53 protein-coding genes and 1 pseudogene (1 of these 54 cut by a window edge) are annotated in these 51,798 nt (G+C 56.1%); 32 read left to right on the forward strand and 22 right to left on the reverse strand.

Annotated elements, in window-relative coordinates:
* The 4 genes from feoB to greB all read right to left on the reverse strand — a co-directional run.
* On the reverse strand, window positions 1–91 hold the 5' portion of the coding sequence (gene feoB, locus ACWYRJ_RS03060; protein WP_455507396.1) for a Fe(2+) transporter permease subunit FeoB. Its footprint begins 2,228 nt before the window's first position; the window shows 91 of its 2,319 coding nt (coding positions 1–91); its start codon is at window positions 89–91; its stop codon lies beyond the left edge, outside the window.
* Between the two features lie 30 nt (window positions 92–121).
* Window positions 122–349 (reverse strand): ferrous iron transporter A, encoded by a 228-nt coding sequence (gene feoA, locus ACWYRJ_RS03065; RefSeq protein WP_008503050.1) that lies wholly within the window; start codon window positions 347–349, stop codon window positions 122–124.
* Window positions 350–685: 336 nt separating this feature from the next.
* Window positions 686–3,016 (reverse strand): Tex family protein, encoded by a 2,331-nt coding sequence (locus tag ACWYRJ_RS03070; protein WP_455507397.1) that lies wholly within the window; start codon window positions 3,014–3,016, stop codon window positions 686–688.
* Window positions 3,017–3,104: 88 nt separating this feature from the next.
* Entirely contained in the window at window positions 3,105–3,578 is a 474-nt protein-coding gene (gene greB / locus ACWYRJ_RS03075) for a transcription elongation factor GreB (protein ID WP_111963763.1), read from the reverse strand.
* A gap of 232 nt (window positions 3,579–3,810) precedes the next feature.
* Between greB and ompR the strand changes: the two genes are divergently transcribed.
* Window positions 3,811–4,530: an osmolarity response regulator transcription factor OmpR gene (gene ompR / locus ACWYRJ_RS03080; protein WP_455507398.1), complete on the forward strand. Its 720-nt coding sequence runs from the start codon at window positions 3,811–3,813 to the stop codon at window positions 4,528–4,530.
* The gene (gene envZ / locus ACWYRJ_RS03085; RefSeq protein WP_023309494.1) at window positions 4,527–5,873 is read left to right on the forward strand and encodes a two-component system sensor histidine kinase EnvZ; all 1,347 of its coding nucleotides are present in this window, start codon (window positions 4,527–4,529) and stop codon (window positions 5,871–5,873) included. Before ompR ends, envZ begins: the two co-directional genes overlap by 4 nt.
* Before the next feature lie 66 nt (window positions 5,874–5,939).
* On the opposite strand, the gene pckA is transcribed toward envZ, so the two are convergent.
* From pckA to ACWYRJ_RS03110, 5 genes are all read right to left on the reverse strand, one after another.
* Window positions 5,940–7,559: a phosphoenolpyruvate carboxykinase (ATP) gene (gene pckA / locus ACWYRJ_RS03090; protein WP_455507399.1), complete on the reverse strand. Its 1,620-nt coding sequence runs from the start codon at window positions 7,557–7,559 to the stop codon at window positions 5,940–5,942.
* A gap of 360 nt (window positions 7,560–7,919) precedes the next feature.
* On the reverse strand, window positions 7,920–8,804 hold the full coding sequence (gene hslO / locus ACWYRJ_RS03095; RefSeq protein ID WP_161495995.1) for an Hsp33 family molecular chaperone HslO: 885 nt from the start codon (window positions 8,802–8,804) through the stop codon (window positions 7,920–7,922).
* Window positions 8,805–8,821: 17 nt separating this feature from the next.
* Window positions 8,822–9,223: a ribosome-associated heat shock protein Hsp15 gene (gene hslR / locus ACWYRJ_RS03100; RefSeq protein WP_149367150.1), complete on the reverse strand. Its 402-nt coding sequence runs from the start codon at window positions 9,221–9,223 to the stop codon at window positions 8,822–8,824.
* Window positions 9,220–9,903, reverse strand: a complete 684-nt coding sequence (gene yrfG, locus ACWYRJ_RS03105) for a GMP/IMP nucleotidase (protein WP_032641117.1) — start codon at window positions 9,901–9,903, stop codon at window positions 9,220–9,222. The genes hslR and yrfG overlap by 4 nt, the downstream gene beginning before the upstream one ends.
* Window positions 9,904–9,969: 66 nt before the next feature.
* Window positions 9,970–12,105 carry an intracellular growth attenuator family protein gene (locus tag ACWYRJ_RS03110; protein WP_223580644.1) on the reverse strand — a complete coding sequence of 712 codons (2,136 nt, stop codon included), beginning with the start codon at window positions 12,103–12,105 and terminating at the stop codon, window positions 9,970–9,972.
* Window positions 12,106–12,429: 324 nt separating this feature from the next.
* On the opposite strand from ACWYRJ_RS03110, the gene nudE reads away from it, so the two are divergent.
* Complete coding sequence (gene nudE, locus ACWYRJ_RS03115) at window positions 12,430–12,990, forward strand: ADP compounds hydrolase NudE (protein WP_008503041.1); 561 nt, start codon at window positions 12,430–12,432, stop codon at window positions 12,988–12,990.
* A gap of 88 nt (window positions 12,991–13,078) precedes the next feature.
* Here nudE and mrcA read toward each other — a convergent pair whose 3' ends face one another.
* Window positions 13,079–15,631 carry a peptidoglycan glycosyltransferase/peptidoglycan DD-transpeptidase MrcA gene (gene mrcA / locus ACWYRJ_RS03120; RefSeq protein WP_455507400.1) on the reverse strand — a complete coding sequence of 851 codons (2,553 nt, stop codon included), beginning with the start codon at window positions 15,629–15,631 and terminating at the stop codon, window positions 13,079–13,081.
* A gap of 120 nt (window positions 15,632–15,751) precedes the next feature.
* On the opposite strand from mrcA, the gene pilM reads away from it, so the two are divergent.
* From pilM to trpS, 12 genes are all read left to right on the forward strand, one after another.
* Entirely contained in the window at window positions 15,752–16,528 is a 777-nt protein-coding gene (gene pilM, locus ACWYRJ_RS03125; RefSeq protein ID WP_223580640.1) for a pilus assembly protein PilM, read from the forward strand.
* On the forward strand, window positions 16,525–17,019 hold the full coding sequence (locus tag ACWYRJ_RS03130; protein WP_111963768.1) for a PilN domain-containing protein: 495 nt from the start codon (window positions 16,525–16,527) through the stop codon (window positions 17,017–17,019). The genes pilM and ACWYRJ_RS03130 overlap by 4 nt, the downstream gene beginning before the upstream one ends.
* Window positions 17,020–17,022: 3 nt before the next feature.
* On the forward strand, window positions 17,023–17,478 hold the full coding sequence (locus ACWYRJ_RS03135; RefSeq protein ID WP_223580638.1) for a HofO family protein: 456 nt from the start codon (window positions 17,023–17,025) through the stop codon (window positions 17,476–17,478).
* Window positions 17,468–17,872: a HofP DNA utilization family protein gene (locus tag ACWYRJ_RS03140; RefSeq protein ID WP_149367144.1), complete on the forward strand. Its 405-nt coding sequence runs from the start codon at window positions 17,468–17,470 to the stop codon at window positions 17,870–17,872. Before ACWYRJ_RS03135 ends, ACWYRJ_RS03140 begins: the two co-directional genes overlap by 11 nt.
* Window positions 17,784–19,022: a DNA uptake porin HofQ gene (gene hofQ / locus ACWYRJ_RS03145; protein WP_111963771.1), complete on the forward strand. Its 1,239-nt coding sequence runs from the start codon at window positions 17,784–17,786 to the stop codon at window positions 19,020–19,022. Before ACWYRJ_RS03140 ends, hofQ begins: the two co-directional genes overlap by 89 nt.
* A gap of 286 nt (window positions 19,023–19,308) precedes the next feature.
* Window positions 19,309–19,830 (forward strand): shikimate kinase AroK, encoded by a 522-nt coding sequence (gene aroK / locus ACWYRJ_RS03150; protein WP_003861630.1) that lies wholly within the window; start codon window positions 19,309–19,311, stop codon window positions 19,828–19,830.
* 57 nt (window positions 19,831–19,887) lie between these two features.
* Window positions 19,888–20,976 (forward strand): 3-dehydroquinate synthase, encoded by a 1,089-nt coding sequence (gene aroB / locus ACWYRJ_RS03155; protein ID WP_111963772.1) that lies wholly within the window; start codon window positions 19,888–19,890, stop codon window positions 20,974–20,976.
* 92 nt (window positions 20,977–21,068) lie between these two features.
* A complete protein-coding gene (gene damX, locus ACWYRJ_RS03160) occupies window positions 21,069–22,388 on the forward strand; it encodes a cell division protein DamX (protein ID WP_249576292.1) in 1,320 nt (439 codons plus the stop codon).
* Window positions 22,389–22,455: 67 nt separating this feature from the next.
* Window positions 22,456–23,268: an adenine-specific DNA-methyltransferase gene (gene dam, locus ACWYRJ_RS03165; protein ID WP_111963774.1), complete on the forward strand. Its 813-nt coding sequence runs from the start codon at window positions 22,456–22,458 to the stop codon at window positions 23,266–23,268.
* A gap of 41 nt (window positions 23,269–23,309) precedes the next feature.
* Complete coding sequence (rpe, locus tag ACWYRJ_RS03170; RefSeq protein ID WP_024907923.1) at window positions 23,310–23,987, forward strand: ribulose-phosphate 3-epimerase; 678 nt, start codon at window positions 23,310–23,312, stop codon at window positions 23,985–23,987.
* A complete protein-coding gene (gph, locus tag ACWYRJ_RS03175; RefSeq protein ID WP_111963775.1) occupies window positions 23,980–24,741 on the forward strand; it encodes a phosphoglycolate phosphatase in 762 nt (253 codons plus the stop codon). Before rpe ends, gph begins: the two co-directional genes overlap by 8 nt.
* Entirely contained in the window at window positions 24,734–25,738 is a 1,005-nt protein-coding gene (trpS, locus tag ACWYRJ_RS03180) for a tryptophan--tRNA ligase (RefSeq protein WP_111963776.1), read from the forward strand. The genes gph and trpS overlap by 8 nt, the downstream gene beginning before the upstream one ends.
* Before the next feature lie 124 nt (window positions 25,739–25,862).
* On the opposite strand, the gene ACWYRJ_RS03185 is transcribed toward trpS, so the two are convergent.
* The 4 genes from ACWYRJ_RS03185 to nirB all read right to left on the reverse strand — a co-directional run bounded on the left by ACWYRJ_RS03185 (window position 25,863) and on the right by nirB (window position 30,551).
* Window positions 25,863–26,033, reverse strand: a complete 171-nt coding sequence (locus ACWYRJ_RS03185) for a YhfL family protein (protein ID WP_008503029.1) — start codon at window positions 26,031–26,033, stop codon at window positions 25,863–25,865.
* 143 nt (window positions 26,034–26,176) lie between these two features.
* Window positions 26,177–27,550 carry a siroheme synthase CysG gene (gene cysG, locus ACWYRJ_RS03190; protein WP_455507401.1) on the reverse strand — a complete coding sequence of 458 codons (1,374 nt, stop codon included), beginning with the start codon at window positions 27,548–27,550 and terminating at the stop codon, window positions 26,177–26,179.
* Between the two features lie 134 nt (window positions 27,551–27,684).
* Window positions 27,685–28,011 (reverse strand): nitrite reductase small subunit NirD, encoded by a 327-nt coding sequence (gene nirD / locus ACWYRJ_RS03195; protein ID WP_008503027.1) that lies wholly within the window; start codon window positions 28,009–28,011, stop codon window positions 27,685–27,687.
* Window positions 28,008–30,551 (reverse strand): nitrite reductase large subunit NirB, encoded by a 2,544-nt coding sequence (gene nirB / locus ACWYRJ_RS03200; RefSeq protein WP_455507402.1) that lies wholly within the window; start codon window positions 30,549–30,551, stop codon window positions 28,008–28,010. Before nirB ends, nirD begins: the two co-directional genes overlap by 4 nt.
* Before the next feature lie 240 nt (window positions 30,552–30,791).
* On the opposite strand from nirB, the gene ACWYRJ_RS03205 reads away from it, so the two are divergent.
* Window positions 30,792–32,093: a cytosine deaminase gene (locus ACWYRJ_RS03205; RefSeq protein WP_127732468.1), complete on the forward strand. Its 1,302-nt coding sequence runs from the start codon at window positions 30,792–30,794 to the stop codon at window positions 32,091–32,093.
* Window positions 32,094–32,111: 18 nt separating this feature from the next.
* Here the strand turns inward: ACWYRJ_RS03205 and tsgA are convergent, their stop codons facing one another.
* Complete coding sequence (tsgA, locus tag ACWYRJ_RS03210) at window positions 32,112–33,296, reverse strand: MFS transporter TsgA (protein WP_111963781.1); 1,185 nt, start codon at window positions 33,294–33,296, stop codon at window positions 32,112–32,114.
* Window positions 33,297–33,574: 278 nt separating this feature from the next.
* On the opposite strand from tsgA, the gene ppiA reads away from it, so the two are divergent.
* The 4 genes from ppiA to argD all read left to right on the forward strand — a co-directional run bounded on the left by ppiA (window position 33,575) and on the right by argD (window position 36,739).
* Window positions 33,575–34,147, forward strand: coding sequence for a peptidylprolyl isomerase A (gene ppiA / locus ACWYRJ_RS03215; RefSeq protein ID WP_014885514.1), 573 nt, complete (start codon window positions 33,575–33,577; stop codon window positions 34,145–34,147).
* A 106-nt stretch (window positions 34,148–34,253) separates the two neighbouring features.
* The gene (locus tag ACWYRJ_RS03220; protein WP_149367139.1) at window positions 34,254–34,838 is read left to right on the forward strand and encodes a putative adenosine monophosphate-protein transferase Fic; all 585 of its coding nucleotides are present in this window, start codon (window positions 34,254–34,256) and stop codon (window positions 34,836–34,838) included.
* A gap of 30 nt (window positions 34,839–34,868) precedes the next feature.
* Window positions 34,869–35,432: an aminodeoxychorismate synthase component 2 gene (gene pabA / locus ACWYRJ_RS03225; protein WP_111963783.1), complete on the forward strand. Its 564-nt coding sequence runs from the start codon at window positions 34,869–34,871 to the stop codon at window positions 35,430–35,432.
* An 86-nt stretch (window positions 35,433–35,518) separates the two neighbouring features.
* Window positions 35,519–36,739, forward strand: a complete 1,221-nt coding sequence (argD, locus tag ACWYRJ_RS03230) for a bifunctional acetylornithine/succinyldiaminopimelate transaminase (RefSeq protein ID WP_455507403.1) — start codon at window positions 35,519–35,521, stop codon at window positions 36,737–36,739.
* On the opposite strand, the gene ACWYRJ_RS03235 is transcribed toward argD, so the two are convergent.
* A complete protein-coding gene (locus ACWYRJ_RS03235; RefSeq protein WP_149367192.1) occupies window positions 36,736–38,823 on the reverse strand; it encodes a YccS/YhfK family putative transporter in 2,088 nt (695 codons plus the stop codon). The two genes, argD and ACWYRJ_RS03235, sit on opposite strands and share 4 nt — an antisense overlap.
* Window positions 38,824–38,880: 57 nt before the next feature.
* A complete protein-coding gene (gene crp / locus ACWYRJ_RS03240; RefSeq protein WP_000242758.1) occupies window positions 38,881–39,513 on the reverse strand; it encodes a cAMP-activated global transcriptional regulator CRP in 633 nt (210 codons plus the stop codon).
* Between the two features lie 311 nt (window positions 39,514–39,824).
* On the opposite strand from crp, the gene ACWYRJ_RS03245 reads away from it, so the two are divergent.
* Window positions 39,825–40,229 (forward strand): OsmC family protein, encoded by a 405-nt coding sequence (locus ACWYRJ_RS03245; protein ID WP_008503018.1) that lies wholly within the window; start codon window positions 39,825–39,827, stop codon window positions 40,227–40,229.
* A 66-nt stretch (window positions 40,230–40,295) separates the two neighbouring features.
* Here the strand turns inward: ACWYRJ_RS03245 and ACWYRJ_RS03250 are convergent, their stop codons facing one another.
* The 4 genes from ACWYRJ_RS03250 to ACWYRJ_RS03265 form a co-directional block, all read right to left on the reverse strand.
* Complete coding sequence (locus tag ACWYRJ_RS03250) at window positions 40,296–41,165, reverse strand: phosphoribulokinase (protein WP_008503017.1); 870 nt, start codon at window positions 41,163–41,165, stop codon at window positions 40,296–40,298.
* Between the two features lie 30 nt (window positions 41,166–41,195).
* Window positions 41,196–41,414, reverse strand: a complete 219-nt coding sequence (locus tag ACWYRJ_RS03255) for a YheU family protein (RefSeq protein ID WP_008503016.1) — start codon at window positions 41,412–41,414, stop codon at window positions 41,196–41,198.
* The gene (locus ACWYRJ_RS03260; RefSeq protein ID WP_111963786.1) at window positions 41,411–42,433 is read right to left on the reverse strand and encodes a hydrolase; all 1,023 of its coding nucleotides are present in this window, start codon (window positions 42,431–42,433) and stop codon (window positions 41,411–41,413) included. Before ACWYRJ_RS03260 ends, ACWYRJ_RS03255 begins: the two co-directional genes overlap by 4 nt.
* 112 nt (window positions 42,434–42,545) lie before the next feature.
* Entirely contained in the window at window positions 42,546–44,450 is a 1,905-nt protein-coding gene (locus ACWYRJ_RS03265) for an ABC transporter ATP-binding protein (protein ID WP_455507404.1), read from the reverse strand.
* Between the two features lie 138 nt (window positions 44,451–44,588).
* On the opposite strand from ACWYRJ_RS03265, the gene kefG reads away from it, so the two are divergent.
* From kefG to slyD, 4 genes are all read left to right on the forward strand, one after another.
* Window positions 44,589–45,140 (forward strand): glutathione-regulated potassium-efflux system ancillary protein KefG, encoded by a 552-nt coding sequence (kefG, locus tag ACWYRJ_RS03270; protein ID WP_014885493.1) that lies wholly within the window; start codon window positions 44,589–44,591, stop codon window positions 45,138–45,140.
* The gene (gene kefB / locus ACWYRJ_RS03275) at window positions 45,140–46,945 is read left to right on the forward strand and encodes a glutathione-regulated potassium-efflux system protein KefB (protein WP_149367135.1); all 1,806 of its coding nucleotides are present in this window, start codon (window positions 45,140–45,142) and stop codon (window positions 46,943–46,945) included. Before kefG ends, kefB begins: the two co-directional genes overlap by 1 nt.
* 13 nt (window positions 46,946–46,958) lie before the next feature.
* Entirely contained in the window at window positions 46,959–47,159 is a 201-nt protein-coding gene (locus tag ACWYRJ_RS03280; RefSeq protein ID WP_010436300.1) for a YheV family putative zinc ribbon protein, read from the forward strand.
* Between the two features lie 94 nt (window positions 47,160–47,253).
* The gene (gene slyD, locus ACWYRJ_RS03285; protein ID WP_008503010.1) at window positions 47,254–47,844 is read left to right on the forward strand and encodes a peptidylprolyl isomerase; all 591 of its coding nucleotides are present in this window, start codon (window positions 47,254–47,256) and stop codon (window positions 47,842–47,844) included.
* A 51-nt stretch (window positions 47,845–47,895) separates the two neighbouring features.
* Here slyD and ACWYRJ_RS03290 read toward each other — a convergent pair whose 3' ends face one another.
* On the reverse strand, window positions 47,896–48,114 hold the full coding sequence (locus ACWYRJ_RS03290; RefSeq protein ID WP_008503009.1) for a protein SlyX: 219 nt from the start codon (window positions 48,112–48,114) through the stop codon (window positions 47,896–47,898).
* A 238-nt stretch (window positions 48,115–48,352) separates the two neighbouring features.
* Between ACWYRJ_RS03290 and fkpA the strand changes: the two genes are divergently transcribed.
* From fkpA to ACWYRJ_RS03325, 7 genes and pseudogenes are all read left to right on the forward strand, one after another.
* Window positions 48,353–49,174 carry an FKBP-type peptidyl-prolyl cis-trans isomerase gene (gene fkpA, locus ACWYRJ_RS03295; RefSeq protein ID WP_111963789.1) on the forward strand — a complete coding sequence of 274 codons (822 nt, stop codon included), beginning with the start codon at window positions 48,353–48,355 and terminating at the stop codon, window positions 49,172–49,174.
* 165 nt (window positions 49,175–49,339) lie between these two features.
* Window positions 49,340–50,062 carry a helix-turn-helix transcriptional regulator gene (locus ACWYRJ_RS03300; RefSeq protein WP_003861697.1) on the forward strand — a complete coding sequence of 241 codons (723 nt, stop codon included), beginning with the start codon at window positions 49,340–49,342 and terminating at the stop codon, window positions 50,060–50,062.
* Window positions 50,062–50,448, forward strand: coding sequence for a sulfurtransferase complex subunit TusD (gene tusD / locus ACWYRJ_RS03305; RefSeq protein WP_111963790.1), 387 nt, complete (start codon window positions 50,062–50,064; stop codon window positions 50,446–50,448). The genes ACWYRJ_RS03300 and tusD overlap by 1 nt, the downstream gene beginning before the upstream one ends.
* Window positions 50,448–50,807, forward strand: coding sequence for a sulfurtransferase complex subunit TusC (gene tusC / locus ACWYRJ_RS03310; RefSeq protein ID WP_455507405.1), 360 nt, complete (start codon window positions 50,448–50,450; stop codon window positions 50,805–50,807). The genes tusD and tusC overlap by 1 nt, the downstream gene beginning before the upstream one ends.
* Before the next feature lie 7 nt (window positions 50,808–50,814).
* A complete protein-coding gene (gene tusB / locus ACWYRJ_RS03315) occupies window positions 50,815–51,102 on the forward strand; it encodes a sulfurtransferase complex subunit TusB (RefSeq protein ID WP_045909310.1) in 288 nt (95 codons plus the stop codon).
* A gap of 124 nt (window positions 51,103–51,226) precedes the next feature.
* Complete coding sequence (gene rpsL, locus ACWYRJ_RS03320) at window positions 51,227–51,601, forward strand: 30S ribosomal protein S12 (RefSeq protein ID WP_000246815.1); 375 nt, start codon at window positions 51,227–51,229, stop codon at window positions 51,599–51,601.
* A gap of 96 nt (window positions 51,602–51,697) precedes the next feature.
* Window positions 51,698–51,798: pseudogene (locus ACWYRJ_RS03325) on the forward strand (30S ribosomal protein S7); the annotation flags it as partial.

Below are 51,798 nucleotides of genomic sequence, written 5' to 3' on the forward strand. Positions count from 1 at the left end.
CTACGCGCTGGCGTGCCCCGGTCAGCTGGTTAAAAAGCGTGGTCTTGCCGGAATTAGGATTGCCAATTAAGCCAATAGTTAACTTTTTCATTTTTTTTGACTCACTGAAACCGCTGGCTTGTTATCGGGATAAGGCTTCGACTTCTATTAATGCGAGGTCTTTCTTACGCAGGACCAGATTCACGCGGCGGGTTTCGATATGAACCGGGTCCCCTAGCGGCGCCACGCGCACGACCTGAAATGACGAGCCGGGCAGCATGCCAAGCGACAGCAGCTTTTGCCGATAGGCTGGGCTAATTTCGCGTGTAAAACCGGTAATCTTCCATGCACTGTCTGGAGTGAATTGCATAACGCCTGATTCCACGAAAGGTTAAATTATCTACTATGGGATGATAATGAGAATAGTTTTTATCAGCAATATTAAAACTGTGACGGAATGTTGTTTGCGGTATTAATTTACGGCCTGTTTGACCTTGCTCAATATTTGCTGAATTGCCTGGAAAACGAAAAGGGGAGTATTTGTTAACGGGGTGATAATTAGTGGTTTAAATATGGCTATGCAATCGGTTTCATATATTTCGATATGAATTTATTCCCCCACCCATGAGGACGAGGGGAAAAGACAGCACCGTGCGATCCCCTCTCCCCTTTGGGGAGAGGGTTAGGGTGAGGGGCATTTACAACCTTAGCGTTTTTTACCCATCGCTGCCGCCAGCGCATCCATCATCGCGCTGTTGCCTGTAGGCTGAGCATCACGTCCGCGCGGTTTTGCCGCTTTCGCGGCGGGACGCTGCTGTTCGCGGCCTCCGCCATTGCCGCCGCGGCGCGCGTTGGTGTCGCCCGGCTGCTCGTCCAGACGCATGGTCAGCGCGATACGCATGCGCTGCAGATCCACTTCCAGCACTTTGACCTTCACGATGTCGCCCGCTTTAACCACGGTGTGCGGGTCTTCAACAAACTTGTCGGCAAGGGATGAGATATGCACCAGACCATCCTGATGCACGCCGATATCCACAAATGCGCCAAAGTTGGTCACGTTGGTCACCGCGCCTTCCAGCACCATGCCCGGCAGCAGGTCGTTCATGGTCTCGATACCGTCAGCAAAGGTCGCCGTTTTGAACTCAGGACGCGGATCGCGGCCCGGCTTTTCCAGCTCTTTAATAATGTCGGTGACGGTTGGCACACCAAATTTGTCGTCGGTGAAATCAACGGCTTTCAGGTTGCGCAGGGCGCTGCTGTCACCCATGAGATCTTTCAGCGCCTGCTGGGTGGCGGCCAGGATGCGTTCCACCACAGGGTACGCTTCCGGGTGAACGGTGGAGGCATCCAGCGGGTTATCGCCGTGGTTGATGCGCAGGAAGCCCGCGCACTGCTCAAACGCTTTTGGACCCAGACGGCTCACCTTCAGCAGCTGCTGACGGTTCTGGAACTGACCGTTCTCATCACGCCAGGCGACGATGTTCTGCGCCATCATGCGGGTTAAGCCCGCCACGCGGGTCAGCAGGGGAACGGAGGCGGTATTCAGGTCAACGCCAACGGCGTTTACGCAGTCTTCCACCACCGCATCCAGCTTGCGCGCCAGCTGAGTCTGGCTCACGTCATGCTGATACTGGCCCACGCCGATGGATTTCGGATCGATCTTCACCAGCTCCGCCAGCGGATCCTGCAGGCGGCGAGCGATAGAAACTGCCCCGCGCAGGGAAACGTCCAGGTCCGGGAATTCCTGGGCCGCCAGCTCGGACGCGGAATAGACGGATGCCCCGGCCTCGCTGACGATCACTTTCTGTGCCGTCACTTTCGGGAACTGCTTCTGCACGTCGAGGTAGAAACGCTCGGTTTCACGAGAGGCCGTACCGTTGCCGATGGCAACCAGCTCGACGTTGTATTTTTCGCAAAGCGCCGCCACCACGACGGCCGCTTTCGCTGCCTGGCCGGTGTGCGGATAAATGGTATCGGTCGCCACCAGCTTGCCGGTGCCGTCAACCACAGCGACCTTCACGCCGGTACGCAGACCCGGGTCGAGACCCATGGTCGCGCGCAGGCCGGCAGGGGCGGCCATCAGCAGGTCGTGCAGGTTACGGGCGAAGACGTTAATCGCTTCATCTTCGGCGCGTTCGCGCACGGTGCCCATCAGCTCGGTTTCGAGGTGCATCAGCACCTTGATGCGCCAGGTCCAGCTTACTACGCCTTTACGCCAGCTGTCTGCCGGGGCGTTGTTCAGACGCAGGCCGAGATGGTCGATAATGATCTGCTCGCAGTGGCTCTCTTTCGGCGGCTCGTCAAACTGCGGGTCGGCGTTCAGGGAGAGCTGGAGCACGCCTTCGTTGCGGCCGCGGAACATTGCCAGCGCGCGGTGGGAAGGGGTGGTAGAAATCGGTTCGTGGTGATCGAAATAGTCGCGGAATTTCGCGCCTTCTTCCTCTTTACCCGCGACGACGGTAGAGACGATGTGGGCATTCTTCCACAGGTAATCACGCACTTTAGCGAGCAGCGCGGCGTCTTCGGCGAAGCGCTCCATCAGAATGTAGCGTGCGCCGTCAAGGGCGGCCTTGGTGTCCGCCACGCCTTTGTCAGCGTCGATAAATTTCGCCGCTTCGGTTTCGGGATCGTGCGACGGCTCGTTCCACAGCAGGTCGGCCAGCGGCTCAAGGCCCGCTTCAATCGCAATCTGCCCGCGCGTGCGGCGCTTCGGTTTGTACGGCAGATAGAGATCTTCTAATTCGGTTTTGCTCAGGGTGCCGTTAATGGCGCTTTCCAGATCGCTGGTCAGTTTGCCCTGTTCGCCGATGGATTTGAGGATCGCCTGACGACGTTCTTCCAGTTCGCGCAGATAACCGAGACGGGTCTCCAGGTTACGCAGCTGCGTGTCATCCAGACCGCCGGTGACTTCCTTACGATAGCGTGCAATAAACGGCACGGTGTTCCCTTCATCAAGCAGGCGAACGGCAGCTTCTACCTGTTCGGCTCTGGCCTGAATATCACCCGCAATAATGCGGCAGAGCGAATCATTCATCATGGCTTTATCATCTGTTGAGTCGAAAAAATCAGGGGATAGTTATACGGGCTGACACGGCAAAATGCCAGCCGGGGAGGGCGCTCTCGGACTATTTTACGTAGACGATCTCATTGACGTACCAGCTGGCTTCACCAGCTGGAGTCTGAACGATGGCCAGATCGCCCACTTCCTTTTTCAGCAGCGCGCGGGCCATCGGGGAGTCGATGGAGATGTAATCCTTACGACCAAAAATTTCATCGTAGCCGACAATCCGAAAACGCAGGGTGTCACCATCGTCGTTTTCAATCTCCACCCACGCGCCGAAGAACACTTTGCCCTCCTGCTGCGGGGAGTAATCGACAATTTTAAGATTCTCGAGGCACTTCGTCAGATAGCGAACCCGGCGGTCAATTTCGCGCAGCCGCTTTTTGTTGTACTGGTAGTCAGCGTTTTCGCTGCGATCGCCCAGGCTTGCCGCCCAGGTCACCTTTTTGGTTACTTCAGGACGCTCTTCGCGCCAGAGGTAATCCATCTCTTTTTTGAGCTTTTCGTACCCTTCGCGGGTGATCAGGGGCGTTTTCATGGTAAAGCCTTTGCTGCCTGCCGGTTAACTGTCTTGCGCACAATACGTACCACACAGTGTAACAGACAGGATTAATAATGATTTATGTGATGAAATGAGCAGATAAGCTGCTGTTAAATATGCTTTGTAACAATTTCGACTAGAATTTATACCAGAATTAACTGGTCGAATACGTGCACTTTTTTAGAATACGCTGTTACAAAGACTATCCGAACCTTTGGGAGTACACACAATGCAAGAGAACTACAAAATTCTGGTCGTGGATGACGACATGCGCCTGCGTGCGCTGCTGGAGCGTTATCTGACCGAGCAGGGCTTCCAGGTTCGTAGCGTCGCGAACGCTGAGCAGATGGACCGTCTGCTGACCCGTGAATCTTTCCACCTGATGGTTCTCGACGTGATGCTGCCTGGCGAAGACGGGCTTTCTATTTGCCGCCGTCTGCGCAGCCAGAGCAACCCGATGCCGATTATCATGGTGACGGCGAAGGGCGAGGAAGTTGACCGTATCGTTGGCCTCGAAATCGGCGCGGACGACTACATTCCAAAACCGTTTAACCCGCGTGAACTGCTGGCACGTATTCGCGCCGTGCTGCGCCGTCAGGCGAACGAGCTGCCGGGCGCGCCGTCGCAGGAAGAAGCCGTTATTGCCTTCGGCAAGTTCAAGCTGAACCTCGGCACGCGCGAAATGTTCCGTGAAGACGAGCCGATGCCGCTCACCAGCGGCGAGTTTGCGGTCCTGAAAGCGCTGGTCAGCCACCCGCGTGAACCGCTTTCCCGTGACAAGCTGATGAACCTGGCGCGCGGTCGCGAATACTCCGCAATGGAACGCTCTATCGACGTGCAGATCTCCCGTCTGCGCCGCATGGTGGAAGAAGATCCGGCGCATCCTCGTTATATTCAGACCGTATGGGGTCTGGGCTACGTGTTCGTCCCGGACGGCTCTAAAGCATGAGGCGAATGCGCTTCTCGCCGCGAAGCTCGTTTGCCCGCACCCTGTTACTGATCGTCACCCTGCTGTTCGTCAGCCTGGTGACGACCTACCTGGTGGTGTTGAACTTTGCGATCCTGCCGAGCCTCCAGCAGTTTAATAAGGTCCTGGCCTACGAAGTCCGTATGCTGATGACCGATAAACTGCAGCTGGAGGACGGCACGCAGCTCGTCGTTCCCCCGGCGTTTCGCCGTGAAATCTACCGTGAACTGGGCATTTCGCTCTATTCCAACGAAGCGGCGGAAGACGCTGGCCTGCGCTGGGCGCAGCACTACGAATTCCTCAGCCAGCAGATGGCGCAGCAGCTGGGCGGTCCAACGGAAGTGCGCGTTGAGGTCAACAAAAGCTCGCCCGTCGTCTGGCTGAAAACCTGGCTGTCACCCAATATTTGGGTTCGCGTTCCGCTGACCGAAATCCATCAGGGCGATTTCTCACCGCTGTTCCGCTATACCCTGGCGATTATGCTGCTGGCGATAGGCGGCGCGTGGCTATTTATCCGTATACAGAACCGACCTCTGGTCGACCTGGAGCACGCTGCGCTGCAGGTCGGTAAAGGGATTATTCCTCCTCCGCTGCGCGAGTATGGCGCCTCGGAAGTCCGCTCGGTGACGCGTGCGTTTAACCATATGGCGGCAGGCGTGAAGCAGCTGGCGGATGACCGTACGCTGCTGATGGCGGGCGTGAGCCATGACCTGCGCACGCCGCTAACGCGTATTCGTCTGGCGACGGAGATGATGGGAGAAGAGGACGGTTACCTTGCCGAGTCCATCAATAAGGACATTGAAGAGTGTAACGCCATCATTGAGCAGTTCATCGACTACCTGCGCACCGGGCAGGAGATGCCAATGGAGATGGCGGATCTGAACGCGGTGCTGGGCGAAGTGGTGGCGGCGGAAAGCGGCTACGAGCGCGAGATTGATACCGACCTTCAGGCCGGTGAAATTCAGGTTCGTATGCACCCGCTCTCCATTAAACGTGCGGTCGCCAACATGGTGGTCAACGCGGCGCGCTACGGCAACGGCTGGATTAAGGTCAGCAGCGGGTCTGAGCTCAACCGCGCCTGGTTCCAGGTGGAAGACGACGGTCCAGGCATCAAGCCCGAGCAGCGTAAGCATCTGTTCCAGCCGTTTGTGCGCGGCGACAGCGCGCGCAGCACCAGCGGTACGGGCTTAGGCCTGGCGATAGTGCAGCGTATTATTGATAACCATAACGGGCTGCTGGAGATTGGAACCAGCGAGCGCGGTGGGTTGAGCATTCGCGCCTGGCTGCCGGTACCGGTGACGCGGGGGCAGGTGAAAGAGAGTTGAAAAAAGGGTGGCACGAGCCACCCTTTTTTGTAGGTCGGGTAAGGCGAAGCCGCCACCCGACATGGACTACAGTTTTGGACCCGCACTCACTAGCGCAGCACCCGCCGGGGTATCGGTATACTTCTCGAAGTTCTCGATAAACAGCTTCGCCAGCGATTCCGCCTTCTCACGCCACTGCTCCGGAGAACCGTACGTATTGCGCGGGTCGAGGATATGCGTATCTACACCCGGCAGCGACGTTGGGATCGCCAGGTCAAACATCGGCAGCGTGAAGGTTTCGGCGTCGTCCAGAGAACCATCCAGAATGGCGTCGATAATGGCGCGGGTATCTTTGATAGAGATACGTTTGCCGGTGCCGTTCCAGCCGGTGTTCACCAGGTATGCCTTCGCGCCGGATGCCTGCATGCGTTTCACCAGCACTTCAGCGTACTGCGTCGGGTGCAGCGACAGGAAGGCCGCGCCGAAGCAGGCGGAGAAGGTTGGGGTTGGCTCCGTCACGCCGCGCTCGGTACCCGCCAGCTTGGCGGTAAAACCGGAGAGGAAGTGGTACTGCGTCTGGCTGGCGGTCAGGCGAGACACCGGAGGCAGCACGCCGAACGCATCCGCCGTCAGGAAAATGACCTTCGTGGCATGACCCGCTTTTGACACCGGCTTCACGATATTGTCGATGTGGTAGATCGGGTAAGAGACGCGGGTGTTTTCCGTTTTCGACGCATCGTCGAAGTCGATGGAGCCGTCGGCACGCACGGTGACGTTTTCCAGCAGCGCATCGCGACGGATAGCGTGGAAGATATCCGGCTCGGCCTCTTCAGACAGGCGAATAGTCTTCGCGTAGCAGCCGCCTTCAAAGTTGAATACGCCGTCGTCATCCCAGCCGTGTTCGTCATCGCCAATCAGACGACGTTTAGGATCGGTGGACAGGGTGGTTTTCCCGGTGCCGGACAGGCCGAAGAATACCGCCACGTCGCCTTTTTCACCGACGTTAGCCGAGCAGTGCATGGAGGCGATACCGCGCAGCGGCAGCAGGTAGTTCATGACCGAGAACATCCCTTTCTTCATTTCGCCGCCGTACCAGGTACCGCCGATCAGCTGGATACGCTCGGTCAGGTTGAAGGCCACAAAGTTTTCGGAGTTCAGACCCTGCTCTTTCCACTGTGGGTTGGTGCATTTCGCACCGTTCATCACGATGAAATCAGGGGTGAAGTCCTGCAGCTCTTCGTCGGTTGGACGAATAAACATGTTTTTCACGAAATGCGCCTGCCAGGCCACTTCGGTGATAAAACGCACGGAGAGACGGGTATCGGCGTTAGCGCCGCAGAAAGCGTCGACAATGAACAGACGCTTGCCGGAAAGTTGATGGGTGACGAGCCCTTTCAGGTGCTGCCAGGTTTCCGGGGAGAGCGGTTTGTTGTCGTTCTTCCCTTTGCCCTTGTCAGCCCACCACAGCGTATCGCGGGTGGTTTCGTCTCGGACGATATACTTATCTTTCGGCGAACGACCGGTAAAAATACCGGTATCGACGGCGATAGCACCAAGATTCGTCAACACACCACGCTCGTATCCTTCCAGTGTTGGATTGAGCTCTTCCTGATACAGCGTATCGTAGTCGGGGTTGTAGACGATTTCCTGGACGTCGTGAATACCATAAGCCTTGAGATCTTGCGGGGTTAAACCAGTAACACGCATATCACTGCTCCTTAGCCAATATGTACTGCCTGAAATTGTAGGGTTTTTCTGAGGTTGTTTACCGCGACGGGGCTCATAGATTCACGCATCTGGACAAAACCCTTACTAACGGAAAACGCTGCGACTCCAGTCACGGCGCAGGCGGATTATCGCAGGAATCGCTTTTTGGGTGGGGAAAATGTTCCGAAAAGGTTAAAGGCTGGTGATTTTATCGGAAAGAATGTGAATGTAATCGCATACACGTAAGAAAATTACGTAAGAGTTACATTGGGAAAACGATTCAGCTTGGGTGGAGTTTTTTGCCCCTCAGCCCAGCCCTCTCCCCTTTGGGGAGAAGGTTAAGGTGAGGGGAAGAGAGGTTTAGTGAACCTGCGGATCCGCCGGGGAGGCGTTGTTGCGGATCTCAGCGATATCCATCGAATTGAATACATAGTGCGTACCGCAGTAGTCACAGTGCATATCAATTTCGCCGTCTTCCGCCATGATGCTGTCGATCTCTTCATCCGGCAGGGTTTTCAGTGCGCCAGCGCAGCGCTCGCGTGAGCACGTGCACTTGAACTCCACGGACTGCGGGTCGTAAACGGTCACTTCTTCTTCGTGGTACAGACGCCACAGCACGTCGGTCGCCGACAGGTTGAAGAGTTCTTCCGCTTTGATGGTTTCGGTCAGCGTCGCCAGGTGCTCAAAATCATTGGTCTGAGCGTCCTGGGCAGGCAGAACCTGCAGCAGCATACCGCCCGCAGCAGGCTGGCCGTCCACTTCACCGGTGCGGATGAACAGACGCGTCGGCAGCTGCTCAGAACGCATGAAGTAATCTTCCAGGCAGGCTGCCAGGGTATCGCCTTCCAGACCGACCACGCCCTGATAGCGCTCACCTTCCTCTGGGGAGATGGTGATCACCAGGTAGCCATTACCTACCAGCGTTTTGAGGTCAGCATTTTCAGGCACATCGCCCTGAACGCGCGCCACGCCGCGCATCTGCTGCTGGTTATTGCCGTTGATGACCGCCAGCGTCATCGGGCCGTCGCCCTGCAGCTGCACGGTGATATCCCCGGCAAACTTCAGCGTTGCGGTAAGCAGGCTGGTGGCAACCAGCAGTTCGCCCAACAGGGTCTTCACCGGCAGCGGGTAATTGTGGTTTTCCAGAATCTGTTTCCAGGTTTCGGATACGGTGACCAGCTCGCCGCGCACGGCGAATTGTTCAAACAGATAGCGGTGTAATTGGTCGTGTTGGGCCATTTTCATCTCTCGTGCGGGTGAGGTTAATCAGTCTCACCGTGTTTAAATTTCATCAGGTCGCGGCGCTCTTTTTTGTCCGGCCGCCGGTCCGGGTGAGGCATCGTCAGCGCGTTCATTTTGCGCGCCAGCGCGGTCTTCTCGCGCTTTTCAATGCTTTCCGCCGTCTCTTCATAAAGCATTACGGCTTCCGCTGCGGGTCGACGTTGTTCGGTAACGGCTTTAACCACCACCGTACGTTCATCGTTGCCCTGACGCAGCGTTAAGGTGGCATTCAGCTCAACCGTCTTGCTCGGTTTGCTGCGCTGGCCGTTGTAATGCACTTTTCCGCCGTCAACCATCTCGCGGGCAAGGGCGCGCGTTTTATAAAAACGCGCTGCCCACAGCCATTTATCCAGTCTTACCCCATCTGAGGGTTTTTCTTTCATGGCGTCTCCTTCACGGTCAGTGAGGGGATCATCTGGCGATAGTCGTTCAGTCCCGGGTGGCGCAGATAGCTTTTTTCAGCCAGGCCAGAGTCAGGATTGGTGACGCCCAGACAGTAGCGAATGCCAAACCTTGCGGCAGAATCCAGAATGGGCTCGCTGTCATCAATGAACAACGTACGTTCCGGCTGCAAACCCGTCTCTTCCTTAACCGCATGCCACAACCGCTGATCCTCTTTCGGATAACCAAATGTGTGGGTGGAAAGTAATAAATCAAGGTGCGACGCCAGACCCGTATGTTCCAGCTTCACCGCCAGATTATGTGGATGAGCGTTGGTCAGCAAGATACGGCGCTTGCCGCTTGCTTTCAGCGCATCCAGAAAGGGCACAGTATCTTCGCGCAGAACGGCGCGCGGGCCCTGGGCGGTAGTCATGGCACAAATATCCAGACCGAGGCGCTCGCTCCAGTAGTCAAGACAGTACCAGTTTAGCGTATGTTGCACGGCGCTATATTGCGAACGAATGAATGCCTGCGCTTCTGCCGGGGAGATCCCCTGCTGCTCGCCATAGGTTTCTGGAACCAGCGTTTGCCAGAAATAGTTATCAAAGGCGAGATCGAGCAGCGTGCCGTCCATATCCAGCAGAACGGTATCAACCTCCTGCCAGGCGATATCAAGATGCATTAGGGGAACTCCAGCCAGAAGAAACGTGCGCGACAGGGTAGCACATCTTGTCGCGCAACGACGTTATCAGATCAGGCTCTCAGACGAGGGGATCAGCTTAGGATTGAGGCAGTTTTCGTAATACTGCTGGATGTCGGCAAGCCGCGTGCGCGAGCGCTGGTAGCGGCGCAGGGCCATAAAACCGTTCCAGAAAATGGCGATCAGCATCGCGGTCATCAGCAGCGAGGTGCCGATGTAGCGCCATAGCCCAGCGCTATCCGGCATCCGGTGCAGGCCGATATGGCGAGTGCCGTTGGCGTCGGTATAAATACTCGTGACAATCCCTTCTGCGCTGAACGGCGTTTGCATCAGCATCTGCGCCAGGCGCTGGAATTGGCTCCACTGCTCCTGCGCCGGATAATCATAAAGCGCCACCTGCGGATAAGGCTGATCGACCAGGTCGCTGCCCTCATCGCTTGCAATTACAAAGCCGCCCGGTGCCGGGCTGTTCAGCGCCTGAGCCGCACGGGTGGTCTCGCGCATCATGAACGGTGACGTCGAGGTAGCGACCAGGTTATCCAGAGATTCAGCGCTAACCGGCCGCAGCAGCACGTTGACGCCATCCAGTCGTCCCGCTTCGGCGCGTTTCACCAGCGAGTCCCAGTCTTTACTGTTCCCGAGGTTTACCAGGGCATTTTTAAGACGTATGCACTCATCCTGAGAGGAACAAAGATCCTGCGTTTTCAGGACGATGTCACCAAAATCATCCAGCAGAACCATGCCCGATTTTTGAATGGCCGAACGCAGTGCGGGACTAACGCGTGAATCATCGTCCGGTTTCGGGTGCAGCTGGCGGTTAACCGTCTGGGTAAGAGCCGTGGCTTTATTCACGACTTCGGATTCCGGCAGCGGCAGCGGCGGTGCGTCGTTCCAGATAATTTGTGAGCAATCGAACGGCATAAACGGTGAGTTCTGGCGCGTGTTCCACGCCCCCGGGGTGTGAATATTACACATCCCGGTTCCCTTCAGGCGCAGCGTGTCCCCCACGCGCACACCGGCTTCATCCAGTTTGTTGACGCTGGTCGCTTCAATGGTTTGCGCCCCTTTGATCCACGACAGGGTGAATTTGATGGGCATATCCAGCGGCACGAAAAGCAGCAGCATGACTAAGACCAGCGCCGCGCCGCCGGCAATGACCGTGCTGCGAAGCCAGTGCTGAAGCGGGAAATTTTTCACTTCATCATGCAGGGATAAGAAGCGCCCCTGACGCACAACGTGGCGGTCAAGGTAGATATCAATATCGGTTTTCTGCCCCAGGTCCTGCGCGATCCACGGTTGCCAGTGGCGCGGGTAGATCAGGTCGATAATACCGAGCGAGATATTGTTGAGATGTTCCTGATCGTTTTCACCGAAGAGGCCCCAGCGCTTTGGCGTTCCGCGCAGGCAGTGGATTTCGCGCAACGAGGTTCTGGCCGGTGGGGCAAAGAGCCCCCAAAGCCCGCCCGCCAGCAGCAGAACCGCACCGCCAGCCAGCCAGGGGACAAACACATCCGGCGTGAGGAGGCAGATAAAAAAGAGCAGGAAGGCAGCAACGATCAGAATGGCTTCGCGGATGCCGTCCGGGCGGCTCAAAGCGTACTCTTCATGGGTTTCCTGGCGAATATTCAGCAGTTCAATCTGCTCAGTCTCTTCGCCACGAATGGAGGCCTGCGTTGAACTGGCGCGTTCCAGCGCAAAACGAGGGGCTTCCTGAAGGTATTCATTCAGCGTATGGCCGTTAAGCGAGATAACCAGGGGCAACGAGTCGGTGTGAATCAGCTCAACGCTGTTTTCGTCGTTAATGTATTGCTCCCAGGACGGGGGCAGATGCACTTCGACGGAATCAAGGTAATAGCGCCATTTGTTAGGGTCATCAGTAGTGATGCCATAGCGCGTGATGGAGCGCGTCACGCAGAGCACGGTATCACTTTGTGCATTAAGATTTAGCGCGACGGGCGCAGCGGTGGCTCCCGTTGGCCCAGGCGTTAACTGAGTACGGTTCAGGATTTCGAGATAGTTTTCAACCGCATCGCGCTCGTCTTGCGTAAGTTTACGCGTGCTCGCACCCGCAAATGCATTTAAAAAGGGCAGGCGATAACGGCGCTGTACGCGGCGCCTGTACAACCACCCTGCAACCAACGCACCGGCCAGCATAGCAGCGAGAACAATCAAAATGGTGCTCATGCTTTCCCCATCTTACTTATCTTCTTACAGGTGTAGTCAGTAGCACCTTTACATTGAATGAGAGTCTGTGGTTGGCTATCGGCAAGTATGGAGTCGAACTTGAGCATTCTGAAGCGCATCCCAGTGACAGGTGATGATAGCAAAGCCTGTTATGGCGCGATATCAGCAAATTCCTGGAAACATTTCAACCTCTTGACATTTGTTTTGAATTGAGGATTGATCCCAAATACGTTGCATAAATGTAAATAAAGAACAATTGACATTGCCGAAACCGTGCAGCGTATCGCACAATAACGCCAGTTCTCACTGCTAAGACCCATCAAGATGAGCAAACCACTACAAAAACCCACCATTCTGAATGTTGAAACTGTCGCCAAATCGCGCCTGTTTAATGTCGAAAGTGTGGATCTGGAGTTCAGCAACGGTGTGCGTCGCGTTTATGAACGTATGCGCCCTTCTTCGCGCGAAGCGGTGATGATTGTTCCCATTGTCGACGATCATCTGATTTTGATCCGCGAATACGCTGTGGGAACGGAATCTTACGAGCTCGGGTTCTCGAAAGGGCTTATCGACCCGGGTGAAACCGTCTTTGAAGCGGCGAACCGCGAGCTGAAAGAAGAGGTGGGGTTCGGGGCTAATGAGCTTTCATTCCTGAAAAAGCTGAGCATGGCACCGTCCTATTTTTCCAGCAAAATGAATATCGTGGTAGCTGAAGATCTCTATCCTGAATCGCTGGAAGGGGATGAGCCGGAGCCGTTGCCGCAGGTTCGCTGGCCGCTAGCGCACCTGATGGATCTGCTGGAAGACCCTGACTTTAATGAGGCCCGCAACGTGAGCGCGCTGTTCCTGGTCCGGGAATGGTTAAAGGGGCAGGGGCGACTGTAATGGCCTGATGCCCTCGCCCCAACCCTCTCCCACGGGAGAGGGAGCAAACACAAAAACGGCAACCAGAGGTTGCCGTTTTGCTTTGTGGTTAGAACAGCTCGTGCGTTTCGCCGTTATCGATGATCTCTGTACCCACCTCGTGCACCGCCTGTGTGGTTGGCTGGGTGCCTTCAATGAAATACTCTTCGCGACTATTACCGCCATTGGCAAGCTGACCGGTGCTGCGGTCGATATTGACCGTCACCACGCCTGGCGGCGGCGTTAACGGCTGCTCCGGCACACCTTCAAGAACGGACTTCATATAGGCATCCCAGGCCGGCTGCGCGCTCTTCGCTCCGCCTTCGTAGCCGGAAATCTGATCCTTAATCGCGCCGGATGCCGTGGTACGACCTAAATCACGGCGGTGATCGTCGAAGCCGATCCAGACTGATGTCACCACGCCCGGGCCGTAGCCGGAGAACCACGCATCTTTCGAGCTGTTGGTTGTCCCCGTTTTACCGCCGATATCATGGCGCTGCAAATCACGACCTGCGCGCCAGCCGGTACCCTGCCAGCCCGGTTCACCGAAGATGTTGGTGTTCAGCGCGCTCTTAATCAGGAACGACAGCGGCGTGTTGATCACATGCGGTGCGTACTCCTGCGCGCCGGTCTGCGCCACCAGCGCCTGGTTCGCCTGCTCGAGCTGCGGCTGTGGCACAACGCCGTTCTGCTGCTCCTGCGACACGGCAGGGTCTTCCATGTCCTTATTCTCAAGCACCTCGGATTTCGGCGTATTGCCATAAATGACCGGAATATCGCAGTCAGGGCAGGCAATTTTCGGCTTCGCTTCGAACAGCACGCCGCCCTGATCGTTTTCGATCTTGCTGATGAAGTACGGGTCAATCAGGAAGCCGCCATTAGCCATCACCGAGTACCCGCGGGCGACCTGAAGCGGCGTAAAGGAGGCTGAGCCTAACGCCAGCGACTCGGTGCGAACGATGTTCTGTGCCGGGAAACCGAAGCGCTGCAGATACTCTGCGGCATAGTCGACGCCCATCGCGCGCATGGCGCGCACCATCACCACGTTTTTCGACTGCCCCAGACCCTGACGGAGACGAATAGGACCGGCATACTCCGCAGGGGAGTTCTTCGGCTGCCAGTCGGAACCCGCACCGGCATCCCAGCGGGAGATTGGCACGTCGTTGAGGATGCTGGCGAGGGTCAGTCCCTTATCCATCGCGGCCGTGTAGAGGAACGGTTTGATATTGGAACCGACCTGACGCAGCGCCTGCGTGGCGCGGTTAAATTTGCTCTGGTTGAAATCAAACCCGCCGACCAGGGCCAGGATCGCACCGTTCTGTGGATTGATAGAGACCAGGGCCGAGTTGACGTCCGGCACCTGTGCCAGCCACCAGGCTTCGCCTACTTTGCGCACCCAGATTTGCTGCCCGGTCTGAACTGCATCGGTCACTTTACGCGGCGTTGCGCCCTGTAGGGTATCCGAGCGGTACGGACGCGCCCAGCGGACACCGTCCATGCGCAGAGAGACGGAGGTGCCGTCCGCGAGCGTCGCAACGGCTTCCTGAGGATCGGCCTGCGTCACCACGGCAGGCAGGAGCGGACCATAGGTTGGCAGCGCCTTCAGCGTACTGGTGATTTTTTTGCTGTCCCACGCGCTTTCGCCCACTTTCCAGAGCACGTTTGACGGGCCGCGATAGCCGTGACGCATATCGTAGTCCATCACGTTGTTCCGTACCGCTTCCTGAGCCGCCTGTTGGACTTTGCGGGTGACGGTGGTGTACACGCGATAGCCATCTTCATAGGCCTTGTCACCATAGCGATTCACCATCTCCTGGCGAACCATTTCGGTCAGATAAGGAGATGCAAAGGCGATCTCAGGGGCGTGGTAGTTAGCGTCAATGACATCGTTACGCGCCTGGTCGTATTCGCTCTGGCTGATGTAGCCTTCGCTCAGCATACGTGACAGGACGACGTTGCGACGCGCGGTGGCGCGATCGAGCGAGTAGAGCGGGTTAAACGTGGATGGCGCTTTTGGCAGACCTGCTATGGTGGCCATTTCGCTTAAGGTGAGTTGCTCAACAGGCTTGCCGAAGTACACCTGTGCGGCAGCCCCCACGCCATAGGCGCGGTAGCCTAGGTAGATTTTGTTGAGGTACAGCTCAAGGATTTCGTCTTTGCTCAGCAGCTGCTCAATACGGATCGCAAGGAATACCTCTTTGATCTTACGTATCAGCGTCTTTTCAGGGCTGAGGAAGAAGTTACGCGCCAGCTGCTGCGTAATGGTGCTCGCCCCCTGAGAGGCGTGACCAGAGAACAACGCAATGCTCGCGGCACGGAAAATTCCCACCGGATCGACACCGTGGTGCTCGTAAAAACGGCTGTCCTCCGTGGCGATAAAGGCTTTCACCATCACGGGTGGAATTTGGTTTAAGGTCAGCGGAATACGGCGCTTCTCGCCATACTGCGCCATCAGCTCGCCATCGGCGCTATAGACTTGCATCGGGATCTGGAGGCGCACATCGCGAAGCGTGGCGACATCAGGCAGCTGTGACTCAATATATTTGTACAAACCGTAAATCGAGCCTGCTCCCAGCAGAATGCAACAGACTGCAAGGATGAATAAATACTTTACGAACTTCACCGGAGATTTCCCATTTGGTTTCACTTGGGCAGTTTCTAAACAATCGCGCGGTAGTATAAAGGCAAGCCTGATTCATTGATATAGCCGTCAAGACGACGGGCGATAAGGAGATCGTGAAGCATGGCTTTCAAAATATGGCAAACGGGCGTTCATATTCAACAGGATAGGGTGCGAATCGTCTCGTTGGCCCGGGAGAGGTCTGGCTGGTGCTTACGCCGCTGGTGGGCGATACCTCTGGCCGAAGGTATCATTCGTGACGGCAAAATTTGTCAGCCAGAACAGATGGTTGATGCGTTACGCGACTGGCGAAAAACGCTGCCCCACTACCACCGCGTGTTCCTCTCTTTCCCGGCAGCACGCACCCTGCAGCGGTCGCTTCCCCTTCCGGCCGCTGCGCTGCGCGACAGCGAGCAGCTAACATGGCTCGGTGCGGCGCTCGCGCGAGAACTGGAGATGTCTGCCGAAACGCTCTGTTTCGATTACGCGCAGGATACCTTCAGCAATACCTTTCACGTGACTGCCGCGCAAAATAACGAGGTCGACACCCTACTGGCGCTGGCGAAAACGCTGCGTTTGCGGCTGGTAACCATTACTCCGGATGCCAGCGCGCTGGCGAATCTTCTTCCTGCGGTGGCACCAGCGAAATGCATCGCCTGGCGGGACGATCGGCAGTGGCTCTGGGCTATGCGCCACCAGTGGGGACGCCGCTTAACTACCGAAGCAGAAAGCGTGGCTGAGCTGGCGGCGCTGCTGGCTTTTGGGCCGGATGACATCGCGCTGTTTGATAGCCGACGTGACCCGTGGGAAATCCTGGAACGTTACCATGCTCCATTACCGGACTGCGGCGCTGATTATACCGTTGCGCTGGCTTTGGCCATGAGTGAGGTACCCGCATGAGCATCATGAACTTTCTGCCGTGGCGACAGCAGCGGCGCTCGCGATGCCTGCGCTTCTGGGGCGCAATGTGTGTCGGCACAGTGCTGTTGCTGTTCGTGACCATTTTCTGTCTGCGGATGAACCATCTCGTGAGGCTGCGCGCGCTGCAAACGGATCTGACGGGAATGCAGTCCGTGCAGCACGCGCTTGTCGCCCGGCAAAGACTGACCGCACAGGCGCAGATGCCCGTGCAGACCGTGCAACAACGGGCATGGCAACCGGTGCTGGAATCCCTTTCCCGCGCCGTTCCGGCACAGGTCTGGCTGACGGAGTTGCGCTATCAGCCCCCTGCTCTGATGCTGAGCGGGTATGCCATAACCCTGCCCGCCCTGTCTGCTCTGCGCGATGCGCTTGGCCTAATAGCGGATTTTACGCCCGGGACGACGGGTGAGCTTCGGCAGGACAGCCAGGGGCGATGGATGTTCACCCTTCATCTTAAAAGCGAGGGGTAACGCGTGGATACCCTGTTAGAACGCTGGTGCGAAAGCCGTCCCTGGAATCGGGTGCTCTTCTGGTTTCTGGCGAGCCTCCTGGCTGGACTGGCAGCGTGGGGCACCATGCTCAGACCGGTAGACGGGCAGAGTGCCGAACGACAACGCCAGCGGATTCAGGACGTGAGGACGAATGCAGCGTTATGGTCTGCCGTCAGAAAGACGCCGTTTCGTCCGAAAATAACGGAAGCACTGGAGAAGACGCCGTTCTCCCCGCTCGATTTTCAGGGCGATGACGAGAAGCTCGTTCACTGGAAGCCGCTACAGAACGGAGGAGAACTGATGCTGGAGGTAGAGTGGCAGGCTATCCCGGCGCTTTTTTCCCGGCTGGCGCAGCGGGATGTGCAGATCGCCGCTTTCGCGATTACACCACATGGCACAGCGTTGCGCCTGCGGCTGGAGCTAGAACATGCGAAATAGCACGCGATGTTTGCTGGTTTGCTCTGCGCTGCTACTGACCGGTATGCGCGATCCCTTTCACCCGCCGGACGATCCCTGCGCCATTGCCGAGCTGGCGCAGTGGCACTATCGCGGCATGGTGGGTGGACAGCAGGCTATCGGTATTTTACAGGATGGGCAAAAGCGCTGGTATCGGCTGAAAACGCATGAGCGCTTTCCGGAAGGCTGGACGATAACAACCATCAATGAAACGGATCTGGTTGTTGATGTGGGTGACACATGTGAACCAGGAAAATGGACGTGGCAACGAGAAGGAAAGGATAAGAATGAATTTACGGATAATGCTGTGGCTGCTGGCGTTCAGCCATCCGCTGTGGGCCGCCGCGCCAAAACCGGTCACGCTGGTGGTGGATGACGTTCCTGTAGCCCAGGTACTACAGAGTCTGGTTGCCCAGGAGAATAGAAATCTTGTGATATCGCCTGATGTCGGCGGCACGCTTTCGCTCAACCTGAAGCGCGTCCCCTGGCGACAGGCATTACAGACGGTTGTCGCCAGCGCTGGCCTCGTTTTGCGAGAGGAGGGCGGCATTTTTTATGTGTATACCGCGGCCTGGCAGCGTGAACAGCAGGAACGCTCGGAACAGGAGCGGGCCCGAAGACAGCTTGATGCGCCGCTGGTGTCTCACAGCATCGCTTTTTCCTATGCCGATGCCGGAGAGCTGCAGAAAGCCGCGGAAAAACTCCTGAGTCCAAAGGGGAGTTTATCCGTCGACACGCGTACCAACCGGCTGCTGATTCGGGATAACCAGACGGTGGTGGAGACTCTACAGCGCTGGGCCGCCCAGATGGATATTCCCGTCGAACAGGTCGAGCTGGCGGCGCACATTGTGACCATTAATGAAAAAAGCCTGCGCGAGCTAGGGGTGAAGTGGAATCTCGCCGACGCCACCGACGCGGGCAAAGTTGGACAGCTCACCACGCTTGGCAGCGATCTTTCCGTTGCCAGCGCCACCAGCCACGTGGGTTTTAACATCGGACGGATCAATGGTCGGCTGCTTGATCTGGAACTCTCTGCGCTGGAGCAAAAACAGCAGGTCGATATTATCGCCAGCCCGAGGCTTCTGGCCTCGCATATGCAACCAGCCAGCATCAAGCAGGGGAGTGAGATCCCGTATCAGGTCTCAAGCGGTGAAAGCGGGGCGACCTCAGTTGAGTTTAAGGAGGCGGTATTAGGCATGGAGGTCACGCCGGTGGTATTGCCGGGGGGGCGCGTGCGCCTGAAATTGCATATTAGTGAAAATATGCCGGGACAGGTTCTGCAGCAGGCTGACGGCGAAACGCTGGCGATCGACAAACAGGAGATTGAAACCCAGGTGGAGGTAAAAAGTGGAGAAACGCTGGCGTTGGGCGGAATTTTTTCGCAGAAAAACAAAACCGGCAGTGACAGCGTGCCCGGGCTCGGGAAAATCCCCTGGCTTGGGCAGCTTTTTCGTCACGATGGTAAGGATAATGAACGGCGCGAGTTAGTGGTGTTTATTACGCCACGTCTGGTCGGTATTCGCTGACGGGTAACGATCCCCGCAATGATTTTGCATTCAGTTTGTTGCAGATGTTTGACGTGGGGCATGAATTAGCATACAAGGAGTACCGATTTGAGTTGGACTTACGTCTTATTACCTTATGCGCCCGACGCGGTGATTTAATCAGTTGCCAAACAAGCCGGAGTATTGAGATAATTTTTAGTCTGACTCTCGCTCTATTGCATATGAGGTTTCAGTTCATGTCCTGCTACGCTGGGTGTCTGCGAAGCGGGGATTACCATTAACGAATAGTCTTAGTAGTACCGATAAAATGGCAGAGAAACGCAATATCTTTCTGGTTGGGCCTATGGGTGCCGGCAAAAGCACTATTGGGCGTCAGTTAGCTCAACAACTCAATATGGAATTTTACGATTCTGATCAAGAGATTGAGAAACGAACCGGAGCTGATGTGGGCTGGGTTTTCGATGTAGAAGGCGAAGAAGGTTTCCGTGACCGAGAAGAAAAAGTGATCAACGAACTCACGGAAAAACAGGGCATCGTTCTGGCAACAGGCGGCGGTTCTGTGAAATCTCGCGAAACCCGTAACCGTCTCTCCGCCCGTGGCGTAGTGGTCTATCTTGAGACGACTATCGAGAAACAGCTGGCACGTACGCAGCGCGATAAAAAGCGCCCGCTGCTGCAGGTTGAAACGCCACCACGCGAAGTTCTGGAAGCATTGGCCGATGAACGCAATCCGCTGTATGAAGAGATTGCCGATGTGACCATTCGTACTGACGACCAGAGCGCTAAAGTGGTTGCAAACCAGATTATTCATATGCTGGAAAGCAACTGATTCTGGCTTTATATACACTCGCCTGCGGGTAAAAGCATTAAAGGTGGATGTCGCGTCATGGAGAGGATTACAGTTACTCTCGGGGAACGTAGTTACCCTATCACCATCGCGGCTGGTTTGTTTAACGACCCAGCTTCCTTTTTACCACTGAAAGCGGGTGATCAGGCGATGCTGGTCACCAATGAGACGCTGGCTCCGCTTTATCTCGACCGCGTACGCCATCTGCTTGAGCAGGCGGGCGTAAAAGTCGACAGTGTGATTCTCCCCGATGGCGAGCAGTATAAAAGCCTGACGGTACTGGATACCGTCTTTACCGCATTGCTGCAAAAACCGCACGGTCGCGATACAACACTGCTTGCCCTGGGCGGCGGTGTTGTGGGCGATCTGACCGGCTTTGCGGCCGCAAGCTATCAGCGCGGCGTCCGTTTTATTCAAATCCCAACCACGTTGCTGTCCCAGGTCGACTCCTCTGTGGGTGGCAAAACGGCAGTCAACCATCCGCTCGGCAAAAACATGATTGGCGCGTTCTACCAGCCTGCATCGGTGGTGGTGGATCTCGACTGTCTGAAAACCCTGCCGAAGCGCGAACTGGCTTCGGGTCTGGCGGAAGTGATCAAATACGGCATTATTCTGGATGGCGAGTTCTTTGTCTGGCTTGAAGAGAATATGGATGCGTTGCTGGGCCTGGATGAGGCTAAACTGGCATACTGCATTCGTCGTTGCTGTGAGCTGAAAGCAGAAGTTGTCGCTGCAGACGAGCGTGAAACGGGCTTACGTGCTTTACTGAATCTTGGGCATACGTTTGGTCACGCGATTGAAGCCGAAATGGGTTACGGCAACTGGCTGCACGGTGAAGCCGTCGCGGCCGGAATGGTCATGGCAGCCCGCACCTCTGAACGCCTCGGACAGTTCAAACCGGAAGAGACGGCACGTATCATTGCGCTGCTTGAACGTGCAGGTTTGCCGGTGACCGGGCCGCAGGAGATGTCGGCGCAAGCGTATTTACCCCACATGATGCGCGATAAAAAAGTATTGGCAGGTGAGATGCGTCTTGTACTCCCGCTTGCAATAGGGAAGAGTGAAGTGCGCGGCGGAGTGCCGCACGATGTCGTTCTTGGCGCTATCGCTGATTGTCAGCAGGCGTAACAACTAGAAAGGTCAGGCCACTGTCGCAGGTGGTCGTTTAGCTTCAGGTGAAATGCAAAGTCGTTGGCATAAGCCTTTGAGTGGGGTGTTAAATGGATGAATTCAAACCAGAAGACGAGCTGAAACCCGATCCCAGCGATCGTCGTACTGGTCGTTCTCGTCAATCTTCAGAACGTGATAACGAGCCGCAGATCAACTTTGACGATGTTGATCTGGATGCAGACGATCGTCGCCCTTCGCGCAGCCGCAACGCGCACGAAGAGCGAGCAGAAGAGGATTATGAGTCCGAAGAAGATTCAATGGACGAACAGCCTGTAGAGCGTCGCCCGCGTAAACGTAAAAAAGCCGCTGCGCCGAAACCGGCTTCCCGCCAGTACATCATGATGGGCCTTGGCGTTCTGGTGCTTGTGCTGCTGATTGTCGGCATTGGCTCCGCGCTTAAAGCGCCGTCAACGAACTCAACCGAGCAAACGGCTTCCGCTGAGAAGAGCATCAACCTGTCCGGTAACGATGCGACCAATCAGGCGAATGGTGCTCAGCCTGCACCGGGTGCGACTTCTGCAGAGCAGACCGCAGGCAACACTACAGCGCCGCAGGATGTTTCTCTGCCGCCCGTTTCTTCAACCCCTGCTCAGGGCCAGGCACCTGCTACGCCTGAAGGTCAGCAGCGCGTAGAAGTTCAGGGAGACCTGAACAATGCGCTGACGCAGCCGCAGAACCAGCAGCAGGTTGATAACGTCGTGGTTAACTCCACGCTGCCAACCGAGCCGGCAACCGTTGCCCCGATTCGCGGTGGTAACGCCCAGCCACAAACGGCTGCGACGGAAACCAAACCGCGCCAGACGCAACAAACTGCGACACGTCCTGAACGTAAGCAGGCGGTGATTGAGCCTAAGCGTGAAACCAAACCTCAGTCAGTAGTCAAAGCGCCTGAAGTGAAAGCCGTACCGGCACAGTCGAAACATACTGAAACCGCGGCGGTGAGCGAGCCTGCGAAAGCGCCAGTCACGCAGACGGCGCCGAAAGCAACGGCGACCACAACAGCACCGGCTGCCACAGCTGCGCCTGCAGCAACGGCTCCAGCTGCCACGGCAACAGCCTCCAGCAGCGCCGCAGGCAAAACGGCAGGTAACGTTGGTTCGCTAAAGTCTGCGCCATCCAGCAACTACACGCTGCAGCTGAGCAGTTCGTCTAACTATGACAACCTCAACAGCTGGGCGAAGAAATCAAATCTGAAAAACTATGTTGTTTATCAGACGACCCGTAACGGTCAGCCCTGGTATGTGCTGGTGAGCGGTGTTTATTCGTCCAAAGATGAAGCAAAACGTGCCGTTGCGGCACTGCCAGCGGATGTTCAGGCGAAAAACCCCTGGGCGAAGCCGATTCATCAGGTTCAGGCCGATCTGAAGTAATGTTTAAAGCGCAGGATGCTGTCGGAGCTTTCTCCACAGCCGGAGAAGGTGTAATCAGTTAGTCAGCATGAAAAAAAATCGCGCTTTTCTGAAATGGGCAGGGGGAAAATACCCCCTGCTCGATGATATTAAAAAGCACCTGCCTGAAGGCGAGTGTCTAATCGAGCCTTTCGTGGGTGCAGGATCGGTGTTCCTCAACACCGATTTTTCTCGTTATATCCTGGCGGATATCAACAACGATCTTATCAGCCTCTATAACATCGTTAAGCTGCGCACCGAAGAGTATGTCGCAGAGGCGCGCAAACTGTTTACGCCAGAGAACAACACCCCTGACGTCTACTATCAGTTCCGCGCGGAGTTTAATCAGAGCCAGGATCCATTCCGTAGAGCGCTGCTATTCCTCTATCTCAACCGTCATGGTTACAACGGCCTGTGCCGGTATAATCTTCGTGGGGAATTTAACGTGCCGTTTGGTCGCTATAAGCGCCCGTATTTCCCGCAGGACGAGCTGTATCACTTTGCCGAAAAAGCGCAGAACGCTGAGTTTCATTGCCTCTCCTATGAAGAGTGTATGGAGCTGGCAGGCGTAAACTCGGTGGTTTACTGTGATCCGCCTTACGCACCATTGTCTGCAACGGCGAATTTCACCGCTTATCACACCAACAGCTTCAGCCCGGCCGAACAGGCTCGTCTGGCTGAGATGGCGGAAAAGCTGGTCAGCAAAAGAATTCCGGTGTTAATTTCAAATCACGACACGCCTGATACGCGCGAATGGTACAAAGCCGCGAAGCATTTTCAGGTTAAGGTGCGGCGTAGCATTAGCAGCAACGGCGGCACGCGTAAAAAGGTGGACGAACTTCTGGCTCTTTATCGCCCCTGAGCCGTTTTGCCCGCCGGTAAACACATTTCAAGGAGAAGCGGATGAAACAGTTTTTGATTGCTCCCTCAATTCTGTCGGCCGATTTTGCCCGCCTGGGTGAAGACACTGCCAAAGCTCTCGCGGCTGGTGCAGATGTTGTCCATTTCGACGTTATGGACAACCACTACGTCCCTAATCTGACCATTGGCCCAATGGTGCTCAAAGCATTACGTAACTACGGCATTACCGCCCCGATCGACGTTCATCTTATGGTGAAGCCTGTTGATCGCATCGTGCCTGACTTCGCCGCAGCGGGTGCCAGCATCATCACTTTCCATCCGGAAGCCTCTGAACACGTAGACCGCACGCTGCAGCTGATCAAAGAGAACGGTTGTAAAGCGGGCCTGGTGTTTAACCCGGCCACGCCGCTGAGCTATCTCGATTATGTCATGGATAAACTGGACGTGATCCTGCTGATGTCCGTTAACCCGGGCTTTGGCGGTCAGTCGTTTATCCCCCACACGCTGGATAAGCTGCGTGAAGTACGCCGTCGCATTGATGAGTCAGGTTACGATATTCGTCTGGAAGTGGACGGCGGTGTGAAAGTGAATAACATTGGTGAAATTGCGGCGGCAGGTGCGGATATGTTCGTTGCCGGTTCAGCCATTTTCGACCAACCGGATTACAAAAAAGTCATTGATGAAATGCGCCGCGAGCTGGCGAAGGTAAGTCATGGATAAATTGCAGGCAATTCGGGGTATCGCATTTGACCTCGACGGCACGCTGGTCGACAGCGCGCCGGGCTTAACGAGCGCCGTAGACCAGGCGCTGTACGCGCTTGAACTCCCCGTTGCGGGTGAAGAGCGTGTCGTCACGTGGATTGGCAACGGGGCCGATGTTCTGATGGAGCGCGCGTTGACGTGGGCGCGTCAGGAGCGTGCGTCACAGCGTTCCGCCCAGGGTAAACCGAGCGTCGATCACGCGGATATCCCGCAGGAAGAGCAGCTGCGTATTCTGCGCAAACTGTTCGATCGTTTCTATGAAGAGACGGTCGAAGAGGGCAGCTTCCTGTTCCCGGACGTTCAGGAAACGCTGAGCGCGCTGTCCGCGAAGGGCATTCCGCTGGGACTGGTGACCAACAAACCGACACCTTTTGTCGCACCTCTGCTGGAAGCGCTCGATATCGCGAAGTATTTCTCCGTGATTGTGGGCGGCGACGACGTGCAAAACAAAAAGCCCCATCCGGAACCGCTGCTGCTAGTGGCAGGAAAATTATCCTTAACGCCTGCGGAGCTGCTCTTTGTCGGCGATTCCCGCAATGATATTCTGGCTGCCCGCGCGGCTGGATGTCCTTCCGTGGGGTTAACCTATGGCTACAACTACGGTGAAGCCATCACGCTGAGTGAGCCGGACGTTGTTTTCGACCACTTCAAAGATTTGTTGCCCGCTCTCGGGCTTTCGCACAGTGAAAATCAGGAATTGAACAATGACTAAGCCCATCGTTTTTAGTGGCGCACAGCCTTCAGGTGAATTGACCATTGGTAACTACATGGGTGCGCTACGTCAGTGGGTCAGCATGCAGGATGAGTACCATTGCATTTACTGCATCGTCGATCTCCATGCGATTACCGCGCGTCAGGATCCTGAGAAGCTGCGCAAAGCCACGCTGGACACCCTGGCGCTGTACCTGGCCTGCGGCATCGATCCTGAGAAGAGCACCATTTTCGTTCAGTCCCACGTGCCGGAGCACGCGCAGCTGGGCTGGGCGCTGAATTGCTACACCTATTTCGGCGAACTGAGCCGCATGACGCAGTTCAAGGATAAATCTGCCCGCTACTCTGAAAACATCAACGCCGGACTGTTCGACTATCCGGTGCTGATGGCGGCAGACATCCTGCTGTATCAAACCAACCAGGTGCCGGTGGGTGAAGACCAGAAGCAGCACCTGGAGCTGAGCCGTGACATCGCCCAGCGCTTTAACGCGATCTATGGCGATGTGTTTAAAGTACCTGAGCCATTCATTCCGAAGTCCGGCGCGCGCGTCATGTCGCTGCTTGAGCCGACCAAGAAGATGTCCAAGTCTGACGATAACCGCAATAACGTTATCGGCCTGCTGGAAGATCCAAAATCGGTGGTGAAAAAACTCAAGCGCGCGGTCACGGACTCCGACGAGCCGCCTGTTGTGCGCTACGACGTGCAGAACAAAGCGGGCGTCTCCAACCTGCTCGATATCCTCTCCGGTGTGACCGGTCAGAGCATCCCTGAGCTGGAAAAACACTTCGAAGGCAAGATGTACGGCCACCTGAAAGGCGAAGTGGCAGATGCCGTTTCCGGCATGCTTACTGAGCTGCAGGAGCGTTATCACCGCTACCGTAACGACGAAGCTTTCCTGCAGAAAGTGATGAAAGAGGGCGCGGAAAAAGCCAGCGCCCGCGCGTCCGAAACCCTGAAAGCGGTGTATGAAGCGATTGGATTTGTCGCGAAACCGTAACAGCGTTACCGTTTTTAGGGTTTGTACCCTCTCCCTGTGGGAGAGGGTCAGGGTGAGGGCATCAGGCCGCACTTCCCTAAACAAAAAACCGGGACATCCCGGTTTTTTTACGCCTGTAAAACGCTTACTGCTGTGCCGCCGGACCGCAACCACCGATGATCTTCGAAATGGAGATCGCCGGGTGCAGCAGGTAATCGTAGCTGCAGTTATTTTTGGTGTTCTGTACATGACCGGTACAGGCAGTCAGAGTCGATAACAGGCCAACCAAAACGGCGGCCTTTGCCAGTTTGAACATACGCATTCCTTGTCTTAAAAACGAAAGTTAGATGTATATCAAGGGAATAAAGGGGAAAGTTCCACTTCGGGGCAGTATGTTATCGACAGCAGTAAGAGCGGAGTAGTCCGCATAGGGACTACTCCGGAAAGGAAGAATATGCGTTAGTGATTCGAGAACCAGTTCAGCTTATCGCGCAGCTCAACCACGCGGCCCACCACGATCAGCGCCGGGCTTTCGACCTGCTGCGCCAGCTCGCCTAGCTGCGTCAGCACGCCATCCACCACGCGCTGCGTAATGGCGGTGCCGTTTTCGACCAGCGCGACGGGCATATCTGCATTCATACCGTGCTCCAGCAGCTTCGCCTGAATCGTGGCTGCCTGGTTTAGCCCCATGTAGAACACCAGCGTCTGCTTTTCAGCGGCCAGGTTATGCCAGTCCAGCTCGCTGCCGGTTTTAAGATGCCCCGTCACCAGACGCACGCTTTGGGCGTAGTCGCGGTGGGTCAGCGGAATGCCAGAGTACGCTGAACAGCCGGATGCCGCCGTAATGCCCGGCACGACGGAGAAGGGAATATCCGCGTCACAGAGAGTTTCCAGCTCCTCGCCGCCGCGACCAAAGATAAACGGATCGCCACCCTTAAGGCGCACCACGCGTTTACCTTTCTGCGCCTCGCGCAGAAGGATCTGGTTAATCTCCTCCTGCGGCACGCAGTGGTAGCCCGCCCGTTTGCCCACGAAGACGCGGTCGGCATCGCGGCGCACCAGGTTCATGATGTCATCGGAGACCAGACGGTCGTAAACCACGGTATCGGCCTGCTGGATCTGCTGTAGCCCTTTTAGCGTCAGCAAGCCCGCATCGCCGGGGCCTGCGCCCACCAGCACCACTTCACCGCGGTGATCCAACGGCTCGTTCAGCAGCTGTTCGGTGGTCTCTTCAACGGCTTTGGTGTCCTGATTCGCCAGCGACTGCGCCAGCCTGTCGTTCACAAAGAATTTTTCCCAGAAGCGACGACGCTCGCCCACGGTCGAAAAGGTTTGCTTCACGCGGGAGCGGAGCTGCCCGGCGTAATGCGCAATCTGACCAAGATGCTGCGGCAGCAGGGCTTCCAGCTTTTCCCGCAGCAGGCGGGCGAGAACCGGGGAGCGTCCGCCGGACGATACGGCTATCATCAGCGGCGAGCGGTCGATAATCGACGGCATGATGAAGCTGGCCTCTTTCGGCGCATCCACCACGTTGCAGAAAATTCTGCGCGCTTCGCAGGCATCGCTCACGCGCTGGTTCACTTCATCGTCATCCGTCGCTGCAATGGTCAGCCAGCAGGTATCCAGCAGGGACTCATCAAACTCTCCCTGTTCCAGCGTGAGCATCCCTTCCTGAGCCCAGACCTCAAACTGTGGGGCGAAGGCAATGGCGTTAACGGTCAGTCGGGCGCCAGCCTCTAACAGCAGGCGCGCTTTGCGTTCAGCCACATCGCCGCCGCCCACGAGCAGGCAGTCGCGGTTGCGTAATTGACAAAAAATCGGCAGGTGATCCACGACGTTACCTCACAGCATTCATGGCGGGGGAAGAATTGACGTCAGGATAACAGCAGGAATCGTACAGAACATACGGTTTTTCCTGCCGTTACCCATAAGGGGTCATAAGCCTTTCCTATTGAAAAGGCGAGGGGTTACGCTTTCAGCTGCACCTCGCCGTCCTTCACGCGGACGTCGTAGTGTTTGACCGAGAAGCTTTCATCCTCCATGCAGAGTCCGTCGGTTAAGCGGAAACGCTGCTTTTTCAACGGGCTGGCGACCCACAGTTCACCCTGATGCTCGGCAATCAGTCCGCGGGAGAGCACGCTGGCCTCGAAGAACGGGTCGATGTTGCTGATAGCAAAGACCTGTTCATCGTGGCGAGGGCGAAAAATCGCCACCTGCTCGTTGCCCAGCAGCGCACAGACGCCGGTTGCGGGGAGAATGTCGTTAATATTGCAGATGTTTACCCACTGGCTCATGCGTTTTCCTCCACCAGCGTAACCGGAATGCGTTCATACGGTGTCGCCGGACGATGCTGTTCACGCTCCTGCACTACCTGCACGTTCGGGTCGCGCTGGGTGCTATTTATGAAGTGTTTGAAGCGCGTCTGCGCCGCCGGGGTGTTGACGGTTTCCGTCCATTCGCAGATCACCGCCTCGCGCAGGCGGTCCATCTCGGCTTCCAGATGCTCGTTCAGGCCCAGCTTGTCGTCGATAATGACTGATTTAAGGTAGTCGATGCCGCCTTCCAGGTTATCGAGCCAGGAAGCGGTACGGGTCAGCTTATCGGCGGTGCGGATATAGAACATCATGAATCGGTCGAGATACTGAATCAGCGTGTCGCGATCAAGATCCGCCGCCAGCAGGTCCGCATGGCGCGGTTTCATCCCGCCGTTGCCGCACACATAGAGGTTCCAGCCTTTCTCGGTGGCAATAATACCCACGTCTTTACCCTGCGCTTCCGCACATTCGCGGGTGCAGCCGGAGACGCCAAACTTCATTTTGTGCGGGGTACGGATGCCTTTGTAGCGGTTTTCCAGCTCAACGCCGAAGCCCACGCTGTCGCCGACGCCGTAGCGGCACCAGGTGCTGCCCACGCAGGTTTTCGCCATACGCAGCGCTTTGGCGTACGCGTGGCCGGTTTCGAAGCCCGCTTCAATCAGCTGACGCCAGATTTCCGGCAGGTCGTCCTTCTGCGCGCCAAACAGGCCGATACGCTGGGAGCCGGTAATTTTGGTGTAGAGGTTAAATTCACGTGCGATACGGCCCACCGCGACCAGCCCTTCCGGCGTGATTTCGCCGCCGGCGGAACGTGGAATCACGGAGTAGGTGCCGTCTTTCTGGATGTTGGCCAGGAAATTGTCGTTGGTGTCCTGCAGCGGCGTATGCTCGGGCTTGAGCACGTACTCGTTCCAGCAGGAGGCCAGCAGGGAGCCGACGGTCGGTTTACAGACTTCGCAGCCGTAGCCCTGGCCGTGCTTCGCCAGCAGTTCGTCGAAGGACTTAATGCCCTCCACGCGGATCAGGTGATACAGCTCCTGGCGAGAATACGCGAAGTGCTCGCACAGGTTGTTGTTCACTTCGATGCCCTGTTTTGCCAGTTCGGCGTTCAGCACCTGAGTGACCAGCGGAATACAGCCGCCGCAGCCGGTACCGGCTTTGGTTTCGGCTTTCAGGGCCGCAACGGTGTGGCAGCCTTTGTTGATGGCGGAGATCAGCATGCCTTTGGTGACGTCGAAGCAGGAGCAAATCTGCGCGCTGTCCGGCAGTTTATCCACGCCGATTGACGGCTTGCCGCTGGAGGCATGAGCCGGAAGGATCAGCGCGTCCGGGTTTTCCGGCAGTTCGATGGCGTTGAGCACCAGCTGGAGCAGATTGCCGAAGTCGCTGGTGTCGCCCACCAGCACCGCGCCGAGCAGGGTTTTGTTGTCCTGACTGACGATGAGTCGTTTGTAGACCTCTTTGCTTTCGTCGAGATAGACATAGCTGCGGGAATTCGGGGTGCGGCCGTGCGCATCGCCAATACCGCCGACATCTACGCCCAGCAGCTTCAGCTTGGCGCTCATGTCTGCGCCGGTAAAGGCGTTTTCGCTGCCGAGGATATGGTCCACTGCGACCTGCGCCATTTTGTAGCCGGGCGCCACCAGACCGTATACGCGGTTGTTCCAGCTGGCGCATTCGCCAATCGCGTAGATATCCGGATCGGAGGTCTGGCAGGTGTCGTTAATCATGATCCCGCCGCGCTGCGCCACGGCAAGACCGCACTGGGTCGCCAGCTTGTCGCGCGGACGAATACCGGTGGAGAAGACGATGAAGTCTACTTCCAGCTCGCTGCCGTCGGCAAAGCGCATGGTTTTGCGCGCTTCAGTCCCTTCCTGAACGATCTCTTTGGTGTTCTTGCTGGTGTGAACCTTCACGCCCATGCTTTCGATTTTACGACGCAGCTGGTCACCGCCCATGTGGTCGAGCTGTTCTGCCATCAGCATCGGGGCAAATTCGATGACGTGGGTTTCAACGCCGAGGTTTTTCAGCGCGCCTGCCGCTTCCAGACCCAGCAGGCCGCCGCCCACCACCGCGCCGCGTTTGCTTCGACGCGCGCAGGATTCGATGGCGTTAAGGTCTTCAATGGTACGGTAGACGAAGCAATCCTGAGTTTCCGAGCCTTTAATTGGCGGGATCCACGGATAGGAGCCCGTCGCCATGATCAGCTTGTCGTAAAAAACCGTACGCCCGGCGCTGGAGTGGATCACTTTTTCCTGACGGTTGATGGTGATAGCGCGTTCGCCCACCAGCACTTTTACGCCATGCTTCTCGTAGAAACCTTCACGCACCAGAGAGAGCTCTTCGGCGGTATGATGGGAGAAGTAGGAAGACAGGTGCACACGGTCGTACGCCTTGCGGGGTTCTTCACAGAACACGGTAATATCGAACTGCTCAGCATCGGCCTTATCGAGAAGATCCTCAATAAAGCGGTGGCCGACCATGCCGTTACCGATGATAGCGAGTCTGAGTTTGCTCATTATTGCCTCGATTTCTTTTCTATTATTGCCTACCTTAACGATTCAGCAGGGGCGCTTATTGATGCAAATCAAATACGTCTTAGCCTACTCCTTAGGTGGTATGCGACTGATTTGTCAGGATTTTTATAAGTGTCGGAAATCGCAGGCTTTTCGTGCTCGTTGAATTTGTGTACAAATCAGGAGATGGTTTTGCCAAAATCGATACGCCTGAAAATCAGCGGCGTTTTTTAGGGGAAGGGTATGTCTACAACACCGTTATGGCTTGTTCAGAATGTTCGTTTACCGGGTCGGGAAGGGCTGTGGCAGCTCGCCATTGAGAACGGGCGATTTGGTGACATCACCCCGATGGACGACACCCACGCCGAAAGTTATGAAGTATTGAATGCGCGCGGTGGGCTGGCTATCCCGCCGTTCATTGAGCCGCATATCCATCTTGATACGACCCAGACGGCGGGCGAGCCGAACTGGAACCAGTCCGGCACGCTGTTTGAGGGTATTGAGCGCTGGGCGGAGCGCAAGGCGTTGCTCAGCCATGACGACGTGAAAGCGCGCGCCTGGAAAACGCTGAAGTGGCAAATCGCTAACGGCATCCAGTTTGTCCGAACCCATGTGGATGTCTCCGACCCGACGCTTACCGCCCTGAAGGCGATGCTGGAGGTGAAGCAGGAGGTGGCCCCGTGGGTAACGCTGCAAATCGTTGCGTTTCCGCAGGAAGGGATTCTCTCTTACCCGAACGGCGCGGCGCTGCTGGAAGAGGCGTTAAAGCTGGGCGCCGACGTGGTGGGGGCGATCCCACACTTCGAGTTCACCCGCGAGTATGGCGTACAGTCGCTGCATATCGCTTTTGAACTGGCGAAGAAGTATGACCGTCCGCTGGATATCCACTGCGATGAAATCGACGACGAGCAGTCGCGGTTTGTCGAGACGGTGGCAGCGCTGGCGTATGAGGCCGGCATCGGCCCGCGCGTGACGGCGAGCCATACCACCGCCATGCACTCCTACAACGGCGCTTACACCTCGCGGCTCTTCCGTCTGCTGAAGATGTCGGGGATTAACTTCGTCGCTAACCCGCTGGTCAATATCCACCTGCAGGGGCGCTTTGATGACTATCCGAAGCGCCGCGGCATCACCCGCGTGAAAGAACTGCAGGAAGCAGGTATTAACGTCTGCTTTGGTCATGACGATGTCTTCGATCCGTGGTACCCGCTCGGCACCGGCAACATGCTGCAGGTGCTGCATATGGGGCTGCACGTCTGCCAGATGATGGGCTATCCGCAAATCGACAGCGGCCTGAACCTGATTACCCATAACAGCGCCCGCACCTTTGGCCTGAGCGATTACGGTATTGCTACGGGAAACCCGGCAAACCTGATTATTTTGCCTGCTGAGAGTGGGTTTGAAGCGGTGCGCTGTCAGGTGCCGGTGCGCTGGTCGATTCGTCAGGGGCGAATTATTGCCACCACGCAGCTGGCGCAGACCTGGATCCAGATGGATACCGGAGGAGAAGAGGTGAGTTTTGCCAGAAACAGCCCCTCTGCGTAATGCAAAGGGGCGCAGGGTTTAGTGCGATGCCGCTACCGCGTTGTGCTGGCGGTGGCGGGTCACGAAGCCCAGAACGAAGCACATGATGAACACCACGGCGTACAGACCGTTCGCGGTGTGCAGCGCGGCCAGCGGGCCGCTGTGGGCAACGATCGGGCCCGTCACCACGAAGGTCAGCATGGTGCCGATGGTGCCGCAGGTCAGAACGAAGTTAACCAGCTTCGGCGAGGCCACTTTGGTCTGCAGGGAGCCCAGGGTAATGATCGAGGTATAAATGGCGCTGGAGAAGAAGCCCAGGGTCAGAATGAACCACGGCATATGTTCCGGGGAGCCGTTGATGAACAGATACATCAGCACGGTCGCCAGGCCCGCCAGCACGGTCAGAATGCGCTGCAGGTCGAAGAAGCGCAGGATGAAGCTAAACGCCCACATGCCGAACATGTAAGACATCCAGAAATCGCTCACCAGTTTACCCGCATCGTTCAGGCTCATACCCAGACCTTTGGCGTATTCCGGTACCCAGGAGATAAAGCCCAGCTGGCCCAGGATGTAGCACAGGGCGGCGATGGAGAGGAACAGTACGCCGATACCCCATTTCTCTTTCGCGACGGGTTTTGCAGTGGTTTGCGCTTTTTTGCCCAGCACCGGGAACTCGCAGCCGAAGGTCAGAATAAAGATCGCCACGTAGACCAGACCAATGCAGGCATAGACCCAGTACCACTCAATGCTGCGGGCCAGCAGAACGGCCGCGACCATTGGGAAAATCATCCCGGCCATGCTGAAGAAGGAGTCGGTAAACAGCAGACGCGCGCCGCGCTGGCGGCCTTCATACATATGGGTAATCAGGAACGTACCAATCGACATAGTGATCCCGCTGACCAGACCGAGAACGAACATGGCGGCGGAGAACAGGGCGATGCTGTGGCTTAGCATCAGACCCGCCACGGCGGCGACCATCAGTACAAAGCCAAAGCGTAACTGGGTTTTCAGCGGGACGATTTCCATCAGCCAGGCATTCAGGAAGATAGAGATCAGGATCCCCGCGTTGAGGAAGGTGAAGGTGTTACTCATGCTGGAAACGGGCAGATGGAAGTAGTCTGCGATATTCCCCATCACCATCCCGGTGACGATCACCAACGCGCCGGTCAGGGCGTAGGAGAAGAAGCTGATCCATGTGAGCTTGATGCGATTGCTGTTAGTCATGTCTGGCCTGTTCAGAAAAAGAAAAGCGCCCAGGGGGCGCTGAGAGCGGGCAGATTTTAGTCGTTAAAGTGATCTATTCCCATCTTTTAAGGGCAATGAATGTGTCATTGCAGGTTTTAGTGTGATCTAAATCACATTAATTGGCGGCATAACCAATCGTTTGCGTAGTAATAATTGTTTCAACTTCGTAAAATTAGGTAAAAGGCTGGTCTCCGTTCATACTGCTCTTTAGAATCAAGCCATTCGCTTTTTATACTGCGCTTTGTTAAGGAATTCTCATGCTCAAATCAACACTGGCGGCTGTCGCAGCTGTGTTTGCTCTTTCTGCCGTTTCCCCTGCTGCGCTGGCAGCAAAAGGGGACCCTCACGTTCTGCTGACCACCTCCGCCGGGAATATTGAGCTGGAACTGAATAGCCAGAAAGCCCCTGTTTCCGTGAAAAACTTCCTCGACTATGTGAACAGCGGTTTCTACAACAACACCACATTCCACCGCGTGATCCCAGGCTTCATGATTCAGGGTGGCGGTTTCAACGAGCAAATGCAGCAGAAACAGCCAAACCCGCCAATTAAAAACGAAGCGGACAACGGCCTGCTGAACAAGCGCGGCACCATCTCAATGGCGCGTACCGCGGACAAAGACAGCGCGACCAGCCAGTTCTTCCTCAACGTAGCGGATAACGCCTTCCTCGACCACGGTCAGCGCGACTTTGGCTATGCGGTCTTTGGTAAAATCGTGAAAGGGATGGACGTGGCTGACAAGATTTCTCAGGTGCCTACTCACGACGTCGGTCCGTATCAGAATGTCCCGTCAAAACCAGTGGTTATCCTCTCCGCCAAAGTTCTGCCGTAACTCTTCTGAGCGCGGGCTTCTCCGGCCCGCGTTATGTAGCCCTCCCTGCGAAAGCGCGTTTTGCTGCTTATACTTGTGGCAAACGGACTATTCAGGGAGGCGTTAAGTGAAAAAACTCACCGACAAGCAAAAATCCCGTCTCTGGGAACAGCAGCGTAACGTCAATTTACAGGCCAGTTGTCTCCTTGAAAAAGGTAATGGTCCCTCAGAACCCCATATTGAGACGCTGGAGCTTGGGCCTTCCGCGCCCGGGCTACCCCATCTGTGCCTTATTCATCGTCATCTGTACCGCAGTGAGATGAAGCGGGCAGGTGAGCTCCGTACCGAGGATATTTTTAAAGGTGACATTCCCTTCTGCCATTTTGAGTACATCGAAAAGATGGGGAACGAGCTGATGGCGGCGCTGGAAAGCGAAAAGTATCTTGTGGGTCTTGAGAAAGCTGCGTTTGTTGACAGAGTTAGCCACTACTACTGCGAAATCAACATGCTGCATCCGTTTATGCGTGGCAACGGTATTGCCCAACGCGTTTTCTTTGAGCAGCTGTCGCTCCACGCGGGCTACTCGCTGGACTGGCGTGATATCGACCCCGAGCAGTGGGTTGCGGCTAACCGAAGTGGCGCAACGGGAGATTTAACCGCGTTAAACGCAATCTTTGCCAAAGTAGTGAGCGAAGCGCGGGAATCTGAGTAGAATAGGGCGGCATTTTTTTCGGGAGCCGCCATGATTCTGCTGATTGATAACTACGATTCCTTCACCTGGAACCTTTACCAGTATTTTTGTGAACTGGGTGCAGAGGTGGTTGTCCGCCGTAACGACGAGATCGCTCTCGCCGATATCGAGACGCTGGCGCCGCAGAAAATAGTGATTTCACCCGGCCCCTGCACTCCGTCGGAATCGGGTATTTCGCTGGAGGTTATCCAGCACTATGCCGGCAAGCTGCCAATCCTGGGCGTCTGCCTGGGGCATCAGGCAATTGCCCAGGCGTTTGGTGCCACCATCGTGCGCGCCGTGAAAGTGATGCACGGTAAAACCTCTCCGGTCACCCACGCCGGCACCGGGGTGTTTACGGGGCTCAATAATCCGTTAACCGTGACGCGCTACCATTCCCTGGTCATTGACCCGTCGACGCTGCCCGACTGCTTTGAGGTGACCGCCTGGAGCGATACGCAGGAGATCATGGGGATTCGCCACCGCGAATGGGATCTCGAAGGCGTGCAGTTCCACCCGGAAAGTATCCTCAGCGAGCAGGGGCACGCGCTGCTGGCAAATTTCCTCCATCGCTGAATATCTGTTGCCTTGCTGTGATTTTTTATGCATATTTTGTGATTATATTTTCACAATCACTGTGACATAAAATGGATGGTCATGACATGGCAACTGAACAACCAGCAATTACCCGCGCGACATTTGATGAAGTGATCCTGCCGATTTATGCACCGGCTGAATTTATCCCGGTGAAGGGAAAAGGCAGCCGCGTCTGGGATCAGCAGGGTAAAGAGTATGTGGATTTCGCGGGTGGTATTGCGGTCACGGCGCTGGGTCATTGCCATCCCGCGCTGGTGGAGGCGCTGAAAACCCAGGGCGAAACCCTGTGGCACACCAGCAACGTGTTCACCAACGAACCGGCGCTGCGCCTGGGCCGCAAGATCATTGATGCGACCTTCGCGGAACGCGTGCTGTTTATGAACTCTGGCACTGAAGCCAACGAAACTGCCTTTAAGCTGGCGCGCTACTACGCGACAACGCGCCACAGCCCGTATAAAACCAAAATCATCGCCTTCCACAACGCCTTCCACGGACGCTCCTTCTTTACCGTCTCTGTTGGCGGCCAGCCGAAGTATTCCGACGGGTTTGGCCCAAAACCGGCCGATATCGTCCACGTGCCGTTTAACGATCTGCACGCGGTGAAAGCGGTGATGGACGACCACACCTGCGCAGTTGTTGTCGAGCCGATCCAGGGTGAAGGCGGCGTGACTGCGGCAACCCCGGAATTCCTGAAAGGGCTGCGCGCGCTGTGCGACGAGCATCAGGCGCTGCTGGTCTTTGATGAAGTGCAGTGCGGGATGGGGCGTACCGGCGATCTGTTCGCTTATATGCACTACGGCGTGACGCCGGATATTCTGACCAGTGCCAAAGCGCTTGGCGGTGGTTTCCCGGTGAGTGCGGTACTGACGACACAGGAGATCGCCTCTGCGTTCCACGTCGGTTCTCACGGCTCCACCTACGGCGGTAACCCGCTGGCCAGCGCCGTGGCGGGTGCCGCATTCGACATCATCAACACGCCAAAGGTGTTGAACGGCGTTAGCGCGAAGCGCGAGCTGTTTGTGAAGCACCTGAAAAAGATTGATGAGCAGTACGACGTGTTCAGCAAGATCCGCGGGATGGGGCTGCTGATTGGCGCCGAGCTGAAGCCGCGGTACAAGGGCCGCGCGCGCGACTTTCTGCACGCCGCCGCTCGCGAAGGGGTGATGGTGCTCAACGCCGGGCCGGACGTGATGCGCTTTGCGCCGTCGCTGGTGGTGGAGGATAAGGATATTGAAGACGGGTTAACCCGCTTTGCCGCGGCGGTTGCGAAGATCGTTAAAGGCTAATATTCGGTTCGTTTCAACCGGCGCGTTAACCAAATGCCGTGATGCGGACGCTGACGCCATGCCACCGACGAAATGGTGTGCATGGTGTTCAGATGCCCCAGCACGCGCTGCAAGTGCTGCTCCAGCGTGCTCATTGGCCCGTGGGTCAACGTCTCCGGCGCTTCCAGAATGTTTGAGTCTCCCGACTCGCCCGGCGCGTCATACTCCAGGCGCTGCTGGCACCTCTGCAACGCAATTTCACATGACTGCAGATAGCGCTGCGCCAGGTCCGGCGTCAGCATCGTGTGCTCGCGCGCCAGCGTGGTCATGGCGTTAATGTGCTCGACGATAAACTGGCTGTGCGTCACCCAGAGCTTCATATCGGCAAGATAGTGCGAGTTAAAGCCTGGCTCCTGCATCGCCTGGTTGAGCGAGTTGAAAAGGGCGTTGTGCGCCTGGTTGACCTTCATGCGCTGATACGCCAGCGGGGACGGCTGCGGGTCGTCGCTCAGGATCAGGCGAATGGCCTGCTGGTCGGCCTCCAGCGCGTCGTGGGCGTTCTGTCTCAGCAGCCCGCTCTGCCATTGCGGCCAGAGCCAGACCATGCCGCCAAAGGCAATCAGGCAGCCGATCAGAGTATCAATCAGCCTGGCGACAATAAACTGTTCGCCATTGAGCGTAAGCAGCTGCAGGGTATATACCGCCGTCACCGTAAAGCCCACCATCGCCCAGCCGTAGTTTTTGCGGATAATTAGATAGCTCACCAGCGTGATCGCCAGCATCCCTGCAAGGGTATAGCCTTCCGGCACGTGGAAGTGCAGCGTCACGCCCGCAATGATCAGTCCGGCCATGGTGCCGCCCGCCCGGTGCAGAATACGCACCCGCGTGGCACCGTAGCCGTTCTGGGTGACAAACAGCACGGTCATTAAGATCCAGTAGGGCTTCGGCAGATGCAGCGCCATGCCCATCAGGCTGGCGGTACTGAGCATCACGCTAATCCTTGCGGCGTTGCGCAGGGCGGAAGATTTAAAAGAAAGATAGCTTTTGAGCGCGGGCAATAACGGCAGCCGTTTTTGCTTATCCGCCATCAGGTCTCGTGGATAAAGCGGACGCTGGGTGCGCAACACCCGGGCGATGCGGCTGAAGTGCCAGGCGGCAAACTGTCCGACCGGGTTATCCGGATGCTGGCGGGCGATTTTCTCCAGCGCGCCGAGCTGTTTATCCATGTTAAAGCGCGTGGGGTAGCGGTGATAGAGAATATCATCGGCCAGCACCCGCAGGCGTGCGGAGACGGACTGCGCGTTCCAGCGGATCACCGCTTCGGCGTGGCTGCGCTCGACCAGCTTTTGCACCTCCTGCGGATGATGAAGGCTAACGGAGATATGTTCCTGCAGATCGAGCCCGACCTGGAAGGTGCGCAGCAGCCGTTTGTATTCGTGATTCTTGTTGGCGGTGAGCATGTGTAGCTGCTGATAGCACTGGCTTATGAGATCCACCACCTTCTGCTGGCGCGTCAGCAGCGGCGGTAAGGATTTTTCCGGATCGGTATGCTGAGTGAGCAGGGTGTATTTGGCCTCGCAGTAATCCGCAAGCTGCACATAGAGCAGGCTCAGGGATTCGCGCAGCGGCTGTTCCCGCCACAGCCAGAACCAAAACCAGTTAAACAGCCCGTACCACAGCGTCCCCAGAGCGTAGATCAGCAGCGGCTCCCACACCGGCATATTCCCGGCGAGACTCAGCGTGAAGATGGCCGCAATCAGCGACGCGGGAAGCAGGCGAGCGTGCAGCGAACTGATTTCCGCCGTGACGCCGAGGGTCATCGCCAGCACGGTCAGGATCAGCGGCAGCGGGATATCACGAGCCAGTAAAAGCTGTACGGCGAGGCTACAGCCCGCAAACAGGCAGCCGCCAACGATCAGGCGTTTGAAAAAGCGCTTATGCGGCGTGTCCAGACCGGCGATGTTGCAGCAGGCGGGCACGAGGGAAAACAGCAGGCCCTGCTGAAGATGTCCGAGGATCAGACCTATGGCCACAGGAAGACACAACACCAGCGTTTGTCGCAGTGCGTAGTTAACTTCCGGGTGATAGATCAGCCTGCGCCACATGGGGAATAGAGACAAAAACGGCGTGACACCTGGCGATGGCACGCCGTTTAAGCGGAATTAACGCGTTCCGTAGACCACGATGGTTTTACCGTGGGCGGAGATCAGGTTTTGATCTTCCAGCATTTTCAGGATACGGCCCACTGTTTCACGGGAGCAACCGACGATCTGACCAATTTCCTGACGGGTAATTTTAATTTGCATGCCGTCCGGGTGGGTCATGGCGTCTGGCTGTTTCGCCAGGTTCAGCAGGGTCTGCGCGATACGGCCGGTAACGTCCAGGAAGGCGAGGTTACCCACTTTCTCTGAGGTGACCTGCAGACGGCGCGCCATCTGGGAAGAAAGACGCATCAGGATGTCAGGGTTAACCTGAATCAGCTGACGGAACTTCTTGTAAGAAATTTCAGCCACTTCACATGCTGTCTTTGCTCGAACCCAGGCGCTACGTTCCTGGCCCTCTTCAAACAGGCCCAGTTCACCGATGAAATCGCCCTGGTTCAGATAAGAAAGGATCATCTCTTTCCCTTCTTCATCTTTGATCAGCACTGCCACCGAGCCTTTAACGATGTAATACAACGTTTCCGCTTTTTCACCCTGGTGAATCAGCGTGCTCTTAGATGGGTACTTATGAATGTGGCAATGAGACAAGAACCATTCGAGAGTCGGGTCTGTTTGCGGTTTGCCAAGCACCATGCGCTGTTATCCTCTGTTATAAGCTGTCACCAGAGTCATCAGATGCATCCGGACTCTGGGGTTGCAATCGAATTCTTACCCATACCCTGGGAAGTCGGCTACCGTAACGTTTCGCAGCCAGTAAAGTTTGATGTCCTCTGCATACATGTGTAACGTCAATGTATTACTGTAGCATCCAGAGTGTTTTAGCATAGCTTTCGCCGCGTGTCTCCTGGTGTCTCGCTTCAGCATGATGCAGGTCGCCTTCCATTGCGAGAAATGTAACGCACGCGTAATCTGTCACCAAAAATGCAACGTTGGAGTTTAAGAATATGCAAGCGCGCGTGAAATGGGTTGAAGGTTTAACGTTCCTGGGCGAGTCCGCGTCAGGGCACCAGATTTTAATGGACGGTAACTCCGGCGATAAAGCGCCAAGCCCAATGGAAATGGTGCTGATGGCGGCAGGCGGATGCAGCGCCATTGACGTGGTGTCGATTCTGCAAAAAGGTCGTCATGACGTGACGGATTGTGAGGTTAAACTCACCTCAGAACGTCGTGAAGAGGCGCCACGTCTGTTCACTCATATTAACCTGCACTTTGTGGTCACGGGTAAAGAACTGAAAGATGCGGCGGTTTCACGTGCGGTGGACCTGTCTGCGGAGAAGTACTGCTCTGTAGCGTTAATGCTGGAGAAAGCGGTAAAAATCACGCATTCGTATGAAGTGATCGAGGCTTGATTGATGGGGCATCGTGCGTGTTGATGCCCTCACCCTAACCCTCTCCCACAGGGAGAGGGAACATGCTCACGCAATCTGTTTCCCTTCCATCAGTCGCTCCACCAGCGGCGTCATGATGAGCTCCATCGCCAGCCCCATTTTTCCGCCCGGTACGACCAGTGTATTCATGTGCGAAATAAACGAGCCCTGCAGCATGGCCAGTAGCCAGGGGTAATCAATGCCTTCGAGATTGCGGAAATGAATCACCACAAAGCTCTCATCCAGGGATGGGATACTTTTGGCGGCAAACGGGTTGGAGGTATCCACCGTCGGCACGCGCTGGAAGTTGATATGGGTGCGGGAGAACTGCGGCGTCAGGAAGTTGATGTAATCTTCCATGGAGCGTACCACCGAGTCCATTACCGCCTCTCGCGAATGGCCACGTTCGCTCATGTCGCGCGTCAGCTTCTGGATCCACTCCAGGTTCACGATAGGGACCACACCGACCAGCAGGTCCACGTGGCGCGCCACGTCGTGTTGCGGGGTGACCACGCCGCCGTGTAATCCTTCGTAAAACAGGACGTCAGTGGGTTCCGGCAGCGGTTGCCATGGGGTAAAAGTTCCCGGCACCTGATTCCAGGGAACGGCTTCATCATAGGTATGCAGATACTTGCGGGACTGCCCTTTGCCGCTCTGACCGTACTCGATAAAGGTTTGTTCCAGCAGGCCGAAGTCGTTGGCCTCCGGGCCGAAGTAGCTGATGTGTTTACCCAGATCGCGCGCCTTACGGATGGCCATGTCCATTTCCGGACGCGTGTAGCGGTGAAAGCTGTCGCCCTCGACCTCCGCCGCACGGAGATTCAGCTGGGCGAAAATCTTGCGAAATGCGAGGCTTGTGGTGGTGGTTCCCGCACCACTCGATCCCGTAACGGCAATAACCGGATGTCTGGCAGACATAGCAACTCCCTGACTGAAAAGGGTGGAAGATCAGCCGTGAAACGCGTTGCGGGGCATGATATTGACCGTCTCATGCAGTTCTGACCACACCAGCACCACGTCGCCGCTTTTCAGCTGGCGCTTTACATCGTTGACCTTTTGCTCAAGCGAGCGTTCCTGTTCACCATAATCGGTGCCTTCGCGTAATACAAAGCTTTCAATCAGATTATCGAGCGTTTCGGGAGCCAGATCCTGCCAGGGAATAATCATTTTGCACCGTCAAGATAAGGGGTTAGCCAGTCAGGAATACGCGCCTCAAGCCACATTTTCGGGCGGCGCAGCGTGCCGCCGATAAACCCGACGTGGCCGCCGTGCTCGGTCAACTGATAGTGAACGTTGTCGGGCAGGAATTCCTGCGCGGGAATCGAGTGATGATCCATAAACGGGTCATCTTTGGCATGAATAATCAGCGTTGGCTGCGTGATCTTGCTGAGCAGCGGCATGGCGCTGCACTGACGATAATAGTCAATCGCATCGGCGAAGCCGTGAATTTTCGCGGTGATCAGGTCGTCGAACTCGCGAATGCGGCGTACCTTTTTCAGCTGGCGCAGGCTGACCGGCAGGGTATCCGGGTAGGCCTTCAGTTTACGTGCCGCGTTGGCCTTCAGGAGGTTGAGGAGGTAACGCTGGTAGACGCGGGAGAAGCCTTTATCCATATGGTAGCTGCACTGCTCGAGCATAAACGGCGCGGAGACAATGACGGCGGCCTCCAGCGGCACGCTTTCGCCCTCTTTGGCCAGCAGACAGGCCAGCATATTGCCGCCCAGCGAGTAGCCCACGGCGGCCGTTGGCACGGTGCCATAATTTTCCCGCAGCCAGTGTAAAAACCACGTCCCGTCTTCTGTTTCACCCGAGTGATAAATGCGTTTCTGACGATTCGGTTCGCCGCTACAGCCGCGAAAATGCATCACCACGCCGAGCCAGCCGCGCGCTTTTGCCGCTTCAATTAGCCCATGGGCATACGGGCTGTGCAGGCTGCCTTCCAGACCGTGAAAGACCACCAGACGCGGCTTATGGCGAGCCTGTTCCGGCGCTTCGCTCCAGGCGAGATCCAGAAAATCACCGTCTGGCAGGTCAAGCCGTTGCCAGTGCGGGGTGAACTGAACCTTGCGGCGGATCAGTCGTGGCAGCATGGTCTGCAAATGGGGATTGGCCACGCCGCGCATAGGCACGAACTCAGTGCTGTCTTCGGCCGCAATGTCGAAGTCTGATGGAATGATTTGGGTCATAAGCGCGATGCTGATTCTTGTCGGAAATTTACGATACTTTCCGAATTGTACCCCGTTTAAGCTGGATTTCCGAACCCGGTACGGATTCTGTTCTTAAAACGGGGTAAACAGGTCAGTCAGCCTGCAGCATCGCTTCCAGCTGTTCCTGCGCGTCGAGCCACGCTATCTCACACTCTTCAAGGCTGGATTTGGTCTTCGCCTGGGTTTGCAGGCAGTCCGTCAGTTCAGCTTTACGGCTCTGGTCATACAGGCCGCTGTCGCCGAGCTTCTCTTCAACATCGGCAAGCGTGGCGTTGAGCTTTTCCATCTCTTTTTCGAGACGGGCTATCTCTTTACGCAGCGGCTGCGTCTGGGTGCGCAGCTCCGCTTCACGGCGCTTCTGGTCTTTACGTGCCTGCGCGCTGTTGGCGTTGTCTTTCGCTGACTCTTCCGGCTGGTTCTCCTGCTTCTGCACGTCCGTCAGCCACTGCTGGTAGTCTTCCAGATCGCCATCGAACGGTTCCACTTTGCCATCGTGCACTAAGTAGAGATCGTCCGTGGTGGAGCGGATCAGGTGACGGTCGTGCGAAACCACAACCAGCGCGCCTTCGAACTCAATCAGCGCTTCGGTCAGCGCCTGACGCATATCGAGATCCAGGTGGTTGGTCGGTTCATCGAGTAGCAGCAGGTTCGGACGCTGCCAGACGATCAGCGCCAGCACCAGACGGGCTTTTTCGCCCCCGGAGAAGCGCTCGGTGTTTTCAGTGACCTTATCGCCCTGGAAGCCGAAGCCGCCGAGGTAGTCGCGCAGCTTCTGCTCCATCTCCTGCGGCGCCAGACGCGCGAGGTGCTGAATCGGGGATTCATCCGCGCGTAAAAATTCCAGCTGATGCTGGGCGAAGTAACCCAGCTTGATGCCCTTCGCCAGGCCAATTTCACCCTTGACCGGGTTAAGCTCGCCCGCCAGCAGTTTGATCAGCGTCGATTTACCGGCACCGTTGCGTCCCAGCAGACCAATACGTGAACCCGGCACCAGGTTGAGCTTGATGGAGTCGAGAATAATGCGGTCGGCATAGCCCGCGCTGACTTTTTCCATCTTCAGCAGCGGGTTCGGCAGGCTTTCCGGGGCGCGGAAGCTGAAATGGAACGGGTTGTCGACGTGCGCCGGGGCGATCATCTCCATGCGTTCCAGCATCTTGATGCGGCTCTGGGCCTGCTTCGCTTTTGAGGCTTTGGCCTTGAAGCGATCCACGAAGCTCTGCAGGTGCGCCACGCGCTGCTGCTGGCTTTCGTACATGGACTGCTGCTGGGCAAGGCGCGTCGCGCGCTGGCGCTCGAAGGAGCTGTAGTTGCCGGTGTACTCGAACATCGTTTGCTGTTCGATATGAATGATTTTATCCACCACCGGGTCGAGGAAGTCTCGGTCGTGGGAGATCAGAATCAGAGTGCCCTGATAGCTCTTGAGCCACTTCTCCAGCCAAATAACCGCATCGAGATCGAGGTGGTTAGTCGGTTCATCGAGCAGCAGCAGGTCAGAGCGGCAGATCAGCGCCTGCGCCAGGTTGAGGCGCATACGCCAGCCGCCGGAGAAGTCGCTGACCGGGCGTTCCAGCTGTTCATTGCTGAAGCCCAGGCCGTGCAGCAGGCTGGAGGCGCGGGAGCGAATGGTCCACGCGTCAATGGCGTCCAGCTTGCCGTGAACGGTGGCGATGGCGTGGCCGTCGTTGCGCTCGTTAGCGGCGTTAAGTTCCGCTTCGAGCTTACGGTACTCACGATCGCCGTCGATAACATAGTCGAGTGCCGGTTCGCTCAGCGCGGGCGTCTCCTGGTTCACCCAGGCGAGCTGCCAGTTCCCCGGGAAGGTGAAGTTACCGCCATCCGCGCTAATCTCGTTTTTCAGCAGCGCCAGCAGGGTGGATTTACCACAGCCGTTTTTGCCGACCAGACCCACTTTCTGGCCCGGGTTGATGGTAGCAGTGGCGTTATCCAGCAGGACGCGCACGCCGCGACGAATTTGTAACGAGGAGAAAACAATCATAGAAGCGCCGTATGTTCCGACTATGTTAATTTGTCATTATGATAATGTAAGGTGTGGGCCATTTTCCGCACCGGGCCGCCATGGTAGCCCAAAACAACAACGATACACAAAAACAGAAACAAGACCGGGAGGGGAATGATGTCTCAGACAGCAAAAGTGCTGCTGCTGTATGCCCATCCGGAATCTCAGGACTCGGTGGCAAACCGGGTGCTGCTTAAGCCGGCCACACAGCTCAGTAACGTGACGGTGCACGATCTCTACGCGCACTATCCTGATTTCTTTATTGATATTCCTTACGAGCAGGAACTGCTGCGTCAGCATGACGTGATTGTGTTCCAGCATCCGCTTTATACCTACAGCTGTCCGGCGCTGCTCAAAGAGTGGCTGGACCGCGTGCTGAGCCGGGGCTTCTCCAGCGGGGTGGGGGGCAACCAGCTGGCGGGAAAGTACTGGCGTAGCGTGATTACGACCGGTGAACCCGAAAGCGCTTACCGCCACGACGGGCTGAACCGTTATCCGATGAGCGACATTCTGCGGCCTTTCGAGCTGACGGCGGCCATGTGCCGTATGCACTGGATGAGCCCGATTATTGTCTACTGGGCCCGTCGTCAGGATCCGAAAGAACTGGCCAGCCACGCCAGAGCCTACGGTGAATGGCTGGCGTCACCGATTCCGGCAGGAGGTCGTTAATGGAAGGATCGAATTTGCTCCTCGCCGGGGTGCTGTTTTTGTTTGCGGCCGTCGTCGCGGTGCCGCTTGCTGCACGTATTGGTATCGGTGCGGTACTGGGGTATCTGCTGGCGGGGATCGCGATTGGCCCCTGGGGACTGGGATTCATCAGCGATGTAGATGAAATTCTCCATTTCTCCGAGCTGGGCGTGGTGTTCCTGATGTTCATCATCGGCCTTGAGCTGAACCCTTCTAAATTGTGGCAGCTCCGACGCTCCATCTTTGGCGTGGGTGCCGCGCAGGTGGTGTTCAGCGCCGCGATTCTGGGGGGCCTGTTAATGCTGACGAATTTCTCCTGGCAGGCGGCGGTGATAGGCGGGATAGGCCTTGCGATGTCGTCAACGGCGATGGCCCTGCAGCTGATGCGCGACAAAGGGATGAATCGCAACGAAGCCGGTCAGCTGGGTTTTTCGGTACTGCTGTTTCAGGATTTAGCGGTGATCCCGGCGCTGGCGCTGGTGCCGCTGCTGGCGGGCTCCGGCGACGACCACTTTGACTGGGCGAAAATTGCCATGAAGGTGCTGGCCTTCGCGGGGATGCTGATTGGCGGACGTTTTCTTTTACGTCCTGTGTTCCGCTTTATTGCCGCGTCGGGCGTGCGCGAGGTCTTTACGGCCGCGACGCTGCTGCTGGTGCTGGGGTCGGCATTGTTTATGGATGCGCTGGGGCTGTCGATGGCGCTCGGGACCTTTATCGCCGGGGTGCTGCTGGCGGAGAGCGAGTATCGGCACGAGCTGGAAATTGCCATCGATCCCTTTAAAGGGCTGCTGTTAGGCCTGTTCTTTATTTCGGTGGGGATGGCGCTCAACCTTGGTGTACTCTATACCCATCTGCTGTGGGTGATAGTGAGCGTCGCTATCCTGGTGGCGGTGAAAACGCTGGTACTGTACGTCTTGGCACGCATTTACGGCTTGCGCAGTTCGGAACGCATGCAGTTTGCCAGCGTGTTAAGCCAGGGCGGTGAGTTTGCGTTTGTGCTGTTCTCCACCGCATCTTCCCAGAAGCTGTTTAAAGACGATCAGATGGCGCTTTTGCTGGTGACGGTCACGCTGTCAATGATGACCACGCCGCTGCTGATGAAGCTGGTGGATAAACTCCTGTCGCGCCGCCTGAACCCGTCAGACGATGAAGACGAAGCGCCGTGGGTAGAAGATGATAAGCCCCAGGTTATCGTGGTGGGCTTTGGCCGCTTTGGACAGGTGATCGGACGTTTGCTGATGGCGAACAAAATGCGCATTACGGTGCTGGAGCGTGATATCAGCGCGGTCAACCTGATGCGCAAATACGGATATAAGGTTTACTACGGCGATGCGACCCAGCTCGAGCTACTGCGCTCGGCGGGGGCAGAAGCGGCAGAGTCCATCGTGATTACCTGTAACGACCCGGAAGACACGATGAAGCTGGTGGATCTGTGCCAACAGCATTTCCCGCATCTGCATATTCTGGCGCGTGCGCGGGGACGTGTTGAAGCTCACGAATTATTGCAGGCGGGGGTGAAACACTTCTCCCGTGAGACGTTCTCCAGTGCGCTGGAGCTGGGGCGCAAGGCGCTGATCTCGCTTGGCATGCATCCGCATCAGGCGCAGCGAGCCCAGATGCACTTCCGCCGGCTGGATATGCGGATGCTGCGCGAGCTGATGCCGGTACATACCGATACGGCGCAGATCTCCCGCGTGCGGGAAGCGCGTCGCGAGCTGGAGGAGATCTTCCAGCGCGAGATGCAGCAGGAAAGACGCCAGCTCGATGGCTGGGATGAATTTGAATAAAGGGTAACGAAAGATGGCTGTACGTAAACGCTTTATCGCGGGTGCAAAATGCCCGACCTGCCAGGCGCAAGATACCCTGGCGATGTGGCGGGAAAATAATATTGATGTTGTTGAGTGTGTTAAGTGCGGTCACCAGATGCGTGAGGCCGACAAAGAGGCCCGCGATCACGTTCGCAAAGAAGAGCAAGTTATCGGCATTTTTCATCCAGACTAGCGATATGCTCTGAGTTTTTTTAAGCTTAAGGGTACACGGGTGCAGATTTCCGCTACAATCTGCGCCAGCAATTTTCCCACGCTCAGGAGATATCATGAAAGTAGCAAAAGACCTGGTGGTCAGCCTGGCCTATCAGGTACGTACAGAAGACGGTGTGTTGGTTGATGAGTCTCCGGTGAGTGCGCCGCTTGACTACCTGCATGGTCACGGTTCCCTGATTTCCGGCCTGGAAAACGCGCTGGAAGGTCATGAAGTTGGCGACAAATTTGACGTTGCTGTAGGCGCGAACGACGCTTACGGTCAGTATGACGACAACCTGGTTCAGCGCGTTCCTAAAGACGTGTTCATGGGCGTTGACGAACTGCAGGTTGGCATGCGCTTCCTGGCTGAAACTGACCAGGGTCCAGTTCCTGTTGAAATCACCGAAGTGGAAGATGACCACGTCGTGGTTGACGGTAACCACATGCTGGCTGGCCAGAACCTGAAGTTTAACGTCGAAGTTGTTGCGATCCGTGAAGCAACCGAAGAAGAGCTGGCTCATGGCCACGTTCACGGTGCGCACGGTCACGACCATGACCACGATCACGGCCACGACGGCTGCTGCGGTGGTCACGGCCACGACCATGGTCATGATCACGGCCACGGTAAAGGTGGTTGCGGTAACGGCGGCTGCGGCTGTCACTAATTCCGCCATGCGGAAAATAAAAAAGCGGGATAATCCCGCTTTTTTTACGCCTCAATAATGAGGAGGTGGCGTCTCTTCTGACTGAGAGGCAATGTTCGACGGCTGCGTAGCCTTCAGCTTTTCCGTCAGCAGGCGCATATGATCCCGCAGTTTTGCCATTTCGAGTTCATGTGCGGTCACGGTCTGGTTTAGCTCTTCGATGGTGATGTCCTGAAAAGCCAGGCGGCTTTCCAGCTCAGCCATTCTCGCTTCTATCGTTGTATCCTTCATCATTCACCTCGTTTGTTTCAGATTCACCATAATGGCACTGCGGCGGCGCAGTTTAACTGAGTTTATCCTTAAGTACAGTCTGCATCCCCTTGGCAGGAAACTTATTTAAACAAAAATAGTCTGAAAAGTGGCGAGAATTGGAAGTGTCTGTCTGTAGATTTCTTCCGCAACGTTTTATAGTACGTAACTCATTTACGTTTAACGCTGGGGTGAGAGTCCCCAGGCCCTGGAGATATGGATGAAATCACTGTTTAAAGTAACGCTGCTGGCGACGACGATGGCTGTTGCGCTGAACGCGCCGCTGTCATTCGCTGCTGATACTGCTGCGAAGCCTGCTGCCACTGCAGACAGCAAAGCGGCGTTCAAAAATGACGACCAGAAATCCGCCTACGCACTTGGCGCATCTCTGGGTCGTTACATGGAAAACTCTCTGAAAGAACAAGAGAAGCTGGGCATCAAACTGGATAAAGCTCAGCTGATAGCGGGCGTTCAGGACGCATTTGCAGATAAGAGCAAGCTGTCTGATCAGGAAATTGAGCAGACTCTGCAGGCGTTCGAAGCGCGTGTGAAGGGCGCCGCGCAGACTAAGATGGACGCGGACGCTAAAGACAACGAAGCGAAAGGCAAAGCCTACCGCGATACCTTCGCTAAAGAGAAGGGTGTGAAAACCTCTTCTACTGGCCTGGTGTACAAAGTTGAGAAAGAAGGCACCGGCGATGCGCCTAAAGACAGCGACACCGTTGTTGTGAACTACAAAGGTACGCTGATCGACGGTAAAGAGTTCGATAACTCTTACACCCGTGGTGAGCCGCTCTCCTTCCGTCTGGATGGTGTGATCCCTGGCTGGACTGAAGGCCTGAAAAACATCAAGAAAGGCGGCAAGATCAAGATGGTCATCCCACCGGATCTGGCCTATGGCAAAACCGGCGTTCCGGGAATCCCAGCTAACTCGACGCTGGTCTTTGACGTAGAGCTGCTGGACATCAAACCGGCACCGAAAGCGGATGCTAAAGCGGACGCACCTGCTGAAGAAAAAGCAGCGACAGACGCTAAGAAGTAATGTGATAAAAACCGCCGCCTTTCAGGCGGCGGTTTTTTTATTGTGGGGCAGATATAATTAACACTGGAAAGCGCTATACACGCTGTATTAATTTAGTTGTCCGTGTAGATAATGAGCCTGCCCTGAAAACCTAACGACAGGCTCCTGAAAAGGAGTGTTTTTTTCATGTCCAGGTCGCTTTTAACCAACGAAACCAGTGAACTTGATTTGCTGGATCAACGTCCTTTCGATCAGACCGACTTCGATATTCTGAAATCCTATGAAGCGGTAGTGGACGGGTTAGCGATGCTCATTGGCTCCCACTGCGAAATCGTATTGCACTCCCTGCAAGATCTGAAGTGTTCCGCCATCCGCATTGCGAATGGTGAGCATACTGGCCGTAAAATTGGTTCGCCAATCACCGACCTTGCATTGCGTATGTTGCATGACATGACCGGCGCGGACAGCAGCGTCTCCAAATGCTATTTCACCCGCGCCAAAAGCGGCGTGCTGATGAAATCAGAAACTATCGCGATTCGAAACCGCGAGCATCGTGTGATTGGGCTGCTGTGCATCAACATGAACCTTGATGTGCCTTTCTCGCAGATCATGAGCACCTTTATTCCACCAGAAACGCCGGATGTTGGCTCTTCTGTTAACTTTGCCTCTTCCGTCGAAGATCTCGTCACACAGACGCTTGAGTTCACCATTGAAGAAGTGAATGCCGATCGCAACGTCTCGAACAACGCCAAGAATCGCCAGATCGTGCTCAATCTCTATGAGAAAGGGATTTTTGATATTAAAGACGCCATCAACCAGGTGGCCGATCGTCTGAACATCTCCAAGCACACGGTCTACCTCTATATTCGCCAGTTCAAAAGCGGTGATTTCCTGGGACAAGACAAGTAATGCGTTTTGCGTTAATGGTGACAGGACCTGCGTACGGGACTCAGCAGGCCAGCAGCGCGCTGCAGTTTGCGCATGCGCTGCTGGCGGCCGGACATGAGCTGGCGAGCGTCTTCTTCTATCGGGAAGGGGTGTACAATGCGAACCAGTTTACGTCGCCGGCGAGCGATGAGTTCGATCTGGTGCGCGGCTGGCAGGCATTAAACGAAAAGCAGGGCGTAGAACTGCACATCTGCGTGGCGGCGGCACTGCGCCGCGGCGTAACCGATACAACCGAAGCTGCGCGTCTTGGTTTATCGGGTTCTAACCTGCAGCCCGGTTTTTCGTTAAGTGGTCTGGGCGCGCTGGCACAGGCGGCGTTAACCTGCGACAGAGTGGTGCAATTCTGATGAAGCGCGTGGCATTTGTTTTTAAGTCTGCGCCGCACGGCAGCGCTTCTGGCCGAGAAGGGCTGGATGCGTTATTTGCAACGTCCGCGCTGACCGAAGATATCGGCGTCTTCTTTTTGGGGGACGGGGTGTTTCAGCTTCTGGCTGGGCAACAGCCTCAGGCCATTCTGGCACGGGATTACATCGCTACCTTTAAAGTGCTGCCGCTGTACGACATCGAAACCCTTTATGTCTGCGCCGATTCGCTGGCCGCTCGCGGTTTGGATGATAAGACGCCTTTCGTGCTGGATGTGACAGTCCTGTCTTCTGCTGCATTGCGCGAACACCTTTCCCACTACGACACCGTTCTGACTTTCTGAGGCTAACATGCTCCATACTCTGAGCCATTCACCGTGGCAATGTGATATCGACGCGTTACTGAGTATGCTGCGCGACGGTGATGACCTGCTGCTGATTCAGGATGGCGTACTTGCTGCACTGGAAGGCAGTCGTTTCGTTGAAATTCTCACGAATGCCCCCATAACAGTCTCTGCGCTGAAGGACGATCTGGATGCGCGGGGTCTTTCTGGTCAAATTTCAGCCAAAATTGACGTGGTTGGCTATACTGATTTCGTCAATCTTACTGTGACGCACGCCAGTCAAATGAACTGGTGATTTGAGATCGCTGTATATTTCTTGACACCTTTTCGACGTAGCCCTAAAATTTCGCGTCCTCATATTGTATGAGGTCGTTTTATTACGTGTTTACGAAGCAAAAGCTAAAACCAGGAGCTATTTAATGGCAACAGTTAACCAGCTGGTACGCAAACCACGTGCACGCAAAGTTGCGAAAAGCAACGTGCCTGCGCTGGAAGCCTGCCCGCAGAAACGTGGCGTATGTACTCGTGTATATACCACCACTCCTAAAAAACCAAACTCCGCACTGCGTAAAGTATGCCGTGTGCGTTTGACTAACGGTTTCGAAGTGACTTCCTACATTGGTGGTGAAGGTCACAACCTGCAGGAGCACTCCGTGATCCTGATCCGTGGCGGTCGTGTTAAAGACCTTCCGGGTGTTCGTTACCACACCGTTCGTGGTGCGCTGGACTGCTCAGGTGTTAAAGACCGTAAGCAGGCTCGCTCCAAGTACGGCGTGAAGCGTCCTAAGGCTTAATGGTTCTCCGTTAAGTAAGGCCAAACTGATTTATCTTAATGTCAAACTAAACTCGTAGAGTTTTGGACAATCCTGAATTAACAACGGAGTATTCCCATGCCACGTCGTCGCGTCATTGGTCAGCGTAAAATTCTTCCAGATCCGAAGTTCGGATCAGAACTGCTGGCAAAATTTGTAAATATCCTGATGGTAGATGG

The sequence above is a fragment of the Enterobacter sp. genome (assembly GCF_977039595.1).

What these genes read in the sequence shown, in the direction of transcription:
- rpe (WP_024907923.1), top strand. Translation starts at nt 23,310, where the DNA reads ATGAAACAGTTTTTGATTGCTCCCTCAATTCTGTCGGCCGATTTTGCC.
- tusB (WP_045909310.1), top strand. Translation starts at nt 50,815, where the DNA reads ATGCTCCATACTCTGAGCCATTCACCGTGGCAATGTGATATCGACGCG.
- pabA (WP_111963783.1), top strand. Translation starts at nt 34,869, where the DNA reads ATGATTCTGCTGATTGATAACTACGATTCCTTCACCTGGAACCTTTAC.
- damX (WP_249576292.1), top strand. Translation starts at nt 21,069, where the DNA reads ATGGATGAATTCAAACCAGAAGACGAGCTGAAACCCGATCCCAGCGAT.
- ompR (WP_455507398.1), top strand. Translation starts at nt 3,811, where the DNA reads ATGCAAGAGAACTACAAAATTCTGGTCGTGGATGACGACATGCGCCTG.
- ACWYRJ_RS03265 (WP_455507404.1), bottom strand. Translation starts at nt 44,450, where the DNA reads ATGATTGTTTTCTCCTCGTTACAAATTCGTCGCGGCGTGCGCGTCCTG.
- ACWYRJ_RS03185 (WP_008503029.1), bottom strand. Translation starts at nt 26,033, where the DNA reads ATGTTCAAACTGGCAAAGGCCGCCGTTTTGGTTGGCCTGTTATCGACT.
- ACWYRJ_RS03140 (WP_149367144.1), top strand. Translation starts at nt 17,468, where the DNA reads ATGCGAAATAGCACGCGATGTTTGCTGGTTTGCTCTGCGCTGCTACTG.
- ACWYRJ_RS03280 (WP_010436300.1), top strand. Translation starts at nt 46,959, where the DNA reads ATGGCTGTACGTAAACGCTTTATCGCGGGTGCAAAATGCCCGACCTGC.
- slyD (WP_008503010.1), top strand. Translation starts at nt 47,254, where the DNA reads ATGAAAGTAGCAAAAGACCTGGTGGTCAGCCTGGCCTATCAGGTACGT.
- crp (WP_000242758.1), bottom strand. Translation starts at nt 39,513, where the DNA reads ATGGTGCTTGGCAAACCGCAAACAGACCCGACTCTCGAATGGTTCTTG.
- ACWYRJ_RS03260 (WP_111963786.1), bottom strand. Translation starts at nt 42,433, where the DNA reads ATGACCCAAATCATTCCATCAGACTTCGACATTGCGGCCGAAGACAGC.
- feoA (WP_008503050.1), bottom strand. Translation starts at nt 349, where the DNA reads ATGCAATTCACTCCAGACAGTGCATGGAAGATTACCGGTTTTACACGC.
- ACWYRJ_RS03300 (WP_003861697.1), top strand. Translation starts at nt 49,340, where the DNA reads ATGTCCAGGTCGCTTTTAACCAACGAAACCAGTGAACTTGATTTGCTG.
- ACWYRJ_RS03110 (WP_223580644.1), bottom strand. Translation starts at nt 12,105, where the DNA reads ATGAGCACCATTTTGATTGTTCTCGCTGCTATGCTGGCCGGTGCGTTG.
- dam (WP_111963774.1), top strand. Translation starts at nt 22,456, where the DNA reads ATGAAAAAAAATCGCGCTTTTCTGAAATGGGCAGGGGGAAAATACCCC.
- kefG (WP_014885493.1), top strand. Translation starts at nt 44,589, where the DNA reads ATGTCTCAGACAGCAAAAGTGCTGCTGCTGTATGCCCATCCGGAATCT.
- ACWYRJ_RS03245 (WP_008503018.1), top strand. Translation starts at nt 39,825, where the DNA reads ATGCAAGCGCGCGTGAAATGGGTTGAAGGTTTAACGTTCCTGGGCGAG.
- hofQ (WP_111963771.1), top strand. Translation starts at nt 17,784, where the DNA reads ATGAATTTACGGATAATGCTGTGGCTGCTGGCGTTCAGCCATCCGCTG.
- nirD (WP_008503027.1), bottom strand. Translation starts at nt 28,011, where the DNA reads ATGAGCCAGTGGGTAAACATCTGCAATATTAACGACATTCTCCCCGCA.
- ACWYRJ_RS03235 (WP_149367192.1), bottom strand. Translation starts at nt 38,823, where the DNA reads ATGTGGCGCAGGCTGATCTATCACCCGGAAGTTAACTACGCACTGCGA.
- rpsL (WP_000246815.1), top strand. Translation starts at nt 51,227, where the DNA reads ATGGCAACAGTTAACCAGCTGGTACGCAAACCACGTGCACGCAAAGTT.
- ACWYRJ_RS03255 (WP_008503016.1), bottom strand. Translation starts at nt 41,414, where the DNA reads ATGATTATTCCCTGGCAGGATCTGGCTCCCGAAACGCTCGATAATCTG.
- greB (WP_111963763.1), bottom strand. Translation starts at nt 3,578, where the DNA reads ATGAAAACGCCCCTGATCACCCGCGAAGGGTACGAAAAGCTCAAAAAA.
- nudE (WP_008503041.1), top strand. Translation starts at nt 12,430, where the DNA reads ATGAGCAAACCACTACAAAAACCCACCATTCTGAATGTTGAAACTGTC.
- hslO (WP_161495995.1), bottom strand. Translation starts at nt 8,804, where the DNA reads ATGAAAATGGCCCAACACGACCAATTACACCGCTATCTGTTTGAACAA.
- envZ (WP_023309494.1), top strand. Translation starts at nt 4,527, where the DNA reads ATGAGGCGAATGCGCTTCTCGCCGCGAAGCTCGTTTGCCCGCACCCTG.
- aroK (WP_003861630.1), top strand. Translation starts at nt 19,309, where the DNA reads ATGGCAGAGAAACGCAATATCTTTCTGGTTGGGCCTATGGGTGCCGGC.
- ACWYRJ_RS03290 (WP_008503009.1), bottom strand. Translation starts at nt 48,114, where the DNA reads ATGAAGGATACAACGATAGAAGCGAGAATGGCTGAGCTGGAAAGCCGC.
- ACWYRJ_RS03250 (WP_008503017.1), bottom strand. Translation starts at nt 41,165, where the DNA reads ATGTCTGCCAGACATCCGGTTATTGCCGTTACGGGATCGAGTGGTGCG.
- ACWYRJ_RS03205 (WP_127732468.1), top strand. Translation starts at nt 30,792, where the DNA reads ATGTCTACAACACCGTTATGGCTTGTTCAGAATGTTCGTTTACCGGGT.
- aroB (WP_111963772.1), top strand. Translation starts at nt 19,888, where the DNA reads ATGGAGAGGATTACAGTTACTCTCGGGGAACGTAGTTACCCTATCACC.
- pilM (WP_223580640.1), top strand. Translation starts at nt 15,752, where the DNA reads ATGGCTTTCAAAATATGGCAAACGGGCGTTCATATTCAACAGGATAGG.
- ACWYRJ_RS03070 (WP_455507397.1), bottom strand. Translation starts at nt 3,016, where the DNA reads ATGATGAATGATTCGCTCTGCCGCATTATTGCGGGTGATATTCAGGCC.
- yrfG (WP_032641117.1), bottom strand. Translation starts at nt 9,903, where the DNA reads ATGCATCTTGATATCGCCTGGCAGGAGGTTGATACCGTTCTGCTGGAT.
- ACWYRJ_RS03130 (WP_111963768.1), top strand. Translation starts at nt 16,525, where the DNA reads ATGAGCATCATGAACTTTCTGCCGTGGCGACAGCAGCGGCGCTCGCGA.
- argD (WP_455507403.1), top strand. Translation starts at nt 35,519, where the DNA reads ATGGCAACTGAACAACCAGCAATTACCCGCGCGACATTTGATGAAGTG.
- tusD (WP_111963790.1), top strand. Translation starts at nt 50,062, where the DNA reads ATGCGTTTTGCGTTAATGGTGACAGGACCTGCGTACGGGACTCAGCAG.
- tusC (WP_455507405.1), top strand. Translation starts at nt 50,448, where the DNA reads ATGAAGCGCGTGGCATTTGTTTTTAAGTCTGCGCCGCACGGCAGCGCT.
- pckA (WP_455507399.1), bottom strand. Translation starts at nt 7,559, where the DNA reads ATGCGTGTTACTGGTTTAACCCCGCAAGATCTCAAGGCTTATGGTATT.
- fkpA (WP_111963789.1), top strand. Translation starts at nt 48,353, where the DNA reads ATGAAATCACTGTTTAAAGTAACGCTGCTGGCGACGACGATGGCTGTT.
- trpS (WP_111963776.1), top strand. Translation starts at nt 24,734, where the DNA reads ATGACTAAGCCCATCGTTTTTAGTGGCGCACAGCCTTCAGGTGAATTG.
- hslR (WP_149367150.1), bottom strand. Translation starts at nt 9,223, where the DNA reads ATGAAAGAAAAACCCTCAGATGGGGTAAGACTGGATAAATGGCTGTGG.
- nirB (WP_455507402.1), bottom strand. Translation starts at nt 30,551, where the DNA reads ATGAGCAAACTCAGACTCGCTATCATCGGTAACGGCATGGTCGGCCAC.
- tsgA (WP_111963781.1), bottom strand. Translation starts at nt 33,296, where the DNA reads ATGACTAACAGCAATCGCATCAAGCTCACATGGATCAGCTTCTTCTCC.
- ppiA (WP_014885514.1), top strand. Translation starts at nt 33,575, where the DNA reads ATGCTCAAATCAACACTGGCGGCTGTCGCAGCTGTGTTTGCTCTTTCT.
- gph (WP_111963775.1), top strand. Translation starts at nt 23,980, where the DNA reads ATGGATAAATTGCAGGCAATTCGGGGTATCGCATTTGACCTCGACGGC.
- kefB (WP_149367135.1), top strand. Translation starts at nt 45,140, where the DNA reads ATGGAAGGATCGAATTTGCTCCTCGCCGGGGTGCTGTTTTTGTTTGCG.